This window comes from Planctomycetaceae bacterium (genome assembly GCA_039680605.1).
Taxonomy (GTDB): Bacteria; Planctomycetota; Phycisphaerae; order SM23-33; family SM23-33; genus JAJFUU01.
Map to the genome: position 1 here is coordinate 1 of JBDKTA010000027.1, position 57,671 is coordinate 57,671.

The 57,671-nt window shown below is 64.3% G+C and carries 42 protein-coding genes and 1 pseudogene (1 of these 43 running past the window's edge); 27 read left to right on the plus strand and 16 right to left on the minus strand.

The features are described from left to right. Positions 1–189 precede the first annotated feature (189 nt). Complete coding sequence (locus tag ABFD92_08575) at positions 190–708, plus strand: hypothetical protein (protein ID MEN6504578.1); 519 nt, start codon at positions 190–192, stop codon at positions 706–708. 1 nt (position 709) lies between these two features. Here the strand turns inward: ABFD92_08575 and ABFD92_08580 are convergent, their stop codons facing one another. From ABFD92_08580 to ABFD92_08595, 4 genes and pseudogenes are all read right to left on the minus strand, one after another. Next, positions 710–1,795 carry a Gfo/Idh/MocA family oxidoreductase gene (locus ABFD92_08580; GenBank protein MEN6504579.1) on the minus strand — a complete coding sequence of 362 codons (1,086 nt, stop codon included), beginning with the start codon at positions 1,793–1,795 and terminating at the stop codon, positions 710–712. Between the two features lie 73 nt (positions 1,796–1,868). Continuing rightward, positions 1,869–2,077, minus strand: a pseudogene (locus tag ABFD92_08585) (type II toxin-antitoxin system HicB family antitoxin). Positions 2,078–2,111: 34 nt separating this feature from the next. Beyond that, a complete protein-coding gene (locus ABFD92_08590) occupies positions 2,112–3,587 on the minus strand; it encodes a hypothetical protein (GenBank protein MEN6504580.1) in 1,476 nt (491 codons plus the stop codon). Positions 3,588–3,605: 18 nt separating this feature from the next. Then, positions 3,606–5,180, minus strand: a complete 1,575-nt coding sequence (locus tag ABFD92_08595) for a hypothetical protein (GenBank protein MEN6504581.1) — start codon at positions 5,178–5,180, stop codon at positions 3,606–3,608. An 81-nt stretch (positions 5,181–5,261) separates the two neighbouring features. Here ABFD92_08595 and ABFD92_08600 point away from each other — a divergent pair, with 81 nt between their 5' ends. Continuing rightward, positions 5,262–6,332, plus strand: coding sequence for a MoxR family ATPase (locus ABFD92_08600; protein ID MEN6504582.1), 1,071 nt, complete (start codon positions 5,262–5,264; stop codon positions 6,330–6,332). 130 nt (positions 6,333–6,462) lie between these two features. Next, complete coding sequence (locus tag ABFD92_08605) at positions 6,463–8,025, plus strand: right-handed parallel beta-helix repeat-containing protein (GenBank protein MEN6504583.1); 1,563 nt, start codon at positions 6,463–6,465, stop codon at positions 8,023–8,025. Between the two features lie 16 nt (positions 8,026–8,041). Here the strand turns inward: ABFD92_08605 and ABFD92_08610 are convergent, their stop codons facing one another. Both ABFD92_08610 and ABFD92_08615 read right to left on the minus strand, forming a co-directional pair. Then, positions 8,042–11,698, minus strand: a complete 3,657-nt coding sequence (locus ABFD92_08610; protein MEN6504584.1) for a HEAT repeat domain-containing protein — start codon at positions 11,696–11,698, stop codon at positions 8,042–8,044. A 43-nt stretch (positions 11,699–11,741) separates the two neighbouring features. Then, entirely contained in the window at positions 11,742–15,656 is a 3,915-nt protein-coding gene (locus tag ABFD92_08615; protein ID MEN6504585.1) for a HEAT repeat domain-containing protein, read from the minus strand. A gap of 193 nt (positions 15,657–15,849) precedes the next feature. Here ABFD92_08615 and ABFD92_08620 point away from each other — a divergent pair, with 193 nt between their 5' ends. From ABFD92_08620 to ABFD92_08660, 9 genes are all read left to right on the plus strand, one after another. Next, the gene (locus ABFD92_08620; protein MEN6504586.1) at positions 15,850–17,850 is read left to right on the plus strand and encodes a DUF6785 family protein; all 2,001 of its coding nucleotides are present in this window, start codon (positions 15,850–15,852) and stop codon (positions 17,848–17,850) included. 172 nt (positions 17,851–18,022) lie between these two features. After that, on the plus strand, positions 18,023–19,375 hold the full coding sequence (locus ABFD92_08625) for a sialate O-acetylesterase (protein ID MEN6504587.1): 1,353 nt from the start codon (positions 18,023–18,025) through the stop codon (positions 19,373–19,375). 193 nt (positions 19,376–19,568) lie between these two features. Further along, entirely contained in the window at positions 19,569–20,648 is a 1,080-nt protein-coding gene (locus ABFD92_08630) for a uroporphyrinogen decarboxylase family protein (GenBank protein MEN6504588.1), read from the plus strand. Between the two features lie 16 nt (positions 20,649–20,664). Beyond that, positions 20,665–21,753 carry a hypothetical protein gene (locus ABFD92_08635; GenBank protein MEN6504589.1) on the plus strand — a complete coding sequence of 363 codons (1,089 nt, stop codon included), beginning with the start codon at positions 20,665–20,667 and terminating at the stop codon, positions 21,751–21,753. A gap of 40 nt (positions 21,754–21,793) precedes the next feature. Then, positions 21,794–22,801: a Gfo/Idh/MocA family oxidoreductase gene (locus tag ABFD92_08640; GenBank protein MEN6504590.1), complete on the plus strand. Its 1,008-nt coding sequence runs from the start codon at positions 21,794–21,796 to the stop codon at positions 22,799–22,801. 104 nt (positions 22,802–22,905) lie between these two features. Next, positions 22,906–23,841, plus strand: a complete 936-nt coding sequence (locus tag ABFD92_08645; GenBank protein ID MEN6504591.1) for a sugar phosphate isomerase/epimerase — start codon at positions 22,906–22,908, stop codon at positions 23,839–23,841. Between the two features lie 2 nt (positions 23,842–23,843). Next, entirely contained in the window at positions 23,844–24,134 is a 291-nt protein-coding gene (locus ABFD92_08650) for a hypothetical protein (GenBank protein ID MEN6504592.1), read from the plus strand. A gap of 142 nt (positions 24,135–24,276) precedes the next feature. Next, on the plus strand, positions 24,277–24,822 hold the full coding sequence (locus tag ABFD92_08655; protein ID MEN6504593.1) for a type 1 glutamine amidotransferase domain-containing protein: 546 nt from the start codon (positions 24,277–24,279) through the stop codon (positions 24,820–24,822). A gap of 25 nt (positions 24,823–24,847) precedes the next feature. Further along, positions 24,848–25,768, plus strand: a complete 921-nt coding sequence (locus tag ABFD92_08660; GenBank protein MEN6504594.1) for a glycosidase — start codon at positions 24,848–24,850, stop codon at positions 25,766–25,768. Positions 25,769–25,778: 10 nt separating this feature from the next. On the opposite strand, the gene ABFD92_08665 is transcribed toward ABFD92_08660, so the two are convergent. The 5 genes from ABFD92_08665 to ABFD92_08685 form a co-directional block, all read right to left on the minus strand. Beyond that, on the minus strand, positions 25,779–27,782 hold the full coding sequence (locus tag ABFD92_08665; GenBank protein MEN6504595.1) for an aldo/keto reductase: 2,004 nt from the start codon (positions 27,780–27,782) through the stop codon (positions 25,779–25,781). Between the two features lie 166 nt (positions 27,783–27,948). Beyond that, positions 27,949–29,361 (minus strand): sigma-54 dependent transcriptional regulator, encoded by a 1,413-nt coding sequence (locus tag ABFD92_08670; protein ID MEN6504596.1) that lies wholly within the window; start codon positions 29,359–29,361, stop codon positions 27,949–27,951. A 143-nt stretch (positions 29,362–29,504) separates the two neighbouring features. Continuing rightward, on the minus strand, positions 29,505–30,971 hold the full coding sequence (locus tag ABFD92_08675; GenBank protein MEN6504597.1) for an ATP-binding protein: 1,467 nt from the start codon (positions 30,969–30,971) through the stop codon (positions 29,505–29,507). Between the two features lie 100 nt (positions 30,972–31,071). Further along, positions 31,072–32,364 carry a hypothetical protein gene (locus ABFD92_08680; protein ID MEN6504598.1) on the minus strand — a complete coding sequence of 431 codons (1,293 nt, stop codon included), beginning with the start codon at positions 32,362–32,364 and terminating at the stop codon, positions 31,072–31,074. Positions 32,365–32,471: 107 nt separating this feature from the next. Then, positions 32,472–33,740 carry a prolyl oligopeptidase family serine peptidase gene (locus ABFD92_08685; GenBank protein MEN6504599.1) on the minus strand — a complete coding sequence of 423 codons (1,269 nt, stop codon included), beginning with the start codon at positions 33,738–33,740 and terminating at the stop codon, positions 32,472–32,474. A 148-nt stretch (positions 33,741–33,888) separates the two neighbouring features. Here ABFD92_08685 and ABFD92_08690 point away from each other — a divergent pair, with 148 nt between their 5' ends. The 6 genes from ABFD92_08690 (at position 33,889) to ABFD92_08715 (ending at position 42,303) form a co-directional block, all read left to right on the plus strand. After that, positions 33,889–34,476 carry a MarC family protein gene (locus ABFD92_08690; GenBank protein ID MEN6504600.1) on the plus strand — a complete coding sequence of 196 codons (588 nt, stop codon included), beginning with the start codon at positions 33,889–33,891 and terminating at the stop codon, positions 34,474–34,476. A gap of 35 nt (positions 34,477–34,511) precedes the next feature. Further along, the gene (locus ABFD92_08695; protein ID MEN6504601.1) at positions 34,512–35,180 is read left to right on the plus strand and encodes a hypothetical protein; all 669 of its coding nucleotides are present in this window, start codon (positions 34,512–34,514) and stop codon (positions 35,178–35,180) included. Positions 35,181–35,243: 63 nt separating this feature from the next. Then, the gene (locus tag ABFD92_08700) at positions 35,244–39,824 is read left to right on the plus strand and encodes a hypothetical protein (protein MEN6504602.1); all 4,581 of its coding nucleotides are present in this window, start codon (positions 35,244–35,246) and stop codon (positions 39,822–39,824) included. A 213-nt stretch (positions 39,825–40,037) separates the two neighbouring features. Continuing rightward, positions 40,038–40,760 carry a hypothetical protein gene (locus ABFD92_08705; protein MEN6504603.1) on the plus strand — a complete coding sequence of 241 codons (723 nt, stop codon included), beginning with the start codon at positions 40,038–40,040 and terminating at the stop codon, positions 40,758–40,760. Positions 40,761–40,772: 12 nt separating this feature from the next. Continuing rightward, positions 40,773–41,063 (plus strand): hypothetical protein, encoded by a 291-nt coding sequence (locus ABFD92_08710; GenBank protein MEN6504604.1) that lies wholly within the window; start codon positions 40,773–40,775, stop codon positions 41,061–41,063. A 325-nt stretch (positions 41,064–41,388) separates the two neighbouring features. Further along, complete coding sequence (locus tag ABFD92_08715) at positions 41,389–42,303, plus strand: AraC family transcriptional regulator (protein ID MEN6504605.1); 915 nt, start codon at positions 41,389–41,391, stop codon at positions 42,301–42,303. A 354-nt stretch (positions 42,304–42,657) separates the two neighbouring features. Here ABFD92_08715 and ABFD92_08720 read toward each other — a convergent pair whose 3' ends face one another. Continuing rightward, on the minus strand, positions 42,658–44,964 hold the full coding sequence (locus ABFD92_08720) for a glycoside hydrolase N-terminal domain-containing protein (protein MEN6504606.1): 2,307 nt from the start codon (positions 44,962–44,964) through the stop codon (positions 42,658–42,660). 184 nt (positions 44,965–45,148) lie between these two features. Here ABFD92_08720 and ABFD92_08725 point away from each other — a divergent pair, with 184 nt between their 5' ends. The 6 genes from ABFD92_08725 (at position 45,149) to ABFD92_08750 (ending at position 48,118) form a co-directional block, all read left to right on the plus strand. After that, complete coding sequence (locus ABFD92_08725) at positions 45,149–46,183, plus strand: aldose epimerase family protein (GenBank protein MEN6504607.1); 1,035 nt, start codon at positions 45,149–45,151, stop codon at positions 46,181–46,183. 12 nt (positions 46,184–46,195) lie between these two features. Then, entirely contained in the window at positions 46,196–46,585 is a 390-nt protein-coding gene (locus tag ABFD92_08730; GenBank protein ID MEN6504608.1) for a hypothetical protein, read from the plus strand. A 326-nt stretch (positions 46,586–46,911) separates the two neighbouring features. Further along, positions 46,912–47,139, plus strand: a complete 228-nt coding sequence (locus tag ABFD92_08735; protein ID MEN6504609.1) for an AbrB/MazE/SpoVT family DNA-binding domain-containing protein — start codon at positions 46,912–46,914, stop codon at positions 47,137–47,139. Positions 47,140–47,142: 3 nt separating this feature from the next. Next, on the plus strand, positions 47,143–47,523 hold the full coding sequence (locus tag ABFD92_08740) for a type II toxin-antitoxin system death-on-curing family toxin (GenBank protein MEN6504610.1): 381 nt from the start codon (positions 47,143–47,145) through the stop codon (positions 47,521–47,523). A gap of 41 nt (positions 47,524–47,564) precedes the next feature. Further along, on the plus strand, positions 47,565–47,696 hold the full coding sequence (locus ABFD92_08745; GenBank protein MEN6504611.1) for a hypothetical protein: 132 nt from the start codon (positions 47,565–47,567) through the stop codon (positions 47,694–47,696). Then, a complete protein-coding gene (locus ABFD92_08750) occupies positions 47,693–48,118 on the plus strand; it encodes a type II toxin-antitoxin system VapC family toxin (GenBank protein ID MEN6504612.1) in 426 nt (141 codons plus the stop codon). The genes ABFD92_08745 and ABFD92_08750 overlap by 4 nt, the downstream gene beginning before the upstream one ends. 79 nt (positions 48,119–48,197) lie before the next feature. Here the strand turns inward: ABFD92_08750 and ABFD92_08755 are convergent, their stop codons facing one another. From ABFD92_08755 to purL, 4 genes are all read right to left on the minus strand, one after another. After that, complete coding sequence (locus tag ABFD92_08755; GenBank protein ID MEN6504613.1) at positions 48,198–49,907, minus strand: hypothetical protein; 1,710 nt, start codon at positions 49,905–49,907, stop codon at positions 48,198–48,200. A gap of 453 nt (positions 49,908–50,360) precedes the next feature. Continuing rightward, complete coding sequence (locus tag ABFD92_08760) at positions 50,361–51,578, minus strand: hypothetical protein (GenBank protein ID MEN6504614.1); 1,218 nt, start codon at positions 51,576–51,578, stop codon at positions 50,361–50,363. 82 nt (positions 51,579–51,660) lie between these two features. After that, positions 51,661–52,446, minus strand: coding sequence for a phosphoribosylformylglycinamidine synthase I (gene purQ, locus ABFD92_08765; GenBank protein MEN6504615.1), 786 nt, complete (start codon positions 52,444–52,446; stop codon positions 51,661–51,663). Continuing rightward, positions 52,440–55,571 carry a phosphoribosylformylglycinamidine synthase subunit PurL gene (gene purL, locus ABFD92_08770; GenBank protein MEN6504616.1) on the minus strand — a complete coding sequence of 1,044 codons (3,132 nt, stop codon included), beginning with the start codon at positions 55,569–55,571 and terminating at the stop codon, positions 52,440–52,442. Before purL ends, purQ begins: the two co-directional genes overlap by 7 nt. Before the next feature lie 297 nt (positions 55,572–55,868). Between purL and ABFD92_08775 the strand changes: the two genes are divergently transcribed. The 3 genes from ABFD92_08775 to ABFD92_08785 form a co-directional block, all read left to right on the plus strand. Continuing rightward, positions 55,869–57,338 (plus strand): alpha-L-arabinofuranosidase C-terminal domain-containing protein, encoded by a 1,470-nt coding sequence (locus ABFD92_08775; GenBank protein ID MEN6504617.1) that lies wholly within the window; start codon positions 55,869–55,871, stop codon positions 57,336–57,338. A gap of 66 nt (positions 57,339–57,404) precedes the next feature. Beyond that, positions 57,405–57,632: an antitoxin VapB family protein gene (locus ABFD92_08780; protein MEN6504618.1), complete on the plus strand. Its 228-nt coding sequence runs from the start codon at positions 57,405–57,407 to the stop codon at positions 57,630–57,632. Then, positions 57,632–57,671: the 5' portion of a type II toxin-antitoxin system VapC family toxin gene (locus ABFD92_08785; protein ID MEN6504619.1), read on the plus strand. Its footprint extends 398 nt past the window's final position; the window shows 40 of its 438 coding nt (coding positions 1–40); its start codon is at positions 57,632–57,634; its stop codon lies beyond the right edge, outside the window. The genes ABFD92_08780 and ABFD92_08785 overlap by 1 nt, the downstream gene beginning before the upstream one ends.

The window sequence follows — 57,671 nt, forward strand, 5'->3', positions numbered from 1 at the left end:
GCTGATCGGATCCAAAACAAGTGAAAAGACCCTTTTGGGGTAGCAGAATGCCGCCATTGCACCGCCATTCCTGCACAAATCGACCGAAAATAATCTGCATAAATCTATAACTGCGGAAGTTGGGCTAGCCCGCTTGTGCGGGATAGCGTACTGCGATAGAACTAACACACTTATTGGCTCGGACAAACTATGACTGCTTGGTTTGGAAAGCTCACCCTTATTACGGCCTTGGCGTCTTTGGCGCCCTCGATTGCCATAGGCCCTGATTCGGCGACGGCTGCCAAGGCGATCTTCTGTTCGCTGGCCGTTGCGTTGTTGCTGGCGGCGATGCTGAAGTGGTTGATCGTGTCGCTGACGGTGAGGCCGTCCGGTGCGGGCAACCCGCTTCCTTACTTGATCCTTGCGCTGATCGAGGCGGCGTGCATCTGGGTTTCATTCTCCGTTGAGCAGTACATTCCCAGGCGCTTCTGGCCCTGGCAAGAGGGCCGTCTCGCCGCCGAGATGCCCCTGTACGTGATCTTCATAATCTTGGCGATAACCCCAAACTGGTTCGTCATCCGCTGGCAGTTCGTCAAGGCGCGCAAGAATGTGGGGAAGATCTCATTCCTTTACGGCGCCGGCCTTGCGATGGTCGTGCTCGTGATCATCGAGGTTCTGGGCGCGCCGCTGGTCGACACCTTCTACGGATACTTTTTCCGCGGCGGCTAGCTTAGTCCGGGGCATTTTCCAGGGGGCGGCAGCTCAGGCACTGCTCGACGGACAGGCCGCAGGTGGCCATCAGGCGCGCGGGGCTCTCAGGCTGGCACGTGCGGTCGGAGAGGTACATCACGTCGAGCACGGCCTGGTTGAGCAGGTTTTCCCACGCCGAGCACTGGTACTTCGGCGCGTCGGCGATGACGGCGCGGGCGAAGGCCTCCACCTGGCGGCGGAAGAGCTCCATCGGCGGCGACTGGTCGACGACGCTGTTGAGCACGTTGCCGTCCGCGTCGCGCAGCAGGCAGTTCTGGCTGTCGGCCTTGAGCGACCCCTCTCGCCCATGCACCGACAACTCTTCGCTGACCGGGCCCGACGAGCGCGTCGTGACGACGCTGGCCATGCAGCCGTTGGCATATTGCAGCACGGTCGCGGCGGTGTCGTCGGTGTCGTATACGGGGCGGGGCTGATCGTCGCAGCGCGTGGCGTACGCGCGGTTGCCCCCGGCACAGCGGCAGAAGACTTCCTCAGGCAGGCCCAGCATCCACGTCAGCAGGTCGACGCAGTGGTATCCCAGTTCGAGCAGCGCCCCGCCGCCGGCCGTCGCCCGGTCGCCGCGCCAGCCCAGGTCCGGACCCCAGTTGAACAGGTAATGCGTGCGCGCCAGGAAGACCTGTCCCAGGCGGGCGCGCACCTGCGCGGCCCGGCGGTAGCTCGTGCGGAACCGCCACTGCGTGCCGACGGCGAACTTGAGCTTGGCCTGGCTCATCCGCTCGACCAGCACGTGAGCCTCGCTGAGACTGCGGGCCAGGGGCAACTCCTTCCAGACGTGGATCCCGCGCTCGGCGCAGGCCATGACGATATCGACTGCCGCCGCCGGCGGCACGGCCAGATACACCGCCCGAGGACGCGCCTCGGCCAGCAGGCGGCGGTTGTCCGTAAACGCGGCGACGCGGTACTCTCTGCCGGCGCGTTCGGCCGTCAGCGGGTCGCGATCGGCCACCCCGACCACCTGCGTCAAGTCGCCGGCCTGCAGCGCTTCGAGCATGATTCGCCCGAACCCGCCCATGCCGATGACCGCGACTGGAAGCTTTTCCTGCATGCCCCGAGCCTAGCGGCGATTGCGGGGGATTGTCAAGATGCTGCCGCAGTGGCACAGCCTTTCCAGGCTGTGACTAACCCACGTCTTGATAGAGAGCAGGACGGTAGCGCGGAGGGGGAATGGGCCTGCCCGCCTCGCGGGCGGCTTCAAGCCATGCGGCCTTTCGGCCAGAGCCTCCTGTGGACCATTGCCAAAGGCCGAGCAGGAATCCAGGTCTGGAATATCGGCAATATAACCGCCGTCGGATTCGCTGTAGAAGATGTTAATGTGGTAATCGCTCATGATCGGTTCTTCATCTGAAGATTATAATCGACCGTCACGGTTTCCTCGCCGGGGTTGTCGGCGGGGCGAGTTTCTGGAGCACCTCGGGCGGGGCGATGTAGATCAGGCCGTCTCTGACGGCGTAGTCGATGGCCCCGGGCGGGGCGGCCTCGACCAGCGCCAGCCGCAGCGCGATGCGATTGGGCACGTTGCGCAATTCCAACGTCACCGGCGACGTGCGGGAGATATCCATCCGCCGCAGCGCCCGCCAGTCCATGAAGATGTTGGCGCCCGCAGACTCGCGCAGAAAAATCATCACCGCCTGCAACTCGGTCTTGTTGAAATTGAACTCCGGAAAATCCGCTCCAAGTTTCTCGACCACCGCCCGATCAGCCGCCGTTGCGCCACGCTCGGGCCCCGCCCGCAGGCGTGAGGCGATGGCTGCCGCCGCCTCCGACGACGAGACGATCACAACGCCGGCGGCAATGTCATAGGTGGCTGTCCCGGCCGGAGCGGCCGCCGACAGCGCCAGCACCATCGCCACGCGAACCGGAACGTTTTCAAGCTTGATGTTGACGGGCGTGTCGGGCGTGATGCCCGCCTTCTTCAGACCCCGCCAGTCCACGTACAGGTTGGCGGCGCTGGTCTTGCGGAAGAACTCCATCAGCGTCCCGAGGCGCGCCTCGGGCAGGTTCATCGACGGCACCAGCGCCGTCAGGGCACGCACGGCGGCGGTGTCGGCTTTGCCTTGCGGCCGCGGGCGGTGCTGCAGGTCCTGGCTCAGCCGCCCGAGCAACTCGGCCGACGTGACCACGACCACCCCGCCGCTGACTCCATAGGCGAGCTTGCCAGCCGCCGCCTCGGCCAGCGTCATCGACAGTCCCGCCGCCACGGTCGTGTCTCTCCGCTGGAGCGTAATGAGCGTATCGCCCGTGGCGCCGGCCTTCTTGAGCGCCCGCCAGTCGACAAAGACGTTCACCCCGGCCGTGCTGCGGAAGAACTCGATGGCATCGACGAGCTTGAACCGCTCGAAGGTCAACACCGGCAGGGAGGCCTGGAGCTTCTTAAGAACCGCCTGGTCCTGCTCGCCGGTCCCGGCGGCCACAGGCTGCGTAGCCGCCGCCTCGCTGGGACGCGTCGTCGCCACCGGCGGCATCGCCTTGAGCGCCGCCGGCGTGCCCACCACCACGCTCGTGCCGTGGACGACGTACTCGACTTCCCCAGGCCCCGCTGCCGCCGCCAGCACCAGCCGCAGCGCCTGGGCGATCGTGACCTTCTTCAAGTGCAGCGTCACCGGCGTGCTCCGCAGCACCTCGACCGCCGTCAGCGATCTCCAGTCGACGCTGATTCCGACATCCGCCGCCTGCGCCAGAAACGCCACCGCATCGGCCAGCGCCACTTCGTCAAAATCCACCGTCGGCAGCACCACCGCCAACCGAGTCTGCACCGCGGCCTCATTCGCCGGCGGAGCAGCTAAGGCGACATTGGCCCAGGCTATCGCACATACCGCGATCAGTCCCATTTTGTGCATGATGAATCCTTTCATCCGTCATTTCGGCTTTGGTACGGAAAGAATAACCTTTCCGTTCTCGATTCGGTACGTCAGGCCCTTGCCTTGGCCGGCACTGTCGAGGATGAGCGTCAGCGCCGTATGGAGAGAGACGTCGGTTCCAATATCAACTGTTACAGTCGCCGCGCGAGGAAGGGTGCTCTTCTCTGACAGCCGTTTGCTAAAGAATCCGATTCCGACGGCATGGAGGGATGCCAGATCTGGAGAGATATCCACCTTGCTCAGATCCCGGATAAGACCAATGGAATCGTCCAGTTCAATTCCTTGAAGCTCAATTCCAGGCAAATTGCCAGGCTTGTTTTGGGCCAGCCACTTCAGGTGTTCCTTCTCAAGAGCGGCCTCCATCATTCTCTTGGCCAGCGGCTCATCCGCGGGCTGGGCGGCGACGGGAGGCGTTTCAATCTGCTTTGTCAGCCGCTTGGCATCGTCGCAAGTGGAGACAATGACAACTCCGTCGGCGATTTCGTAGCCCAGTGATTCCTCACCGGCAACGTCTTTGAGACACACCAGCAAGCCTTGATGAACGGTCACGCCGCGCACGTGGACATTGACCGGGGTGCTCCTGCTGATCCCGGCTTGCGACAGGGCGTGCCAGTTCACGTAAATATCCTGGCCGCTGACATCCCGCATGAATTGAATTACATCCTCGAGTTCGATATCGTCAAACTTCAGTTCCTTAATCCGCTGCTCCAGCTTCCCGCGGACAGCGGCGTTGCGCGGTGTGCCACTGGCGGCCATCGGAGAAGACTCCAGCATCGCTGATATCTTCTTAAGCTCTCTGGGCGTAGAAATGACAATCACGCCGCCGGCGACGACGTAATCCAAAGGCGGGTCGACCTGGGCGGCTTCCAGACATAGAAGAATTGCCTGGTGAAGCGTGACATCCTGAAGATGCACGGTGACAGGCGCCGAGGCCCTCCTAAGGGCGCTGCGGGACACGTAGATGTTTTGGCCGCTGATGTCCCGCATGAACTGGATGATGTCTTTCAATTCGATGCCGTCGAAATTGAGTTCCTTGATGCGCTGCTGGATGGCGTCGCTAACCGCCTTGTTGCGAGGAGTGTCTTTGGCGACTCCTGGAGCCGTTTCCATCATCGCCACCATTTTCTCAGCATCTTCAGCCGTCGAGATGATGATCTTCCCGTCGGCGATCCTGTAGGCAAGGGGGCCGCGGACGTTTGTTGCATTAGCCAGACACAATTCGAGGCATCGCCGGACGGTCATATCCTCTTCATGGAACGTTACGGTCGATCCCTGCTTTCCCATGCCAACTTTGGACAGCTCGCCCCATCGCACGTAGATGTTCAGCCCGGTTGCACCCTGGATGAACTGGATCACATCCTTGAACTCGATCTCTTCGAAATCCAGCTTCTTGATATTCTGATCAAGAGCCTCGAGGGCACGCGCGTTTCGGGAAACCTCAGTCGTAGCCCGCGTGGCGCTTTGCGGGGGCTGGACTTGCTTCCGCACCTCCGGACCGCATCCCCACAGACACATCACGCTAGCCATGATCACAGGAGTTCGCGCCACGCACTTGTTCAGCGGTCGTTTCACGAGTATCATCTTTCAGGCGGCAGGTACAGTATTGTACCGCTACGGCGGCCGCATTAGAAGAAACGCACCCCCGAGGCGCTTATGGCCAAGGAATCATTCGAAAGCATTATCGCCCAGTTCGCTCGCAGCCGCGAGATCATGCTCCGCGAGCTGCACAAGATCATCATCGGCCAGGACGATGTGCTCAACCAGATCTTCGCGTGCATCATCACGCGCGGGCACTGCCTGCTGGTGGGCGTGCCTGGGCTGGCCAAGACGCTGATCGTCTCGTCGCTGTCGAAGATCATGGAACTTTCGTTCAAACGCGTGCAGTTCACGCCGGACTTGATGCCCTCCGACATCACCGGCACCAACGTCATCGACGAGCTCGACAGCGGGCGGCGCGAGTTCCGCTTCGTGCCCGGGCCGGTCTTCGCCAACATCATCCTGGCCGACGAAATCAACCGCACCCCGCCCAAGACGCAGGCGGCCATGCTCGAGGCCATGCAGGAACGCCAGGTGACCGTCGGGCAGGAGACCCGCCCGCTGCCGGATCCGTTCTTCGTCATCGCCACGCAGAACCCCATCGAGCAGGAAGGCACCTACCCGCTGCCCGAGGCCCAGCTCGACCGCTTCATGTTCAACATCTTCGTGGACTACCCCAGCCAGGACGAGGAAGAGCAGATCCTCACCACCACGACCGGTGAGAGCAAGCCCGAACTCAACAAGGTCTTCAACTCGCGGCAGATCGTCAACATGCAGCGCATCGTCGCCAAGGTGCCTGTCAGCGAGTACGTCATCAAGTACGTCGCCAACCTCGTCCGCGCCACGCGGCCGAAAAACCCCACCGCCCCTGATTTCATCAAGGAAATGGTCGACTGGGGCGCCGGCCCGCGCGCGGGGCAGTACCTCATCCACGGCGCCAAGGCCTTCGCCGCCATGGACGGGCGATACACCGTCAGCATCCAGGACGTGCGAAGCGTGGCCGTCCCCGTGCTGCGCCACCGCATCGGCTGCAACTTCGCGGCCGCCAGCGCGGGGCTGGACTCAGTGAGCATCGTCAGCAAACTCATCGAGCACGTCCCCGAGCCCGAAGTGCCCAAGTACGCCCCCAAGCCCGCCCCGCCGGAAATAGATACGACCGATGCCGTTCCCCCGCTGCCGGCAGAATAGAAAGTTGGGACGCTTACCACTTTCGTTTCGCGGCGATGCGATGGATAATCCCGGCAGTAAGATCACAAAGACGCAACGCTTCAACGGCAGACGAAAGTGGTAAGCGTCCCAACTTTCTAAGGAACCAAACGTGGCCAAGACCAAAACCAAAACGCTGTCCCCTTCGGTGCTGCTGCCCAACGGCAAGCCTTTCTTGACCTGGCAGCCGGTGCTGACGTTCTCAAGGACGCTCTACGTGGATGGCCGCGCAGCGCATGCCAGCGACGACAACGCCGGCACCGAAGCCCAGCCGCTGCGCACGGTATCGCGGGCGGCGGAGCTGCTCGAGCCCGGCCAGCGGGTGCTGGTGGCCCGCGGCGTCTATCGCGAGCGGATCGTCCCGGCCCGCGGCGGATCGGCTGCCGACAAGATGATCGGCTACCAGGCCGCCCCCGGGGCGGCGGTCGTGCTCAAGGGCTCGCGCGTGGTCAAGGGCACGTGGAAGAAGGCCGGGCGCTCCGGCGGCGTGTGGGTCACAAAACTGCCGGCTGAGTGGTTCGCTCCGGACGACAACCCGTTCACCACGCCGAACATCTCCGCCAAGCAGTTCGACATCATGCCCTGGGCCGAGGGCTATCGCGGCACGCTGCCGTACAGCCTGCCGTGCGGGCTGGTGTTCCAGAACGGAAAGCGCCTGGTGCAGGTGGCCAAGCGCGGCGACCTTGCTAAGGCCGCGGGCACATACTGGGTGGGCGAGGGCGGCAAGAGCCTGTACGTTCGGCCGTTCGGGGGGCTCAGCCCGGACGTGGCCATGATGGAGATCACGACGCAGGGGCAGATTCTCGCCCCGCGCGAGATGGGGCTGGGGTTCGTGCAGGTGTGCGGGTTTACGATCGAGCAGGTGGGCAATTGCTTCCCGATGCCGCAGTACGGGGCCGTTTCGCCGACTCGCGGGCACCATTGGCTCGTCGAGGGCAACATCATCCGCCAGTGCAACGGGATCGCCCTGGATATCGGCAACCAGCACCCGACGCTGCCTCAGCCGGCGATCAAGCCCGCCCGGCACATCGTGCGCGGCAACGTCGTGACCGACTGCGGCGTCTGCGGCGTGCAGGGCCTGGGCACGTACAACTGCCTGATCGAAGACAATTATTTCAAGGGCAACGCCTTCCATGACGTCGAGGTGTACTTCGAGACGGCCTCGATCAAGACGCACTTCACCACCGACACGCTGATCCGCCGCAACCGCGTGCTGCGCACGCTGCACGGGTCAGGCATCTGGATCGACGCCAACAACGTCAACTCGCGCATTACCGAGAATGTCGTCGTGGACACGAGCACGATGTTCGGCGGGATCTTCGTCGAGATTTCGGACAAGACCAACATGGTCGACCGCAACGTCGTCTGGAACACCAAAGGCGCCGGCCTCTACGAGCACGACTGCGGCAGCCAGATCTTCAGCGCCAACTTCGTCGGCCGCACCAAAGGCCCGGCCATGTGGTTCCGCGGCGCCGTGACCGGCCGCAAACTCGGCGACAAACCCATCGCCGACATGAATCACACGATCACCGGCAACATCCTCTTCGCCAACAAGCAGGGCATCAACGCCCCGCTGGAAAAGCAGAAGCTAGTGGCCAACAATTTAAGCGAAGGCATCGAGGCCCAGTTCAACCGCAAGGACCTCACGCTGACCTGGTACAAGAGAGACGCTTGAGACCTCATTACGAAAATCAGTCGTCGAAGCTGCGCATATCCCGGTGCCGTTCTTCAATGAAGTGTCGCAGGCGGCTGATCGAGGGTTCGTCGTCGCCTGGCGAGGTGAACTTTTCGCTCAGCAGTCGGATGGCTTGAGGAAGCAGATCCTTGGCGCTGGGCGGGAGAGGGTAGTCCGCGTATCGCTGCCGTCGAAAGCGGTCGTCTTCGCGATCGAGGGCGATCTCCAGCGTCGTCTGCTGATAGCGTTCAATCAGGGCACGGGCGGGGGTTTGGGCGGCGCGGCCGCAGGCCAGCAAAGCCTCGATGGCGGCCAGTCGTTCTTCTGCCGGAAGGCTGACGACCGCTTTGCCCGCCAGTGAGGCGACGACGGCGGCCGGAACGTGCGGAGCGGCCTGGCGGACGCTCTTCCAGGTCCGCATGACGACAGCGGCGGTGGTTCCGGGGGCGCCGGGGTTCTTCAGCATCGCGACCAGGGCGGGGAGGTCTTCCCGCCGACCCGGGCCAATGGCGTTGAGGGCAGCAATGACCTCGGGGGCGCCATTGGACTTCTGGGCGATGTCCAGCAGCGCCGGCATGGAAGGCGCCGCCGCCGGTCCCATCTGCGCCAGCGCCCTGGCAGCGACTGGAATCGAGTTGTCCACCTGATGATTGTCCTTTTTGAGCAGCCTGGCAACGACGGCGACAAGTTGCTTCTGGACCGCCGCCGCACGACTGCCGCTATGCTCGCAATAGCACGTTGCCAGGAATGCCGCCTCCGCATCGTCACCCGACAGCAGCTTTCCGATATGCTCCATGACCTTCTGCGTATCGTGAACATCGAGCACGCTGTACAGATCGTCACTAGGATAGTAGCCTCCTGCCAGCATCTCGATGATAACGGGAAGATACTCGGTGGTGACTATCTCCGGGCGCAGCCGAAGCGAGTCGACGCGGGAAAGCCTTTCTTTCTTGGCCAGAGCATTAATTCTGGCCGCCATCTTCACGCTGGTGGGCAGGATACTTGACAGCAGAAGCGACCCCACTTTTTTATCGTCGGGGGTGCGGTATTCTGCGGCGGCAGCCAAGGCGTCGATGATGCTGTCGTCCGGGGGCCAAACTGCCGCAAGATACTGGAGAGATTCGGCCGCCATACGTTCGTCTTGGTTCTTCGACGCGGCGATAAGGTAATCCACGCCTTCCTTTCGCGTGGCGGCGTTGTCGGCCAACTCACGGGCGGCAGCGAAGCTTTCTCTATTCAACTCTTTCATCTTATCCCGCAGTTGGGCGATTCCCGCCGGTATCAGCGGAGGTTCAGGTTTGCAGCCGATTTTCCGCGTCAAGAGCGCCGTCTTGCACAATTCCCGGAACGCTTGACGGCAGGATGGGGAGGAGCCATAGGCCAACTTGGAGTTGACGAGCGAGAGCACCTCCTCAGTCGCGACTTTCATGCTGACAAGCGCATTGACGGCCTCGGCCGATGTGCCATCTTCTTCGATAACCTGTAGAACAGTTTGAGCGGCCGGGGCTCCGCCGGGCCCGAATTCCGCCAGCACTCGCATCGCCGGGTAGCGGACATTCTTATCCTTCAGCGCCTCTTGCAGCGTCTTGAGGACCTCCGGCGTCTTCGGGGCCGCTGCCAAGGCAGCCACGGCATAGCGGCGCACGTCTTCGTCGGGACTGGAGCATTGCTTAAGGATCATCGCCAGGCCCTTTGGACCGCTGGAGGCCAGCGCCTGTGCGCAGTCGCGGGACATTTCGACGCAGAAATAATTTTCGATTCCAGTTTCGGGAGTGTTCTTGTACAAGACGATCTTCAGCAGCGCCTCGTCGGCGGCGCCTTGCCCCTGCGGACCGAGGCATTCGAGTGTCTTGGCGGCAGCTCTGCACAGCTTGGGCTTGGTGGGCGAGAGGCACTTGATCAGCGCCGGAACCGCCGCCGGACCGATCAGGCTACGGACGCCGTAGTACGTTCGCTCTTCCTCCTGCTCGTTGGCGCCAAGCAGGCCCGAGACTGCCGCATAGCTGGCCAGATCTGTCTCCGCCAGCAGGACCATGGCGTCGCGGGACAGGCCAGCTTCGCGGATGACCCGCCCATGGCGTTGCGATCCTTCATCGATGATCGCAGCGGAGATTTCCTCCTGGCTCACCCCCATCGCCCGCAAGGCCTGAACGGCCGGAATACCGATCGTTATGATGCGCTTTTTGATCTGCGGGACGGTTCGCTTTGCCGCCGGTCCCAGCCGCCCCAGCGATTCGGCAGCGACCATCGCCTCGCCGACGTTCTTGCCGGCCACGGCCTTCTCCAGCGCCTCGATCACCTCCGGGGTGGCCTGCCCCAGGCGCCCCAGCGCGTACAGCGCCAGCAGACGCACCTTGAACTCATCGTCGCCCAGGCGGCGCACCACAGCGCCGACGGACGAACCGGCCGCCGGACCGATGCACGCCAAAGCCGCCAGCGCCCTCAGCCGCGTCTGGGCGTCCTGCTCTTCGCTGGCCCAGACAATATTCGCCGCCCCCGCGGCGCCGCCGGCGCCCAGGCTCGCCAAGGCCTCCAGCGCATACGCTCGCGCCGGAGGCAGATCCTTGACGGCCTTGGCCAACGCCGGCGCCGCCGACGCCTCCGGCGTGCCGATGGCCATGAGCACGGCCAGGATCTGCTCGCCCAGGACGGGGCGGCGTCGGAAGTCGTCGCCGGAAGGTTGATACGCTTTAGGGTTCGCGGCGTAGTCCTTCTGGAAGAGCTCCAGCAGCTGCCCCACAAGCGGGCGGGCGGCCGGACCCATGGCCTGGGCCACCTCGAGCAAGGCGCCGCGACCGTCGTCGCCGCCCGAGGCCAGAGCTTTGCCCAGCGGGCCGGCGGCATATTCCCCCAGGGCGACCAGGCACTTCTGCGCCTGGCGTCCGCGGACGGCTTCATCGACGGCCATCACCGCCAGGTACTTTTGAGCGGCCTTTTCGCCGGCGTCACGGGCGCCAACGGCTCGCAGCGCCGCCGCGGCCCGTTGAGCCACGCGCTCGTCGCTGTCGTTGGTCAAGGCGGCGATATCGTCGACCGCCGCCGCGGCGGCAGGTCCGATCCTCATCAGCGACTCCAGGGCATTGAGTCGCTGGGTGGGTTGGCCTTTGAGATGCGCCCGCAGCGGTTCCATGGCCGCGGCGCCCTGGCGCGCCAGGCAGGGCGCCGCGGCAGCGGCAACGGCCTCTCGCGGATCGCCCATCGCCGCGCCCAGCGCGCCCGCACCGCCGGGCCCGGCGTGGCCCAGGGCCCAGACGGCCAGCACGGCGTTCTTTTCATCCGGCGCCCGCAGCAGCGTCTCGAGGGATTTGATCGCCCCGATCTGCGCCAAGGCCTTGATGGCCTGGATGCGAACGCCGTAGTCGTCGGTTCCGGCGGCGAGATATGCCAGCGGGGCGGCGGCGGCAGCGGCGGCAGGACCCATCTGCCCCAGTGCCCAGGCGGCGTTGCCGCGAACGTAGAACTGCTTGTCCTTCAAGGCCTCGACCAAGGGTCCCACAGCCGCGGCGGCCTCGCCCGGGGCGGCGCCGAGGGCGAAGGCGGCTTCCATCCGTGCGGCGTCGTCTCCGTCTTTGAGTGCTCGCATCAGTGCGGCGACGTCGGCGGCGCCCGCTGTGGCGCTGCAGATTGCGATGACGGCGGGTATCAGGCACATGCGGCAATAGGTTCTCGACATTGGCGTATCCCCTGGCAAAAGAGTTCCTGATCGCGGGCCGGTCTTACGGCGCCGCGTTGTTCTTGCGGATCGCGTCGGCGGCAGCGCGGCGAACCGCTTCGTTTCGGTCGGCCAAAGCCCGCTGCAAGGCTTTTCGGATATCCTCCGACGCCGGGCGAATATTGCCCAGCGCACCAATGGCCCCTTCGCGCGTGCCGGGGTCTTTGGAGTCACGGGCCAGTGCCAGAAGCGATTCAGCCGCCACGGCTGCCGATGGGCCCATCCCCGCCAGGGCGTGGGCGGCGTAGAATTGCGCCTCGCCCGACCCTTGGCGCAGGCACTGTTCCAACAGGTACACCATGCGCGGGGGCATGGGACCAAGATTAGCCACGAGTTCCGCTCGGCGCCGGGGCGGCTGGACCTGGCGCAGCGCCGCGCGGGCGGCGGCGGCCACGTCCGGCCAGCGGTCCCGCGTGGCGGCCTGAAGGGCCGGCACGGCTTTGGCGGCCGCTTCGCCCATGGCGCCGAGGATATTGGCGGCGACTTGACGCTTGCGGCCGTTGGGATCCTTCAGCAGCTTTTCCAGCGCCGGGATGACCGCCTCGCCCATCGTCACCACCCGCTCGATGCGTTCTTCGCTGTCGCGGCCCATGGGAAAGTCGGACTGGAACTGCTGGACCAATTCGGCGACGAGTTCATCGGGCGCCCCGCCGATGCTCTTGAGCGCCTCCTTGGCCAACTGGCGCACATCATCGGAACGCTTGGGCTCGGTGAGCATCTTCTGAAGTGCCGGGATAGCTTCGGCCGCTTGGGGACCGCTGTACTTCAGCGCCCACAGGACGGCTTCGGTGCAGTCGGGCTTATCCAGATGCTTCAGCAGTTCGGGCACGGCCGCTGGTCCGCTCTTGCCAAGGATCACAAAGAAGTGCGTCGGGTGGAGCTTGCCGCTACGGTAAGCGGCCGCGAGTTGATCGATGCCCGGCTTGGCGGCTGCACCCATCGCCGCCATCGCTTGGGCCACTTTTTCGTCGATGTGTTCGTCGCTGCCGGCGGTGGCGGCGATCGCTACGGCCGCCTTGGGTTCCCGCGTGCCGGAGGTGGCCAGGGCGTCGACAATGGTATCGGGCATGTAGTAGATGGCGCTTTCTCTCGCGGCTAGGATCGCATCCAGCGCCCGCGGCGAGAAGGGTCGAATGCGCCCGAGCGTTTTGATGGCCTGAAGATACGTGTTATCATTTTTGGCATCGGCGGCTACGGCCAGCGTCGCATTGAGGGCGGCGGAGCCCATGCTCGCCACGACAGCGGAAAGGTCATCGCCGTGGTAATCAGGGCCGCTGCGGTTCAGGATCATCGCGACGAGGTCCTTGTCGATGGGGCCGATTTGCAGCATAGACCGGGCCAGAACTTCAGACCTCCAGTCAGAGTCTCCTGAGAGAAAGATCGCCTGAAGCTGGACCATCGCTGTCCGCCCCGCCGGTCCCAGCTTGCCCAGAGAGATCACCGCCCGGGTCCTCGTGTTGGAGTCGCCTCGGTCAGCGGACAAGGCTCGGCGCAGCAGCGGTACCAGCGGTTCGCCCTGGCGCCCCACGCCCCCCAGCGACTCGACCAGCATCATCCGCGGGTGGTCTTTGAGCTGGTCGTATGTGCTTTCGATGGCTGCCACGCCCGCGGCGCCGTAGGCGACCAGGATCCTTGCCGCGGCCGAGCGTATTTCGTCGTAGGTACCCTCCCGGTAGTCTTGCGGATTGTCGCGATGCAGCACCGACGCCAGGGCGGTAAAAGTCTGCGGCTTGGCCGCGGCCGGACCCAACGCCTTGACCGCATCGATGGCGTAGCGCAGCGCATTGCCTTTGCCGTGCTGAAGGATCACGCACAAGCCGTTCAGATCTTTGGCGGTGCAGGGCCCGCGCTGCTTGAGGCGCCGGCGCGCGGCGTTGGCGGCGGGCTTGGCCCCGTCCAGCATCAGGACCAGTTCCTGCAATGGAAGCTGGGCCTGCTCGCCGGTTCGCGTCAAAGATTCCAGCGCCTTGAGAGCGTCGCCTCCTTCGACCCCCGGTTTGCTCAGGCGAGCGCGCAGCACCTCAAGAGCCTCCGGCGAACGAAGCTCCAGCAACGCCGCGGTCGCGGCGGCGACGACCGTCCTGTTCTCATCGTTCAGGACCGCTCCCAGAGCCGCGGGAACCGCCTTGCCCGAGGCGCCGGTGGCGCCCAACGCCGCGATCGCTCGCCAGCGGACCACCAGCGTCTTGCTGCCAAGACGTTTGAGCAGTTCGTCGACGGCCGCCGGTCCGGCGGAACCGGCCAGCAGGGCGTACGCGTCGCGGGTGAGGAGCTGCCCTTGAACGTATCTCTGGGGCAACGGCAGATCGAAGCACGCCAAGGCCGCATCGAGCGACGCCACGGCTGCGGGGCGCCCCATATCCGCCAGCGCGGCGGCGGCGGCAAGACGGATCTCCGGCGGCTGAGCGGCATCGGAAAGCAGCGCCCGCAGGTCGCCGGCGGTAGCGGCGGCGCCGGGTCCCATCAGCCTCAGCGCGTCGGCGCCGATCTGCCGGGCGGCACGGTTGTTGCTTTTAAGAAGCGACCGCGCCTCGTCGAGGGCGCCACTGCCCTGCCGCCCCAGCGCCCGGCTCAATGGCTCAGAGGGTTCGGCGGCCCCTTGCGCCACGCCAGCCAGCGCCCGCGCCGCCTGCGGATCATAGAGGCCGATATTCGCGATCGCTTCAATGGCCGAATCGCGATGGTTCTCGTTCTTGAGGCTCTCGACCAGCGCCGGCAGGGCTGGAGCGGCCGCCGCGTCCAGGCGGCCCAGGGTCAGCGCCGCGTATTCAGATACGCCGGAATCGCGGTCCCGCAGCGCCGTTCCCAAGGCCAGAACATATGTGGCCGGCACAGGCTTGGCCCAGTTCAGCGTCGAGGCGGCCTCGCGGCGAACCCTGCTGTCGGGATCCTTCAAGGCCTGAACCAGAACCTCCGCCGCCTCAGGCCCCAAGTCCGCCAGGCGTGAAAACCAATGAGCGGCCAGACGCCGACGCTCGGTCGGCACAGAGGGAGAAAGATAATGCTTCGCCACGGCCACAAACGCCCCCGCCGCTTCGGCAAAGGAAGGCTGCCCGTTTGATTCGGCCATAACATCGAACAGCTCCCCGTCTTTCAACCCTTTGATGAACGCCTCGGCGCCCCCGTCGAAGCTTGAACCGGTCTGGGCGAACGTCATCAGAGCCTGCAACTTGACCTGAGCCTGGCTGCTGCTGGCCATCTCCGTCAACCGCGGCGTGATCTGCGGGGCGAACTGCCACGCGCACAAGGCCCGCACGCAACCGGGACGGAAACAGAATGTTTCCTCCGCCGCATCGAGCAGCAGCGGGATGGCCACCCCAGACCCCTTGGGGCCAATCCGCGCCAGCGTCGCGCCGGCGGCGTCCTTGAGGTCCTCTTCATTGATGCCCCATGACGCAGCCAGGATGGTGGGCACCGCCGGCGCGGCCTTGTCGCCCAGACGCCCCAGGATCCTCATCGCCAGAACATAGCACTCGCGCTGCAGTTGCACCGGCTGATATGAAGTCTGCAGCACCGCTTCCATCGGCTCCAGCAGCGACTCATCGGCGGCGCCGGTTTCATCTATCGCCCGCAGGATGTCGCTATGGCGAGGCCCCTCGGGCAGCTCCAGTGCTTCAACGAGCGGACCGACCCCCGCCTCGCCCATTCGCGCCAGGCCGCGAATGGCCTTAAAGGTGATGATCGGCGCGTCGTCCCGTAAGGCGTGCGCCAGCGCCGCCGCCACGTCAGGGCCGGGCTTCATGGCCGCCAGAGCCTCTACTGCGCGCTGGCGATCCGCCACATAAGGCGAATCCAGGCACAAGCGATACAACTGCAGCGCCTCCCGGTCAGAGCCGGGCGACGGGCGGCTCGCCTGCGCCCGCGCCGAGATGCTGATGCATGCTATTGCCAGCACGATGATCAGAACGTGTCGATTCATGGTCGGCCCCTGAATACCTGTTCGGCCACAACGGCTTTGACATATGCGTCTTTCACAAATGGACCCCAAACGAACGACGGAATTGTACGTCCGCCCGCGGCGGGCGGCAATAGGACTCACTTTGGAATTTCGCGCCGGGGCGGGTTCTGTTATGCTGGAAGGTTCGCTGCCGCATGCGACGAAGGACGTTTGGATGACCGCCCGCGCCATCATCATGGGTTTGATCGGAGCCCTTTTTATCGGGACCATTGGGTACTTCAACGACCAGGTCCCGCGGGTGAACTATTTCGTCGGCAACCACTTCCCCATCATCGTCTTCTTCCCCCTGGTGCTGGTGGCGCTGCTCAATCCGCTGCTGCGGCGGTTCAAAGTCACAGCCGCCGAAATGGCCGTGGCGGCGGCGCTGATGCTGGTGGCGTGCAACATCCCCGGCTCAGGCATGCTGCGGTTCTGGTCTCGCAACGTCGCCATGCCCGTCCACGCCTACCGCTCGCAGCCGGACTGGCAGAAGGGCCATGTGCTCGACCGCGTGCATCCGGCGATGCTCACCAACGGCGGCGTCTATGACGACGCGGTCAACCAGAAGCTGCTGACCGGCGGGAGCTCGGTGCCTTGGGCGGCATGGGAAAAACCCATCAGCGTCTGGGGGCCGATCATCGCCCTGGTCGCCATCGCGTCGATCTGCATGGCCCTGGTGGTGCATCGAACGTGGTCCCGGCACGATCGCCTGCCCTATCCGATCGCGCAACTGGCCGAGTCGATGATCGAGGCCGGCCGCGGCGGCAGCGGGTCCATCTTCTCCAGCAAGCTCTTCTGGCTCGGCGCCTGCATCGTGCTGGGCATCCACCTGGTTAACGGCGCCAATCTCTGGGCCGACAACCGGCTGATCAACATCCCCTTGAGCCTCAACATCAACGACATCTTCACGCTCTTCAGCGAAAAAGGCGTGGTCTGGGGATACTGGGCGGTCGGGTGGCCGTACGGGCAACTGGTCATCTGGCCCACCGCGCTGGCCTTTGCGTGCTTTGTGGCCAGCGACGTCAGTTTCGCCCTGGGCATCTCGCCGCTGGCGCTGACGGCCGTGACGACAGTGCTGTTCGGGATGGGCCTGCCCACCAGCGCCAGCACGATGGATGGCGGGATCTTTCCCTGGGCTCACGCGGGCAGTTTTTTCGCCATTGCCCTGGTGCTGGTGTACCTGGGGCGCCGCAACTACTGGCACATCGCCCGCCAGGCGATCACATTCATGCCCAGCCGCGAGTCGCGCCCATACGAGGCGTGGGCCTTTCGCGGCCTGGTCGTGGCGGTCGCGGCGCTGGTGCTGCTGCTGTCACACCTGGGGCTGAGTTGGCCATTCGCCATTCTCGTCATCGTCATGATCCTGACAGCTTTCCTGGTGATGGCCAGGATCAACGCCGAGTCCGGTCTGATCCTGATGGAAACGTGGTGGCAGCCGATCTCGGTGCTGATGGGGCTCTTCGGCATTAAGGCGCTGGGCCTGGGCAACTACGCCATCATCGCCATGCTGGGCCTGCAGTTCACCATCAACGCCCGCGAGTGCCTGATGCCCCTGGCTGTCAACGCCGTTCGCATCTGCGACATGCACCGCGTCTCGCCCGGGCGCGTGGGCCTGGGCGGGTCGGCGGCCTTCGTGCTCGTGCTGGCGGCGGCGATCCCCTTCAGCCTGTTCGTGGACTACAAGTACGGTCTGCAAAAGGGCGAGTCGTTCCCCGTCCGCAGCGCCCCTCAGCGCAACTTCAGCAACGTCGCCCTCAATTACAATCGCATGTCTTCCGAAGATCGCCTCGCCAGCGATTCGTTCTCTCCCCTGCAGCGAATCTCCGAGATGACGCCCAACAGGAACTGCCTGGCGGCGATGGCGGCGGGAATGGTCGTCGTGCTCGTCATCTCCGCCCTTCGCATGCGGTTCACGTGGTGGCCGCTGCACCCGATTCTGTTCCTCTTCTGGGGCACCTGGGCGATGGGGGCCTTCGCCTTCTCGTTCCTGGTCGGATGGACCCTGAAATTGGCTGCCTCGCGCTTCGGTGTCCGCCACGCGACTCTCAAAACATTCATGATCGGCGTGATCGCCGGCGACCTGACCGGCGGGGCCCTCTGGATGATCGTCGGGGCGATCTACTGGGCCATCACCGGCGAAGCCCCGAAACGCTATCTCGTCTTCCCCGGCGGATGAAAACACCGGATGATTGGATGATTGGATGGTTGGATGGTTGGATGGTTGGGTACATGACCAGAGTCTTGTTTTTTCATCCATCCACCCATCCATTCATCCACGCATCCGTTTCACTCCTGTCTCGTAACAAGGCGCCTTTGGCCGGGTTAAAGTCTGCCAGAAAGGGCTTGCCATGAACTATCGCTCAATCGCGCGTACTGCCGCTGGTCTGTTTATCCTTCTTGCCGCCGCACCGGTTTGGGCCGGCGTGAACTTCGCCGGCGTCTTCGGCGACAACATGGTGCTTCAGTGCGACCTGCCGGTGAACGTCTGGGGCGGCGGGGCCGCCGCCGGCGAAAAGGTCACCGTCACCTTCGCCGAGCAGTCTAAGACCGCTGAGGCGGACAAGGACGGCAACTGGAAGGTCACGCTCGACAAGCTCGCCGCCAGCGACAAGGGCGCCGAGCTCAAAGCGATCAGCGGAGACGGCGCCGCCGTCGTCAAGGACGTGCTGGTGGGCGAGGTGTGGGTCGGCTCGGGGCAGTCGAACATGTACCTCGAGATGAAGAGCATCTGGAGCAAAGACCGCTGGACCAAGTTCATCGGCGAGACGGACTTCCCGAACATTCGCCTGAACAACATCCGCCCGAACAAGGGGCGCGGGTGGCAGCCGTGCAATCGCGGCAGCGTGGCAACGTTCTCCGGATGCGGGTTCTACTTCGCCCGCAATCTGCACCAGGAACTCAAGGTGCCCGTCGGCATCGTCGTCGCTTCGGTGGGCGGAGCCTTCATCGAAGAGTGGATGCCCGACGGAAAGCACTACGGCATGATCCAGCCGCTGACCGGCATGACCATCCGCGGCGTGATCTGGTACCAGGGCGAGGCCAACGCCATCGAACGCAAAGACGGCATGAAGTACCTCGACAAGCACCAGAAACTCATCGAGGCGTGGCGCAAGGCTTGGGGCCGCCCGGATCTGCCTTTCCACTTCGTGCAGATCGTCCCCTGCTCGGTGAAGCTGTACCGCGCGGAGGAACTAGCCAAGCTCTGGCAAGCCCAGCGCGTGACGCTGGCCAAGGTCCCCAACACCGGGATGGCTATCTGCACCGACCTGTGCTCCGACGGCATGGCCAACATCCACCCGCGAAACAAGTGGGACGTCGGCAGGCGTCTGGCCTTGTCCGCCCTGCACCAGGCGTATGGTAAAAAGGACCTCGTCTACAGCGGCCCGCTGTACAAGAGCATGGAGATCAAGGGCAGCGAGGCCGTCGTGAGCTTCGACCTGTGCAACTCGGCCAGCCTGGCGATCCGCCCCAAGAGCGGCGAAGAGCTGAGTTGGTTCGAGATCGCCGGCGCTGACGGCAAGTTCGTCAAGGCCGTCGCGAAGATCAGCCCCGACGGCAAGAGCGTGATCGTCTCAGCCCCCGAGGTCAAGGAACCGGCCAATGTCCGCTTCGGCTGGGATAACGCTGCCGTGCCGAATCTGACCAACAAAGAAGGGCTGCCCGCATCGCCATTCTCGACCGAGAAAGAATACAACCCGTAGCAGCCGGTATAAACCAAAACCGACGACGAGGACGAGGACGACGAGGAGGACGAAGTGAGCTCTCCCAGCCGTACTCGTCCTCGTCCTCGTCCTCGTCGTCGGTTGTTCGTTTTTCATAAATACGAGCTATTGACACTCGCGGGCAGCGGGGTGTTAATACCCCCTTCACGCTGGCAGGCCAATGATGCAGAAAATGACAAGCAAGGAGCGGATCGTTGCCGCTCTGGAGGGGCAGCCCACCGACCGCACTCCCTGGTCGCCGTTCCTGGCGTACGTGTGGGAACATTTCCCCAAGGAAATCCAGGAACTGGGTCAGCCCGAGTTCCTGCGCCGCGTCGGGGCCGACCCCATGTGGCGCGGCGCCGGCGGGCCGGTCCAGGGCAGCGGGCCCAGCGAGATCGAGTACCGCTCGTTCGAGGAGAACGGCGTCAACATCACCGTCATCGAGACCCCGGTCGGCTCGGTGCGAAGCGGCTACAAGCCCAGCCCGCAGGGCAACACGTCGTTCCTCGTCGAGCACGCGCTGAAGAAGGAAGAAGACTTCAAGGTCTGGCTCTGGATCGAAGAGCGTCAGAAGTACGTCTATAACGACCAGTACGTCAAAGACCACCTTGCCGGCGCCGGGGGCGAGGGGCTCACCATCGGCATGCTCATCCCCCGCTGCAAGAGCGCGTACCAGAGCATGGTCGAGCACCTGGTCGGCACCGAAGAACTCGTCTACGCCGGCGTGGACTACCCGCAAACCGTCAAGACCCTGTGGCAGCAGATGGTCGCCAACGACCTTGAGGCCGTTCGCCTCGCCTGCCAATGCGAGGACCTGACGTACTTCCTGACCTGGGAAGACAGCGGCACGCAGAATTATTCGCCCACGCAGTACGACCAGTTCATCGGCAGCGAGATCGGACAGTGGTGCGACATCATGGCCGCGGCGGGCAAGAAGTACGTCCAGCACGCCTGCGGGAACGTCAAGGCGCTGATCAAGCGGATGGTGGCCCACGGCACAAGCGTGATCGAAAGCATCTCGCCGCCGCCGACGGGCGACATCTCCATCGCCGACGCCCGCCGGGCAATGGGCAACCGCATGGGCATCATCGGCGGCATCGAGCCGACGATGTTCCTCAACCTGAGCATCGAGCAGCTCGAACCCTACGTGCGCGGCGTGATCGCCGACGCGGCCGGCGGGCCTTTTGTGCTGGCTAACTCCGACTCCTGCCCGCCCGGCGTGACCATGGAAAAGTTCAAGCTCGTCGGCGACATCGTTCGAAACCCCTGAGCCGCTGGAAATCACAATGTACGACATCGCCTCACGCGAACACATCGACGCCGCACGCGACCGCCTGACCACCTGGTGGAACGGCGGCGACATCGGCCGACCCGCCCTGCTGCTGTCCTACCCGCGCGAGAAGCCCCTGCCCGAGTTCGAAAAGCCCATCGAAACCCCGCCGGGCGTCACGGCAGGAAATTACACGGTGAAGGATTACGCCTTCCGGGCGGCCGTCGGTCCGGTATGGGCGGCGGGCGGCTGCTACGCCGCCGAGGCGTTGCCGACCGTCAGCCCGGACCTGGCGCCCAACTGCCTGGCGCTGTATCTGGGGTGCAAGGGCGTCGAGGGCACCGGCACCGTCTGGTGCGAACCGACCATCGCCTCGCCCGAGACGGCGGCGTTCAAGGCTGATCTGGAGAACAACTTCTACTGGAACTTCACCATGCGCCTGACGAAGGAGTGGCTGGCGCGCGGGAAGAACCGCTGGTTCATTGGCTTTCCGGACCTGATCGAGGGCCTGGATACGCTGGCGGCTATGCGCGACACGCAGACGCTGCTGATGGACCTGATCGAGCGGCCGCAGTGGGTCAAGGGCGCGCTGTCGCAGATCACGCGCGAGTACTTCCGCTGCTACGACGCGCTGTATGAGTTGATGAAGGACGATCGCGGCGGCAGCTCGTTCTGGGCCTGGGCGCCGGGGCGGATGAGCAAGCTCCAGTGCGACTTCTCGGCGATGATCTCGGCAGACATGTTCAAGGAGTTCATGATGCCGGTGCTGGAGGAGATGACCGGCCGCCTGGATTACTGCATGTACCACTTCGATGGCCCGTGCGCCTTGCAGCACCACGGTCACCTGATGAGCCTCAAGAACCTGACGATGCTGCAGTGGACGCCCGGGACGGGCAACGTTCAGCCGGCGCAGCACGAGGCGTGGTTCGACCTGTATCATCGCACGATCGAGGCGGGCAAGAAGATCTACATTCACGGGGTGTCGCGCGACCGCGTGAACGCGTTCAAGCGCGAGTTCGGCGCGGGCTTCAAGCAGTTCATGTTCCCCTGCTGGGCGCCGTCGAAGAAGGAAGCGGAAGAATTCATCCGGGCCTGCGAAATGTAGCTCGTCCGGCGTTTGCCAACACTAATAGGAGCAGCACAACGTGGCTAAGGAAAAGGCAGTCGTCGTCGGCGCCGGCGGTATTGCGGGCGCCTGGTTTCCCCCACTCAAGGCCGAGAAGGTCAACATTGTCGGCATCGTCGACCTCGATGTCGAGCGAGCCAAGGCCCGCTTGAAAGACTACGAGCTCGATTGCCCCGTCGGCACCGATCTGGCCGACATGCTCAAGAAGACCCGCCCGGACTTCGTCGTCGACCTGACGATCCCCGAAGCCCACTGCGCGGTGACCTGCACCGCCCTCAAGGCCGGCTGCCACGTCATCGGCGAAAAGCCCATGGCCTCGAGCATGGCCGAAGCCCGCAAGATGTGCGCGACGGCCAAGGCGACGAAGAAGATGTACATGGTCAGCCAGTCCCGCCGCTGGCAGGGCAACGAAACGCGCGTCCGCAAGACGCTGCAGAAGAACCGCATTGGCACGCTGACGACCTTCAACTGCGACTTCTACATCGGCGCGCACTTCGGCGGCTTCCGCGACGCAATGGACAGCCCGCTGATCCTGGACATGGCGATCCACCAGTTCGACCTGGCCCGGTACATGACCGGCACCGATCCGGTGGCCGTGTACGCCAAGGAGTTCAACCCCAAGGGCTCGTGGTACAAGGGCGACGTCTCGGCGATGGCCATCTTTGAAATGACCAATGGCGTCATGTTCTGCTATCGCGGCTCGTGGTGCTCCGAAGGCTGCCACACGAGTTGGAACGGCGACTGGCGCTTCATCGGCGACAAGGGCACGCTGCTCTACCATCACGACCAGGTGCCCACCGGGCAGGTCATCCAGAACAAGGAAGGCTTCTTCCGCCAGCTCAAGGACATCACGGCCGACGAGGCGCCGATGAAGTTCGGCGGCATGCACGGGGCGCTGCGCGAGATGCTGGCGTTCATCCGCACCGGCAAGAAACCGCAGACTGCCTGCGACGACAATATCAAGTCGCTGGCGATGGTGCATGGCGTGATCGAGTCGTCCAAGACCGGAAAGCGCGTGAAACTGTAACCACCAGGGATGGATGGATGAATGGATGAGTGGACCAGCGCCCATCCATCCAAAACATCCATCCATCCGATTGAAGAACTAACTCCACAAAAAGGAACCGTTCCATGGCAAAAGCAAAAACTGTTAAAGCATCCGCTCCGAAACCCTGCCCCGAAGGCATCCGTATCGGCACGCTCGCCGGCGGCGGACCCAACACCGCTGCTTACATCAAGCAGATCCTGCCTTACGGGTTCGAGTCGTTTTCGATCACGTGGTTCGGCAGCCTCGGCGGGGCCGACCTGAAGAAGATCTCCTCCGACGTCAAGGAAACCCTGGCCGGCAGCGGGGCGGTCATCAGCTCGATCAGCTTTTTCGGAAACCCGCTGGACCCGACAGCCGGCAACTACAAGGACTCCGTCGCCGGCTGGAAGACGCTGGTGGACAACTGCCACCTGTTCGGCTGCGACCTGGTGACCGGTTTCGCCGGTCGCGTGATCAACAAGCCGATTTCCGATTCGATGCCCGCCTACAAGAAGTTCTTCGGCGAGCTGGCCAAGCGCGCTGCCGACAAGGGCGTGCGGATCGCCTTTGAAAACTGCGACATGGGCGGCGACTGGTGGCGCGGCGACTGGAACTGCGCCCACAACCCCACCGCCTGGGACATGATGTTCAACGAAGTGCCCGCCAAGAACATCGGCCTGCAGTGGGAACCCTGCCACCAGATGGTCAGCCTGATCGACCCGATCCCGCAGCTGCGCAAGTACGCCAAGAAGGTCTTCTGCCTGCACGGCAAGGACGGCACGGTGGACTGGAACGTGGTGCGCGAGCACGGCGTTGACGGCCCGCACCAGTTCGCCTGGCACCGGACACCGGGCTTTGGCGACACGAACTGGACCGACGTGATCACGATCCTGCGGATGAACGGCTTCGTCGGCAGCATCGACATCGAAGGCTGGCACGATCCGGTGTATCGCGGCGAGCTGGAAATGACCGGCCAGGTCCGCGGCCTGAACTACCTCAAGGCCTGCCGCGGCGGCTCATACGTGCCGAATCCGAGTTAACTGTGGAGTGCGGCAGCCAGAGCTGCCGCTTTGGAAGTTTTGAACAGGCGGCGGGATTCTTTTGCGAGAATCCCGCCGCCTTTCCTTTGACAGTAGCCTGCGACAGCCAGATCATCAATCAGGCCATCGACTCGGGGCTGGATGATTTTGAAGACGCCATCCAATTCGTCTGCGCCGTCCGATCCCGATCTGCCTACCTCGTCACGCGCAATCCCGGCCATTTCCGCAAAGCGGACATCGTCGTCGTGTCGCCTGCCGAGTTCCTGGCTGCAATCAATCCGCCAGCCGCTTGAGATCGTTCCAAACCGAAGACACCCTGATGGGCACGCACAACGGAGTTGTGCGTGGCACCCTCGCCGCGTTACAACGCGCCCGCGCGTGCCTATACTTTCTAAGAGACAGGGGCAATAACACTCAGTAACGGAGGGAACTGCCATGAAAGTTCTCATTCTGGCTGCCGATGGCGTGGAGGATCTGGAATTGTTCTACCCGCTCTACCGGTTCAAGGAACAGGGGTTCGAGGTAGATGTGGCCGGGCCCAAGGCCGGGCCGATCACCGGCAAGCATGGGTACACGATCGAGGCCGATTTGTCGTTCGACGATATTGACGCCGAGGATTATGACATGCTCTTTCTGCCCGGAGGCAAAGGGCCCGAGACCGTGCGGCTCAGCGACAAGGCCGTCAGCGTGACGCGGCAGATGTTCGAGGCCGGCAAGTGCGTGGCGGCCATCTGCCACGGGGCGCAGATTCTCGTCTCGGCCGGCGTGATCGAGGGCAAGCGCGCGACCTGCTGGGCAGGGGTGCGCGACGACATCCGCGCCGCCGGGGCGAACTACCGCGATGAAGAAGTCGTCATCGACGGCAACTTGATCACCAGCCGCCAGCCCGACGATCTGCCGGCGTTCTGCCGGGCGATCTTCGAGATGGTCGGCGCGGAAAGTACGGCCGCCGCTTCGGGGCGATGGTCATCGTCTCTCTAAGTCAGACTGGCGCCGGGAGGAGAGCATGAAGGATTTATTTGTCCGCTCGGAACACAATCCGATTCTGACGGTTCACGATCTGCCCGTCGACGCTGAAGCCGTCCTGAACCCCGGCGTCACGGAACAGGACGGGCAGGTCGTGCTCTTGCTGCGCGTGGAGAACGCCAACGGGTTTTCGAGCATCCACGTGGCGCGCAGTCTCAACGGCGTCACCGGTTGGAAGATCGAGAAAGAGCCCCTCTTGCGGTACGGGCAGCCCGAATGGCGCTATGAGAAGTGGGGCTGCGAAGACCCGCGCGTCACGTGGCTGGAAGACCAGCAAAGCTGGTTCATCACGTACACGGCGTATTCGCCGTCCGGGGCGGCTGTCGGATTGGCGCGCACGAAAGACTTTGCCAGCGTCGAACGCGTGGGGTTGATCTTCCCTCCCAATAACAAAGACGCGATGATCCTGCCGGGCAAGGTCGGCGACCGCTACGCGGCGCTGCACCGCCCCGACGCCGGCGGGGGCATCGAGAACATCTGGATCGCCTACTCGCGAAATTTGGCCGACTGGGGCGAACCGCACTGCGTGCTCGAGGAAGGGCACGGTCCGGCGTGGGACGCCAACCGCATCGGCGCCGGTCCGCCGCCGCTGCTGACCGACCAGGGATGGCTGATGCTCTACCACGGCGTGAAGATGTACGGCGGCAAGTACATCTACCGCGCGGGGGCGGCCATGCTCGACCGCGACGCCCCGCACAAGGTGCTGGCCACCTCGGGCAAATGCATCTTCAAGCCCACCGAGATCTACGAGACCTCGGGCTTGATGCCCAACGTGGTCTTCCCTACCGGCACGCTGCAGCGCGGCGACGACCTCTGGATGTACTACGGGTCCGCCGACACGTGCGTGGCCCTGGCCACGGCGCGAATCAAGGACATCGTCAACTCGCTCCAGCCGCGATAGCGCCGGGCGATCAGCTTTCCAGGTTCAGCCACGCCACGTCGGCGTCGGTGAGAGCCACGTTCAACGCCTCGTACGAAGGGACGCCTTCGGCGAGGGTGGCCGGGCCGACCATCGCCCACTGCGGGAACTTCTGGGCCAGCACGTACGCCAGGGCGATCGCCATCGGGTGGACGTTCTTCTTTTTGGCCATCTCGAAGCAGCGGGCCTGGCGCTTGAAGTTGTCTTCGCTGTACCAGCAGTGCATCATGAACGGGTCGTCGGTCTTGTCCGGAGCGGCCATGCCCGGCACGAAGAACCCGCGGGCCTGGCTCGACCAGGCCAGGTTGGGCGTCTGCGTCTTGAGGTGCCAGGCGAGGTTCGTCGGTTCGCTGGCGGCCACGCATCCCGCCCAGACGGGGTTGACCATCTGCGCCAGGGAGAAGTTGTTGCTCAGGGCGGCAAAGGGCGTCTTGCCGTTCTTGGCGGCGTAGGCGTTGGCTTCTTCGAATCGCTTAATGCTCCAGTTGCTGCCGCCGAAGGCGCGCACGAGGCCCTTGCCCTTGAGCTCGTTGAGCACGTCGACGAACTCGCCAGCCGGGATCTCCGGATTGTCGCGGTGCATCATGTAAATGTCGGCATAGGGCGTGCCGACGCGTTCGAGGCTGATCATGAACTGCTCGACCAGGGCCTTGGGATTGCAGTACGGCGTGTGGGCGCCCTTGATAATGACGACGACCTGCTCGCGGATGTTGCGGTTCTTGATCCACAGGCCCAGCAGCTTTTCGGTGTTACCGCCGCCGTAGATATGAGCCGTATCAAAAGCATTGCCGCCGCGGGCGAAGAACTCGTCGAACAGGGCTGTCGCATGGGCGATATTCTGCTGCACCATCGTGCCCATGACCAGCCGCGAGATCTTCTTGCCCACGCCGGGCAGTTCGCCGTAGGGCATCTTGTTGGGCTGGCGGGCCGCCAGCGGCAGCTTGCTGACTGTCTGGGCGTACGCCTCGACGGTTTCGCACGGATAGCTCAGGCCGATGGCGGCGCGCCACTTGTCGAGCGTGATGGCCTGGCCGAGGCTATCCGCGGGCGTCATCGCCGGCGAGGGGGCCTGACGGTTTTCGATGGCCGCGGCGGCCACATCGGCCTCGATGGCATAGATGCCCTTGGGCACGTCGATCTCGATTTGCTGCTCGCCCTTACTATAGGAGACGAGCTTGAAGGAAACCTTGCCGGCCTCGCGACCTTGGCAGAACCACGGGGAGGGGATCGTAATGACGCCGTCGCTGCCGTGGATGACGACCTGGTTGTCCTGGCTGAGCTGCACGCCGGTGACCAGGCGGGCGATGATGTCGTTGGGGAACCGCAGGTTGGCGACGGCCCACTCGTCGACACCGGTCTGGCCGAGGCGGCCCATGCCCTGGACGTCGATGGGTTCGGCGACGTCCTTGCCCAGCGCCGCTCCAGCGATCAGGCGCGCCATCGAGACGGTGTAGCAGCCGACGTCCAGAATGCCCCCGCCGCCCAGCGCCGGGTTCATCAGCCGGCTCTGCAGGTTGCCATAGCCGCACTGGAAGGCGAAGGCGGCGCTGATCATCTTGACCTGCCCGATGGCCCCGTCGCGGATCAGCTCGACGAGCTTGGCCGTCTGCGGGTTGCAGCGGTACATGAAGGCTTCCATCAGCAGCACGTCGTTGCGCCGGGCGGCTTCGATGATCGTCTGCACGTCGTACTGGTTCATCGCAAGCGGTTTCTCGCACAGGATGTGCTTACCGGCGTCAGCGGCTTTGACCGCCCACTCGGCGTGCATCGGGTGCGGCGTGGAGATATAGACCGCGTCGATCTCCGGATCGGCCAGCAGTTCTTCATAGCTGCCGTAGGCCTTGGGGATGCCCCACTGCTCGGCGAACTTCTTGGCCTTGTCGAGGGAGCGGCTGGCCGCGGCGACAGCCTTGCCGCTGTCGGTCTGCTTAAGCCCATGAGCAAAGGCCCCGGCAATACCGCCACACGCCAAAAGGCCCCAACGGACATTCTTCATGATCTATCCTTTCAGGATGGAATGCGGGTAATGGGGAGTGTTCTACCACTGCGGAGGACGATTTCCAATTTCCAATTGGCAATTTCCAATTGAAGAGCATTCGTAGGGCGATGGGCGGACTATCTGTTGTTCAATTGGAAATTGAAAATCGGAAATTGGAAATGTTTCACTCGATCCCCAGCTCGCGGATTTTTTTCCGCAGGGTGTTGCGGTGCAGGCCCAGCAGTTGAGCGGCGTCGGACTGGTTGCCCTGGCACTGATCGAGGGCGCGGCGGATGACGGCGGCCTCGACCGGTTCGATGGCGGCGCGATACAGATCGCCCGCTCGGGCGTCGAGGGATTTGACGAAGGTCTCGGGCGAGCTACATGGCGACCTGCCTGCCGGCAGGCAGGCCCGCTCTTGCGTGTCGCCATGCCACCCATCTCTCAGGGTCTGGGGCAGGTGTTCGAGCAGGATCGGTCCGGCGCCGGCAAGGGCGACGGCGTGCTCGATGGCGTTCTTGAGTTCCCGCACGTTTCCGGGCCAGGGGTAAGCCTCGAGCGCCGCGGCGGCTGCGGCGTCGAGACCTTGGGAGGCTCCGCCGTTGGCGCGGGCGGCGATGAAATGCCTCGCCAGGGGCAGGATGTCTCCCGCTCGCTGGGCGAGGGTGGGCAGTTCGATCCGCATGACCGCCAGGCGGTAGTACAAGTCGGGGCGGAAGCGTCCAGCCGCGATGGCGGCTTCGAGGTCACGATTGGTCGCGGCGATGACTCGCACGTTGAGGCTGATGGGTTTGACGGAGCCGACGCGTTCGATGGTCTGGCAGTCGAGCACGCGCAGCAGCTTGACCTGCGTTTCGGCGGGCAACTCCCCCACTTCGTCCAGGAAGAGCGTGCCGCTGTCTGCCGCTTCGAAGCGCCCCGCACGGTCGGCGTCGGCGCCGGTGAAGGCGCCTCGCACGTGGCCGAACAGCTCGCTCTCGACCAGCGGCTGGGGTAGGGCGCCGCAGTTGACAGCCACAAACGGCCCGCTGCCGCGGCGGCTGTGCGTGTGGATCGCCCGGGCGACGAGTTCCTTGCCCGTTCCGGTGGCGCCCAGGATGAGCACCGCGCCGTCGGCGGCGGCCACCAGCGCCACGCGCTTGTAGACATCCTGCATGGCCGGGGATGAACCGACCATGGCGCTGACCGGGCCGTCATGCACGACCGGCGGCTGCGGCGCGCGGCGCGAATCGAGCGCCCGCTGGGCCAGTTCGGCCGAGCGGTCCAGGTCGACCGGCTTGACGAGGTACTCGAACGCCTTGCCCCGCACCGCCCGGGTGACGGTCTCAAGCGTGCCATAGGCGGTCATCACGATCACCCGCGCGGCCGGGTCGTCTTTCAGCAGCGACTCCAGCACATCCAGCCCGCTGCCGTCGGGCAGGCGCACATCGACAAACACCACGTCGGCCGGCGCGTCGCGATACGCTGCCAGCCCTCCAGCGGCTGTCGACGCCACGCGGACGCACCACCCCCGCCGCGAGAAGAACCGCTCGAATGCAAAGCAGATCGACTCTTCGTCGTCGATGATCAGCAGCGTCTTGTCGGCGTTTTGCTGCATTCTATTTCACCGCAGAGGTCGCAGAGATCGCCGAGAGGAAGAGGAGGAGGTTGGATGATTGGATGGAAGGATGGTTGGATGGATGATTCTCCACCCATCCACCCATCCACTCATCCATTCATCCCTTCATCCCTTCATCCTCTTCATCTCTTCTCTGCGTTCTCCGCGATCTCTGCGGTGAGATCTCCCGGAAGCTCGAACCAGAACTCCGTGCCCGTTCCGGCAGGGGACGGATTATAGCCGATGCGCCCGCCGTAGCGGATGACGATCCCGCGGCAGACGTAGAGGCCCAGGCCCGCTCCGTCGCTGCGCGTCGAGACGAAGGGGTCGAAGATATCCTGCCCGGCGGCGACGACCCCCTGCCCGGTGTCGATCACGCTCAGCCGCGTCGCGCGGCCGCTTTTCGCCAGCGACAGCGTGAGCCTTCCGCCGGCGGGCATAGCGGCCATCGCGTTGAGCACGAGATTCATGATGACCTGGCGCATGTGTCCGCTGTCGGCACGCACGGCAGGGGCCAACGTGTCATAGCGGCGCGTCACCTCGATGCCCGCGTGTCCGCAGCGGCTTTGCAGCAGCTCGGCGACGGAGTCGGCCGGTTCGATCAGGCTGATCGGCGCCAGGGCAGCCAGGGCCTTGGCGTCGAGCGGTCCCTGCGCCTGGGCGGTCGCCAGGCCCATGAGTTCCTGGATGTACAGGTCCAGGCGTTCGATCTCGCGGCGGATTAGGGCAGCACTGCGGTCGTCGATGTTGTGCCGCGCCAGTTCGTCCTGCAACACCCGCACGTTCATGGCGATGCCCGAGAGTGGGTTGCGGATCTCATGCACCACCGAGGCGGCCAGCTTGCCCAGCGTCGCCAGGCGCTGCGAGCGGGCCAGGCTTTCGCGGGCCTGGCGGAGGCGCTCCAGCAGATGGTCGAAGGATTCGGCCAGTCTCACCAGTTCCGCCGGACCCTTGGCCATTCCAGAGGACATGGCGGCTGAGGAACGGCCGCCTGACAGGGGCGCCTCGTTATCGGCGGCGGCGGCCATTCGGTCCATCTGGGCGGCCAGACGACGGATCGGACGCGTCAGCGTCATCGACAAGGTCACCGCCAGCAGCGTGGCGGCGCCGATAGCCGGCAGCGTCGCCACGGCCATCCGACGCGCCGCGTCGGCCTTGGCGGCGGCAAGCTGCTCAGCGGGCACGAGCAGATACAGCCGCGCCTGTTCGGCCTTGCCGTCGGGCCTCAACCGCTCGATGCGTCCGGTGCCCAGGTGGTAGGCGTCGGCGCCGAGTGTGACGGGCCCCTGCTCGGGCGCGCCGCGGCGCAGCAAGGTCTGCAGGGCCGAGGTTTCCTGCGGGCGCAGCGACGAGCCCAGCACCGCTCCGCCGTGCCCGACGGCCACCGCGTCGGCGCCGTAGATCTGCTTGAGGTGGTTCATGAGCGTGTCGCTCAGGGGCAGGTTCATGCTCGACAGGAGCCGGCAGGTGCTGTCGGCGACATCCACCAGCAGGCGTTTCTCGATGGCGTTCTGGGCCACGACGACAGCCCCCCACCCCGCCGCCAGCGCCACCGCCAGCACCAGCAGGTTGAGCGTCACGATCATGCGCGTTCGGATAGAAATCGCCATCGGGACATTTCCAATTTCCAATTTTCAATTTCCAATTTGCCTGAACGCCCGCTTGGGCATCTTGTTGTTCAATTGCAAATTGGAAATTGGCAATTGGAAATCATTCCAATCTCAGCAGCACGCCGTCGCCGCCGATGAGCGTCAGCGTCACCAGGTTGCCGTTGACGCTGCCGGTCCGCGCCTTGTTGCCCAGGATCGTCGCCTTGCGGACCTGCGGACCCAGCGAAACGCTCGCCGTGCGCGCGGGCGGGTCGGGTTGGCCGTCCTGCACCGTGCGCTTGTCGACGACGAGCAGATACGCGGGCGTGGATTTGCCCGCGGCAAAATCCTCTTCGCCCATCAGCACGCCGGCCAGCAGATTCTCGTCCATACTTTCAACGATGCGATCTTCGGCCAGCGCCGGGCTGCCTTCGGGCGCGTCGTCGGCGCCCTTGGCGTGGAAGACGCCCACGCTGCGCGTGCCCAGGACGCGCGGACCGACCTCGGGCACGATATAGTCGTTGCAGTACGTCACGGCCGTCCGCACCGAGCCGCCGTCTTTCCAGACCGGTCGCTTGGAGGAGTAGGCGAAGTACCACAGCGCCTGCGCGCCGTAAGCGATCGAGCTGAAGGCCTGAAAGCGAATCTGCGAGGGCGAGAGGTCGCAGCGTTTGGCGCCCTTGCCGTCGGGATTGGTCCCGCCGTAGACAGCGAAGATCGGCCAGATGACCATGTCGTTGGCGTTGGCGTGGCGGCGGTCTTCTTCCAGTCGCTTGCAGAACTCCAACCGCTTTTTGCTCTCGGGCCATTCGTTGTTATAGCCGTACGGGTAATTCTGCGAACTGATGATCGGCAGGGCGTCGACGACCTTGGCCTGTCCGCCGGCGTCGGGATTGTGCGACATGAAGGGGATCTGCTCCGGGCAGTTGGTCCGCATCCAGCGGCAGACGTCGATGGTGTAGTCGTGCAGGGTGCAGTTGTCGTTGACGAGGTAGCCGACCAGGGCGGCCTTGTGGCCGTACGTTTTGTGGAACCACTGAATTTCCGGCAGGTGGGCGTAACCGCCCATGTCGAACTTGCCGGTGAACCGGCCGGAGGTTTTGTCCATCACCGGCTTGAGGGCGGTGTGGATGATGACCTTGAGCCCGGTCTTCTCAGCCAGGTCGAGGATCGCCGGGCTGTCGATGAGGGTGTTGAATCCGGCGGCTTTATATCGCAGGCAGAAGTTCTCGTCGTAGTCGCTGTGGAACGGCCACGAGCCGATGATGAATTCCTTCATCTTATATGGGGCCATGCGTTTTAGGACGGCAGGCTGCGTGGCGGGGGCGGGCGAGGTTGCCGTCTGGGCCAGGACAATCGCAGCGCCCAGCAGGACCGGGGCCATCGTCAACAAGATGCTCCACGCACTTTTCATCCGACTCTCCCGTGGCACAGGCTTTGGGGCCTGAGGTCGTTCTCTATGGGACACAGCCTGGAAAGGCTGTGCCACCAGGGCTGTGCCGCTGATTCTACCACAGAGCGTCAGGGGGTGGCGGTGGGCTGCTGCTGATTCTCGTCGTCGCCCCCTGCCGCGCCGGAGGGAACCAGATGCAGGTCGAAGAACTGGTAGATGTCCGCCAGCACGTCCGCCGAGGCGGTGACCTGGTGGCCGAGGTTGGGCGTGATCGCCTGCTTGCATTCGACGCCGGCCTTTTTCATCGCCGCGGCCATCAGCTCGACCTGGGGCCGGTGTACGTAGTCCCGCGCGCCGACGGAGAGATAGGTCGGCGGGTCGTCGGCCGTCACATAGTACAACGCGCTGTGCTGCTCCCAGACGCTGCGGTTGGTTTTGGGGTCGCCCAGGAATCCGGCGTAGAACTCGCCGGTCTTGGGGCGTTCGTTGAGCAATCCGAGGTAATCGAGGGTTCCGGCGTTGAGCAACACGGCCTGAACGCGCGAGGAGACGTCGAGGTTGGGGCCTTGTTCGAGATCCTTGATGCCGCCGGACATTGCCGCCAAAGCCGCCTGGCTGGCGGCGTGGGAGAAACCGGTCAAGCCGATGTGATCGGCGTCGAGGTGGTACTTCTGGGCCCCGGCGCGCAGGGCGCGGATGGCGGCCTTAATGATCACCGCCACGTCGGGCATGCGATCATAGCCGACATAGCGCCGCTTGCTCATGGGGTTGTCGATCCAGGCGCCGGCGTATCCGCGGGTGAGGAAGCCTTCCACGAGCAGGTCGTTATGGATCCACTGGACGTCGTTGCCGTTGCGGTTGGCGTTGTCGCTGGCAACCTGCACCACCACTGGCGCCGGGCGCAGCGGCTTGGACGGGTAGCACACGTCCATGCAGAAGCCTTTGCCCGCCTCGCCGTAGAACTGGATGTTTCGCGCCAGGCGGTAGCCGGCAGGAATGATCCGGCAGTTGGCGTCGTCGACGCGGTGCGGGGCGAACATGCCGTTGTATCCGCGCCCGCCGCGAAGGTGGCCACGCATGAATCGCAGGTCGGGTAGAATCTGCGGCGCCACGGCCTTGGGGTCTTTGGCGTAGTCGATCGTCAGGACCACGCAGCCGTCCTTGAGCAGGTCGGCGATGACGGTCTGGTCGTCGTCCTGGGCGATGCGGGGATAGTTGAGATTTTTGAGATAGATGATGCCCGGCCAGCCCTGGCGCGGGGGCTTGCCTTCGGGCACGTATAATTCCGTGGCCAGGGCTTTGCCCACGACGCTGCTGGTCCACTGACCGGTGCGCTCGCTCTTGGGTTGGGCCTGGGCGAGCGAGACTGCCGACAGTAGCGACAAAATGACTGTCATCACTCGAATCATACATACACCGCGATATTGTTCAGTAACCGAAGGACTGCCGTGACCCCCAGTGTCCACAACCGCTTTGCAACTTCGTCCATCGGCTGTATCTTTAACCACCGGCGGCGGGCACGGTTCCGTGACAGGGAAAGATAGCATGACGCTGTTGTCGGCGACAATCCTGCTGTTCCTGCTGATGGACCCGATGGGCAACCTCCCGATCTTCGTGGCGATTCTGGGCGACATACCGCCGCAGCGTCGCTGGAGCGTGCTGATCCGCGAGCTGATGATCTCGCTGCTGGTGCTGCTGACGTTTCTGCTGACCGGCGCGCACGTCCTGGCGGTGCTGCACATCAAGGAACCGGCGCTGAACATTTCCGGCGGCATCGTGCTGTTCCTGGTGGCGTTGCGGATGGTCTTCGCCCTCGAGGGCGACCTGCTGGGGCGCGTCGAGCACGAACCGTTCATCGTGCCGCTGGCGATTCCGCTAGTCGCCGGTCCGGCGACGATGACCATGCTGCTGATCCTGGCGACCCAGCACCCCAACCGCCTGGGCGAGTGGGTGCTGGCGCTGCTGTCGGCGTGGGCGGCCACCGCGGCCATCCTCGCCGCCAGCGAACCCATCCAGCGCCTGCTGGGGCGGCGCGGCCTCACGGTCGTCAAACGTCTTGCCGGAATGGTGCTGGTCGTGATCGCCACGCAAATGTTTCTTGATGGCGTACGACTTTTTCTTGTGCCAAAATAGGCTGCGGGCCCCTCGATAAGGAATAGGATTCGTACGTGAAACAACCGCTCAAGATCGCTCTGGTAGCCACGGCCGTCCTTGGCGTTGCGGCCTCGGCCCTGCTGCTGGCGCTGGACACGCTGGCGCGCCAAGGGGTCCAAAGCGGCGCCACGTACGCGCTGCAGGTTCCTGCGGCCGTCGAGTCCATGAGCATCGAACTGACCCAGGGGCGGTTGGCGCTTGACGGCATGGTGGTGTCGAACCCCGACGGATTCCGCAGCGCCCACCTGATGCGCCTGGAGCACCTGGACTCGCAGGTCGAGCCGGCCAGCATTTTCTCCGGCACAATGGTGCTGACGGAGTTCCGGATCAAGGGGCTGGAGATCAACATCGAGCAGTCCAGTGGCGGCCTCAACACCGACCGCGTGCTGGCGAGCCTGTCTCGCCTGGGGCGGCAAGGCCAGCAGGGCCGGAAGATCCGCCTCGACCGCGTCGTGCTCGAGGGCGTCCGGGCGAACTACTACCCTCTGGGGGCACAGCGTCCGCGCGTGATCGACGTGCCCCCGATCGAACTCAATGACGTCGCCGCCGGCAGCGGTCAGCCCGTCAGCGTGATCGTCGCGCGGATCCTGCCTGCCGTTATCGCCGCGGTGTTGAAGCAGGAACAGGCCCGGCTGGTGCCGGCATGGCTGCAGTCGTATGGCGGCAAGACCGGCAAGCAGTGACCGCCGACATCTGAAGTGGGAATTCGCACAGGCTATAGTGGCACAGACACGAGGAGGTCTGTCATGGCAGAACATTCTACCAACCCCGGCGCTCACACCAACCCCTCTGACGCCCCGCGCCGCCGGAGGTGGCCGTGGATCGTGGCGGCCGTCGCGGTGCTGCTGGCGGCGCTGGTGTTTGCAGCCCCTTATCTGATCTCGACCCGCGCCGGGACGGACCTGGTCCTGCGGGCGGTCAATGATCGCATCGATCAGTCCGTCGCCGCCGACGACGTGTCGCTGACATGGCTGGGTCCGTGCCAGGCCAGCGACGTTCGCGTGGTCGACGAGCAGGGCAGGGACGTGGCTTTGGTCAAGAACGTGCAGTTGCAGAAGGGGCTGCTGGGGCTGATCTTCAGCCCGTACCGCTTCGAGAAGGCGACCCTCACCGAGCCCCGCGTGACGGTTTATGTGGATCAACCGCGGGAGGAGGAGCCTTCCGGCAAGCTGCCGGACCTGGCGGGGCAGGTGGTCGTGATTGACGGGCAACTGATGTTGCGCCGCCTCGACGGGCGGGCGATCGACGTGCAGCAGATCAACGCCGACTTGACGCTGAACACGCTGGACCGGATCAACGGGCGATTCCGCGGCAGTTTGGCCTCCGGCGGCGCCGTCGGCGGAACCGTGGACCTCGATAACGTGCAGGAGGGCTTCGAAAAGGGGCTCGACCGGATCACGGGAAACTTCCAGGTCGCGACCGATCAGGGCGTGAACCTCGCCCCGCTGGTCCACTTCGCCGACGCCTCGCTGCCCTTTCAGGGAACGGCCAGCCTGCGGGCCTCGGCCGTCATGGAGCAACGAAAGATCAATGCCACGGTTCTGGCCGAAGGCAAGGCCCTGACGTCGGCGCGGCCGCAACACGGTCCCGCGCGCCCGATGGACGTCCGCATTGAGGGCAAGGCCACCAGCGAGAACGGGCTGGCCCATGGCAACCTGGCGTTGACCAGCGGGGCGGGCACGTTCCAGGCGCAGCTTGCATATCCGCTTAACGCCCCGCTGCCGCAGCTTTCCGGCGGCGACATCCTGTCGGCGATCTGGGGCGGGCGGCAACTCAACCTCCCTGAGCTGACGCTCAAGGCGGCGGGGACGTTTGACGTGGCGGCCCTGGCGCGCTCCGTGCCGGCGTTGCTGAACATTCAGGGCGGCGCGAAGATCACCGGCGGTTCGCTGGCGCTGAACGACCTGTCCGTCAAGGGCGGCGCCGACGCCACCATCGCCATGCGCGCCGCCTTGACCGACTTCGCCGCCCGCGCCGAGGGCAAGACCATCACCCTGCAGCCGGTCACGCTGAACCTTGACGCGGGCCTCCAGGGCGAAAAAGGACTCCAGATCCGCCAGGGGAAGCTGGACTCCGATTTCCTCAAAGCCGCCGCCACCGGGGCCGCGACCGACATGAACCTGACCTATCGCCTCGACATAGGGCAGCTCCGCTCGCAGCTTGGCCAGGTCTTCGACCTCGGCGCCCTGCCGCAACAGGGGCTGGCCGAGGGAACCGCGGTGATGACCAAAGCCGGCGATGATCGTGTGAACCTGGAGGTGAATCTGGCGGCCCGGGATTTCCGCCGCAGCGGCGCCCCGGACGTCCTGGTCGAGCAGGCGACGGTGCAGCAGAGCGGCCACATCCTCGTCCAGCAGCGCAGGCCCGTCGAACTGATCGTCGAACGCGGGCAGTTCGCCATCGGCCAGGACCTGGCCGCCTCCGACAGCGGTCGGTACGACTTCCGCACCGGGGCCATGCACTTCGACGTGAACGTCGCGCAGTCGCGCCTGCAGGCGCTGGCGACGCTGGCCCAGGCCCTCGCGGGCGTGGATCTGCCGCAGGTGCATGGCACCCTGGCGACCAAAGCCCGCATCACGCGCGACGCCACAGGCGTCCTCGATGTGACGCTGGCGGACGGTTCGCTGCAGGGCGTGAAGGCGTTCGAGCAGGGACAACCCGCGCCGCCGGCGGGCATCGACGCCAGTTTCAGCGGGCAAATGAAACTGGCCGACAACCGCACCATCGCCACGATCAAGACCACCGGCGCGGCGGTCGCCCTCGATGTGGAGCTGGACTATCCCACGCGGTCGAAATGGCGCGTGTCGGCGCGGGAACTTCTGGCGGCGCTGCTGGAGGGACGTCCCTCGACCATGCCCGAGCTGCGGCTCGACGTCAAAGGCCGCGTCGATGGCACCGCCCTGGCCAAGGCGGCCCCCGCCCTGGCCGCCATGCCCGGCCAGACGGTCCTGCGCGGCGGCACGATGCAACTGGACACCTTCGCGCTGCGCGGCGGGGCGCTGCCGTCGCTCAAGGCCGACGCCAAGTTCGCCTCCGTCAGCCTGACCCACCAGGGACGGCCGATCGAGATCAAGAAAGGCACTGTCGACGTCGACATGAACATCGAGCGCGGCGTCGGGCTCCAGATCGGCAAGGGTCTCATCGACTCTGACGCCGGGCGGGCAAGCCTGAGCGGCTCAGCGCGGAAGCTCGATGCGGTCTTTGCGATCAACGCCGCCCATGTTCCCGTAACCTTGGCCGGCGCGAGCGGGACGGCGCTGCAGTTGACCGGCGGGACGCTCAGCGGCACCGCCACGGTCGCTCGCGACGGGCAGGTGGTGGATCTGGCTCTGGCCGCCGAGGCGACCGACCTCGCCTGGCAGGAAGATGGCAAATCGAAATCGCTCGCCAAGGCCTCGATCGAGCAGACCAGCCGGCTGGAAATGAAAGATTACGATCCGCGCAAGATCACGCTGTCGCGGGCGGTGGTGCGAATTCCCGACGAACTGGTCGTCCAGGGGCAGGGATGGTACGAGTTCCGAACCGGCGCGATGGACGCCGCGGTCGATCTACAGCAGGCGAAGATCCAGACGCTGGCGTCGTGGGCCAATTCGCTGGGGATGGATCCGGGCGCCTTGAACCGCTACTCCGGACAGTTTGCCGGAAGCGCCAAGTTATCCGCGCCCGCCAGGGGCCCGATCGTCTCCAGCGGCACGATGAATATCGCGGGCCTGGCCGTCGACAATCGCCCTGTGGGCAAGGGTCCCATCAGCCTGGATTGGAATGGGCTGGAGTACGCCCGAGCCGCCAGGCGCCTGGCGGTGGCGTCGGCGACGCTTCAAAGTTCCTTCGCCAGCGCCAAAGCCACCGACCTGAACGCCTCGCTGGGGCGGCCCTTCACGCTGCAGGGCGCCGCCGACGCCAGCGCCGACCTGGCGCCGGTGATGGACGTGGTGCGTCCCCTGGCCGCCTCGGCCCGCAAAGAGGGCGGACAGCCCGCCCCGCCGCTGCAGTTGTCCGGCCGCGCCAACTGGAAGGGCCAGTTTCAAACCGTCGGACAGACCATCTCCATCGAGGGTCGCGGCGGCGTCAGCAACTTTGTCGCCGGTCAGGCTCAGCCGGTTAATATCGACTTCGACCAGATCATCGCCATCGACCGCCAGAGCGACTCGATGAACATCCGCGCCCTGAAGATCAACTCCCAGCCGGACGTCTTCACGATGACGGCCTCGGGCACCGTTGGCAACTATACGACCGACATGAACGCCGACATCACCGGGCGGTATACCGGTTCATGGCCTTACATCATGGAACTGCTCAAGCAGTTCGCCCCGGAGGTGGAACGGGAACTGGCAGTAACGGGCCAGACGCGTGGCGATTTCTTCATTCGCGGCCCCATCAACAAGCCCGGCGCCCAGCCGGGGTGGCGCGACCTGTCGGCGCAGACCACCGTCTCCTGGCGGTCGATCAAGCTCCGCAACTTCGGCGTCACGATGGAAGAGGCGAGCATGACGCCTTCGCTCTCCGGTGGGCGCGTCGGCGTTCCCACCACGCCCGTCCCGGCGATGGACGGGCAAGTCGTGCTGGGCGGAACGGTCATGGCCGCCGGACCGGCCAACAACTACGCCCTCCAGGGACGACACCAGGTCCTCAAGTCGCTGAAGATATCGGCCGAGTTGGGAAAGGATCTTCTGGGCCGCTTCAACCCGGTCTTCGCCGAAGCGGTCGGGATCGAAGGACGCGTCTCACTGGCGATGGAAGATTTCTACTGGCCTCTGGACAAGGCGCAGATCCGCCAGGCGCGCGGGCGCGGGGCGCTGAACCTGGCCGATCTGAAGCTGCGCGTCGGCGGACCGCTGGGCAAGCTCCTGGGGCCGCTCAACAGCGCTCTGATGCCGGCGCTGACCGACAGCGTGAACTTTGAGATTCGAGACGGGCGCATTCACTACGACAACTTCAAGCTCGTTTACGCCCGCATCTACGACGTGCGGTTTAGCGGCTCAGTCGCGTTTGTCGACGACGAACAGGTCGACCTGGTCATGTCGCTGCCGATCACGCCCGACGTGCTGCAGCAGTTCAAGGTCGCCGGACCGATCAATGACATCTCCCGCGTCCTGGGTGAGCAGCGCGTCGAGATTCCCCTCAAAGGGACGCGATTGCATGTGATCCCGCGCCTCGAAGCGGTCAACATCCAGCCAATGATCGCCAAGGCCATGGAGCAGTTGATCAAGGAAGGCATCCTCAAAGGCGGACTGATTCCCAAGCTGCCCGAGGCCTCCCCGCGCAAACCCGGCGACTTCCTGCCGGACCTGCCCATCCCAGGATTGGACAAGAGCAAAAATAAGTAGGCGCGCCCGGACGTATTGGCGGCCCTTCCGATTTGCATTTGATCTTGCGTCATCGCGACAGTATCCTCGACCGAACCCATGCGGCCGGGGGATCCTGTCACAGAGCCTTCCTGCCGCGGAGTGCGGCGGTGGCGGCGCGTGCCGCGACCGCGCTGGCTTGCAGCGGCAGGGACCCGCTGCAGGCGCCTGAGCCTGTCCCTCGGGAGTTTGAGCATGTTCAGAAGCATCGTATGCGTCCTGGTTGCCCTGGCATGGATCGCCAATCCGCTCGCGGCCGAGGAGAAGAAGGCCCCCGTCAAGAAAGCGCCCGCCAAGGCCAAACTCAAGGCCGGTCTCAAGGGCGAATACGCCATCATGGCCTCGACCCTCGAATTGACCGAGGAACAGCAGACCAAGCTGGCCGAAACCGTCAAGGCGCAGCAGTTGGCTGATGTCGAAGCGGCCAAGGCCGACAAGGCCAAAGTCGCCGACGCTCAAAAGGCCATGACCGAGGCCAAGCAGAAAAAAGACGCCGCCGCCACCGAAGCAGCCAAGAAGGCCCTCGCCGAGGCCAAGGCCGCCATCAAAACCAACAAGACCGCTCTCGACGAAAAGCAGAAGGCGGAGATCCAGGCCCTGCTCACCGACGAGCAGAAGTCCCGCTGGATGGGGTTCACCATTTCCCGCACCGTCCTGCGCGAGATGGCGTGGGCGAAGGTGACGCCGGCGCAGAAGACCAAGATCGAAACCATCGCCATGGAAACCGCGCCCAAAATGCGCGGCGAAGGCAAGAGCGATCAGGAGATCGTCACCGCCGTGAAGGCCTCGGCCGTCGAACTTCTCACCGATGCCCAGAAGGGCCTGGACAAATCGAAGGATGCGCCCAAGGTCAAGGGCAAGAAGAAGGACGCCGCGGAAGAGAAGAAGCCCGCTGCCAAGGCTGAGAAAGAAGAGTAAGCAAGCGACCGCGTGATCATTCACTCGCCGCCGGGCCTCGCGCCCGGCGGTTTTTTATTTCGCGATGCACTACCGCAGTGCGTAGATGCAACAAGGGCCGGCTTTCGCCGACCCTTGATGACAATGTATCTTTGGTTGCAGGGACGTGACTATTTCTTTTTCTTCTTGGCAACCTTCTTGGTGGTCTTCTTTGCAGCCTTCTTCGTTACTTTCTTCTTGGCCATGTTACAGGCTCCTTCCCGGGGAGGCATCTGCCTCCGCTACCGCGGTAACCTCGTCTCGCGCGCCTCCACTGGCGGCTGATCGGAGGGTTCTAGACAGCAAAACAGGGCACAGATACTTGCAACTACGCTTATAAGGCGCAAAACACGCTGGGGTTGCAAGAATAAAATCGTCTGTGCCATAAATTTCCTTACCCTCACTATCGGCATGCGCGCGCCTGGGCGCTCTGCAATTCCGCAGCCGGCGGTAGAAAATGTTTCTGCTCCCGTCGGTCGATGGCGCAGCGACTTTCAGTTTCGCCGTGGTCCAAAATTTCTTACAATGCTCTTAGACGCCTTCGCGGCGGTCATGTGGTTCGGCGCGGCGCCCTCACCGGCGCCCCGGCCGGACAGCCAAAGGAGATGCGGTGGCTTACGTTTCGACAGCGCAAATGATGAAGTACGCCTTCTGTCCCCAGGACGAAGCCTGCCTGCTCGAAGAAGTCGATTCACTCGGTTGGGTCTCGCACGCGCAGGGACAGATGGCCGCCGAAGGCGCCGAGTACCTGGTCCGCGACAACGGCGCCTTCCGCCTGATCTACATGGTCCGCGGCGAACAGGAATGGTCGCTGGACAAACTCGGCGTCGTCCGGCACGGCGCGGCGGCGATGCTCGTGCTGGCCCCGTCGCAGCGGTACGTGCCCATCGACGGGCGGATGTCGGCCAACGAGTTCTTCTGGCTCGACCTGCGCATGACCTCCGGCGGCGCCCTGCCCGGCGTCCCCAAAAGCCTCGGGCACGAACTCTACAGCCGCCTGAGGCAACTGGCCAACCGCCCCGTCGTCTTGCGCAGCGCCGCGCGGGACTGCTTCGAGAAAATCGTTTCCGCCCACAGCCGCCGAAAGACGTTCTCCGAACTGGCCGCACGAGCGGCGCTGCACGATATGCTGCTGCTGATCGTCGAGACGCAGCCGACGCCGGACGGCGCCCAGACGCGCCTCTCGCCCCACGTGGCCGAGGCGCGGCGATGGATGGAAGCCAACCTCGCCGAGAACCCCAGCGTGACCGAACTGGCCGCGCACATCGGACTCAGCGCCGTCCACCTGCGAAAGAAGTTCAGCCAGGAAGTCGGCGTCAGCCCCTCGCGATACCTCGCCGAACTGCGCCTCCAGCAGGCCAAACGACTGCTGAAAGAAAAAGGCAAGTCCATCGCCGTAATCGCCTCGACCGTCGGCCTGTCCTCCGGGCAGAACTTCGCCACGTTCTTTCGCAAGTACACCGGGTTCACGCCGGCTGAATACCGAAAGCGAATCACCGAACTCGGCGACGTGGCGGGGACTTGAGAAGCAAACTCGAAATTCGAAACCCGAAGATCGAAACAAACAACAAGGGGGAAAGAAACAAAAAGCAACCGGGGAGGATTTTCAGCGGCACGTGGCAACGCGCGGGCCGAAAGCTTGGAGACGGGGGGTGCCGTGGCGCGCAGGGCCGAAGGCCCGAAGAGCCACGATCCCCTGAACTCACGGCCTCACTGCCCCCGGTCGTGGCTGTCGGGCTTCGCCCTCCCGCCACGGCACCCCATTCGCCCACCACCACGGCACGGGTGCTTGCGTTCTTCTTCCTTGCTTCTTGTTTCTTGCTTGTTGTTCTTGTTTGTTGTTTGTTTCGGATTTCGAATTTGGGATTTCGAGTTTTCTTTATCTGCCCACCCTGTAACTTTTGCCCGTAGCAGTCCGGAACGACACCAATCCCGGCGCGGCTTGGCGCACCGTGACCGGTTTGCCGTCGCAGGTGATCTTGACGGCCGCTCCCGCTCGCAGGCGACACAGGCCGCCCTGAAGCGAGCGAACCGTCGCCTGGGCGAGCTTGCCGCTCTTCCAGGCGATGTCGATCTCGAACCCGCCTCGCGCCCTCAGACCGCTCACGCTGCCGTTGGGCCAGGCCTTGGGCAAGGCCGCCAGCAGATGAATCTCACCGGCGTGGCTTTGCAGGAGCATTTCGGCCACCGCCGCCGCGGCGCCGAAATTGCCGTCGATCTGGAACGGCGGGTGCGTGTCGAAGAGATTGGGCAGCGTCTTCTCGGCCAGCAGGCGGCGGTGCAGCACGTGGGCGTGGTCGCCGTCGCACAGGCGAGCCCAGAAATTGATCTTCCACGCCAGCGACCAGCCGGTCCCGTCGTCGCCGCGGGCCTCGAGCACCTTTCGCGCCGCCGCGGCCAGCGCCGGCGTGGTCGACGGCGAAATCATCTTGCCCGGATGCAGTCCGAACAGGTGCGACGTGTGACGGTGATGCGGCTCGGCCTCGCGGTACTCGTCGACCCACTCCATGATGCGCCCGGTGGTCTTGCTGATGCGCACCGGCGCCAGGCGTTTCATCGCCTGCAGGATTTCCTTTTGCAGCGCCGCTTCGCCCTTGCCGCCCATCGCCTTGATCGCCTCCAGGCAGTTGCCGAAGAGGTCGTTGAGGATCATCAAGTCCATCGTGGCGGCGTAGGTAAAGACGGTCTGCTGCCCGTCGGGCAGGATGAAGGCGTTCTCAGGCGAGTGCGAGGGATTGGTCACCAGCCGCCCCGCCACCGGCGTGCCGGCCGGGGCCTCGACCAGCGTGTCGAGGCAGAACCGTGCGGCGCCTTTCATCAGCGGCCACGCGCGACGCGACAGGAACTGCTTGTCGCCGGTGAAGCGGTACTGCTCGTACGCGTGCTGGGCCAGCCACGCCGAACCGATGGGCCAGATGCCCCAGATGCCGTCGAAGGGCACGGCCGAGCACCACAGGTCCGTCAGATGATGCACCACCCACCCCCGCGCGCCGTAATGTACGCGAGCGGTCTTGGCGCCGGTCTTGGCCAGGTTATCCATCAGGTCGATCAGCGGAAGCTGGCACTCGATCAGGTTGCATGGGCCCGACAGCCAGTAGTTCATCTGCAGGTTGATGTTGGTGTGGAAGTCGGCGCTCCAGGGCGGCGTGAGCGAGTCGTTCCAGATTCCCTGCAGGTTCGCCGGCAGCGTGCCCGGGCGGCTGGAGGAAATCAGCAGGTAGCGGCCGTACTGAAAATGCAGCGCCGATAACTGGCTGTCGCGGGCCTTGGGATCGGCCAGGGCCTTGATGCGCTCGTCGGTGGGCAGGCGCTGGGCGTCGCTGCGCCCCAGGTCGATCTGCACGCGTCCGAACAGGCGGCGGTAGTCCTCAACGTGCGACTGGAGCAACTGGCGGAAGCTCTTGCCCGCCGCGGCTGCGAGCTGCGCCTTGCAGATCGCGTCGGGGTTGGCGGTCAGGTTCGTCGGGCTCTTGTAGTTGGTCGCGCCGGCGATCAACAGCGTGACGGCCGAGGCCTTGCGGACCACCAGCGCGTCGCCCTTGGCCGTGACCGTGCCGCCTTCGTTGACGATGCGGACATAGGCGGCATATTTGATCCCGCGCGGATGGCAGCGCCCGCGCAGCGTCAGCGCTCCGCCGCGGATGCCCGCCTTCCACCCCTGCCCCGGCCGGGACAGCGACGCGGTGAAGTTCAGCCCGGAGGGCTTATCGCACTCGATGCGGACGGCGATCACCTCGTCGGGCGCACTGGCCAGCGCCGTGCGGGTGAACCGCACGCCGCCGGCGCTGTAGCTGACGCTGGCGGTGGCGGTCTCGAGATCCAGCTCGCGCCGATACCCCTTGACCGGTCCGGGCAGCTCGAACGCCAGGTGTACGTCGGCCAGCGGTTGATAAGGCCGCACGCGCTCGGGAACGCCCATCATGTTTTCCGCGGCGATCTTGCAGGCCTGACCGGGCTGATCGTCAAAGAGCAGTTGGCGCACCTTGGGCAGGGCCCTGCGGGCGCGGGGATTGTTGCGGTCGCGATTGTAGCCGTCCCAGAGCGAGTCCTCGTTGAGCTGCAGCCGCTCGATGGCGTCGCCGCCGAAGACCATCGCGCCCAGGCGGCCGTTGCCGATGGGCAGCGCCTCGACCCACTCGCGAGCCGGCTGGCGGTACCAAAGCGTCATGTCCGATGGCTGCGACATTCGTCGTCCTTTCAATAAGAGCTCTCTTGGCGAGGCCTCACAGGGCGCGTATCATGCCATCGCCGCCGGGGCTTGTCCAGAGTGGCACAGGCTTTCCAGCCTGTGGCTCTCAGGAGCCAGGGCAGGCGGTTCACAATGGGACACAGCCTGGAAAGGCTGTGCCACCGTTACAAAGGAAAGACACATGAGCGTACGCGTCAGCGATTTCGGCAAGACATCCCAAGGCAAAACTGTTCGATTGTTTACGCTGACCAACAGCGGCGGCCTGCGGGCGCGGGTCATCACGTACGGGGCCACGCTGGTGGGCCTGGACGTGCCCGACCGCCACGGCAAGGCCGGCGACGTCACGCTGGGCTTCGACGACCTGCCCGGCTGGATGGGCAACCGCTCGTACTTCGGGGCCACCATCGGACGCTTCGGCAACCGGATCGCCCGCGGCCGATTCACGCTCGACGGCAAGATCTACACGCTGGCCGCCAACGACGGAGCCAACCATCTCCACGGCGGCACGCTGGGCTTCGACAAGGTGATCTGGGATGCCGAGCCGATCGCGGCCGCCAATGCCGTCAAGTTCATCTACTTCAGCCGCGACGGCGAAGAGGGCTACCCCGGCAACTTGGCCGTGTCGGTGACGTATACGCTGACCGACGCCAACGAGCTGCGGCTGGATTATGAAGCCGCCAGCGACGCCCCCACCGTCGTCAACCTGACGCACCACACCTACTGGAACCTCGCCGACGCGGGACGCTCGAGCATCCTCGACCACAAGCTGATGCTCTCGGCCGACTATTACCTGCCTGTCGGGGCCGACCTGATCCCCACAGGCCAGCTCGCGCCGGTGCTGGGGACGGCGATGGACTTCACCACGCCCCAGACGATCGGCTCGCGCATTGCCCTGGCCAAAGGCGGCTACGACCACAACTGGGTGCTCCGCGGCGCCGGCAGCGAGATCCGTCCCGCCGCCAGGCTGGAAGACCCCGCCAGCGGCCGCGTGATGGACGTCTTCACGACCGAGCCGGGCATGCAGTTCTACAGCGGCAATTTTTTGAATGACACGATCCGCGGCAAGAGCGGGACGATCTACGCCCGCCACCACGGCCTGTGCCTGGAGGCCCAGCACTACCCCGATTCGCCGAACCAGCCAACGTTCCCGCCGGTAGTCCTGCGCGGCGGCGAAACCTACCGCCAGACAACCATACACCACTTCAGCACGCGGTAGAATGAGGGTTCAATGACGCTGATAGAGCTCATTTTCTTTCTCTTGAATATTGGCCTTGGTGTTCTGGGGTCCATGTTCGGCGGCAAGTATTTTGGCTTGGTCGGCTACATCGGAGGCTTTATCGTCGGCGCCCTGAGCTTGTTCAGCGTCGGGACGCTTCTGGCATATCTTGAGGGCCAACTTTATAGCGGTCGTCCCGAGATCCCTCCCTGCCGGACAGAAGGAAGCTCCGATTACCGCGTTGAGCAGTTTGAAGGGCAATGGGTGCGGAAGTGTCCCCACTGCGGCAAGCAGTATCGCAAGAAAGGCCGGCGCTTCCAGGAAGTCATGCCCGGCGGCGCCATCCGCCCGTTTCTAATCTGGCGCGCGTTTCGCGGGTGGTTTCCGGAAGAGGACGCCTAAGCACCCAAGCAGCGTTCCCCGCCGGTAGTCCTGCGCCCAAGCGAAATCTGTCGCCAGACAACCATGCACTACTTCAGTGCGCGGTAGAGTCGGTCGGTCATTCAAGTGCTGAGTATTGGGCCACAGAGACACAGAAACACAGAGCAGGTTTGTTGCTTTCTATTTAGCGCCCTCTGTGACCTCTGTGTCTCTGTGGCCCAATACTGCTCATTTCACGGCTGACGGAGCACTGGACGCGTGGGGAGGGCAGGTGGGTCTTCTCGGGAAAGGTTGTCTTGCTTAATGATAAAGTATACACTGTATGTATACGAAAGAGGTAAGAACGAATGACCAAGACACTCATCAAGCACGGCAACAGTCTGGCCCTGGTGATCGATAAACCGATCCTGGAGATGCTGGATATTTCATCTGATACGGCCTTGGAGGTGACCACCAACGGCGACGTGTTGATGGTTACCCCCGTTCGCGGCAAAGCACGTCAAAACAAGCTCCGCAAAGCCATTGGCAAGATCAATCGCAGGTATGCGCCCGACCTCAAGCGGCTGGCGGAATGAGTCATGGTCGATTTCCTTCAGCTCGACGACGTGCTGTGGCTGCACTCCGATCTGGTGGATCGCTATGGCGGCGAGCATGGGGTTCGTGATATGGGGCTGCTGGAATCCGCTCTCGCTCAGCCGAGAGCGACGTACGGCGGCAAGAGGCTACACAAGAATATCTTCATGATGGCGGCCGCGTATCTGTTTCATGTCATTCGAAATCATCCATTTGTCGACGGCAATAAGCGCGCAGGCGCGGTTGCGGCGTTGCTTTTCCTTGACCTTAACGGCATCGAGGTTGTCGCCACAAAAGGAGCTTTATACGAGCTCACCATGGCGGTCACTACCGGGAAGGCGGACAAGGCCGCGATCGCAAAGTTCTTCCGCGCACATGTCGGATGAGAAGACTGCGGGCGAGATCTCTTCAGGGAGAGGTCAAGCTTTTGCTGGAGCAGGCTGCCGGAGTCGACAAGACCGAAGTAGCCCGGGTTCTGGCTAAGTGGAAGAAGGAGTTTGCCGGAAAGAAGTTTTCGCCGGGCAGCGCGGACCTGATCCGCCAGGACCGCGACCGATGACCGCCGTGGTGCTTGATGCCAGCGTCATGGCGGCGGCCTTCTTTCAGGAAGAGCATGCGCCGGCCGCTCAACGACTGCTCCAGGGGGCCGTGGAGGTGCTGCACGCGCCTGACTTGATTTATGCCGAGTTGGGCAATGTCATATGGAAGCGGTACTCACGCGGCGCTATTGCCCTGGAGAAGGCATCGGACCTGCTGGCCGACATGCGTTTGGTTCCTCTGGAGATTACTCCAAGCCGGAACCTGGTCGAATCTGCACTTGAGATAGCCCTGAAGTTGAACCACTCAGTCTATGACTGCCTTTATCTTGCCCTGGCTCTCAGCCACAACTGCGCCTTAATCACGGGCGACCAGCGTTTGATTGATCACGTCGCCCCCACCGCTTTTCGTAAGCACATCAAGTGGATTGGGAAATTGCGTTGAACGTCGTTCTCCTGATTGCGGATCGGGCCGCATCCCCCCTACCCCCGGGTCCTGCCCAGTCCCAGGATCATGTTCCCTATCAGTTACCCAGGCGCGCCTCTGCTTCATCCATGTCGAAACCGGGCAATCTGCCGGTTTCATGCTGACGGCGGATCAAGGCAAGCAGGCACCGGGCGGATGGTCCCACGCGCACCGCTGCGTGAGCGGCTAGTGCTCTAACTTGCTCGTCCGCATCGGTCAGCGTCTCGCGCAGAACGGGCAATTTATCCTGCACGTCCGCGACGAGATCCAGCCAGACATCCAGCGCGATGAATCTGTTGGTGCCTTTGCCGGCTCTTATGTATTTCAGAAGGGCGGGGGCCAGAGGCGGCCATGAGAAGCGCCTGAAGGCATAGATGATATCGCTGATTGGATCTTCCTCATCGCCTTGATCCAGAGCATCCACCAGTGCCTGCGCCACTTCCGGACTGGGCGGGGTGTTATGCCGGATCATGTTGCACAGCGAAAGCAATGCGTTGTATCGCACGTCCGGCTGATGCAGGAACGCCAGCACCGCTTGAGCCCCGGGACCGCGCGGGGCACTGGCGTTGCCTATCGCCAGGATCAGCGGGCCGCGATGCGCGTGCCAGTGCGACTCCGTGAGCCAGTTCAGGAGATGCGGAAGTATTTCCGTTGGAGGCGGAGTGAAGTTCTCGAACGCCGCGGCCCCGCAGAGCTTGTCGGGAAACTCCGCCTGCCCGACCGTCTCAACCAGCACCTGCGGCGACTTGCAGTTGCCTATCCAGACCAGCGCACGCATTGCTGCGCGGATTACGGGCAGAGTCTGGTTCCTCCAGTCCCTCGCCAGTTCCGTCAGTGGCACCACTTCGCGGGCAGTTGTCCCCATCGCATTTGCCAGGACATCGCAGGTGGCCTGGCGGATTGCGGGATCGGGATCGCGAAGTGACGCCACAGCAGTATCTGCGGCCGGTGCAGCATCTTGGCCGAGCTCTGCCAGAGCCCTGAGCGCCGCGAGCAACTGCGGTGGTTGAGATGGCTCACAGGCCCCGGCCAGAGCCATAGCCAAACCGCCCAGCATATTGGTGGGCTTAATCCAGTCGGTACGTAGCGTATACCTGGACGAATATTCCAGCGCTTCCACCATTGCATCAAAGGATTCACACTTCTCAAGCGGCTCGGGCATCACCGCAACGAGGTTGGCCCTGGCGGCCTCGGCGGGGCAACGTTTGGCAAGCTTCGCCAGCGCTGTCTCCGTCGCATGCGGGTAGAGGAAGTCTGGAGTGCCTCGTGCCTGCATGAGTACTTCGATTGTCTCGGACGCAGCGAAATGCCCCATCTCGCCCAGAGCCTCAATGGCCCCCTCGCGCGGGCCCTGACCGCGGTCGTCAGTCGAGGCAGCCTGGAGAAGCGCATCAATCGCGGCAGGAGATCCGATAGCCGCGAGGTCGGATGGAATGTAGATCGGTTCATGGGCCAGGCTCGGACCATGGAGCATGATGTCGCACATGTCAGGCACAGCCTCCGCAGCCGCGGGACCGATTGCCCCCAGTGCCGACAGGACATGCCGCAGGTGACGCCTGACCTTGAGGAGTTGGATGAGCCGGGGAACCGCAATCCTGGCTGAAGGACCAATCTGCTCGATCACCATGACGGCGCGTTTAACAACTAACGGTTCAGAAGAGTCCAGTAGTTGGGTTGCCATGCAGGCCGCACGGGTCAGCCGCGATTCGGATTGGTCGGACATTAGCCGCGGGACCTGAATGTCCCGGATCACATTGTCTCGTTCCATTATATCGCGTGACTCGGTACCTGGCCAGACGCTTGCCACATATACTCCTCCTGGAACAGCATGTTTGCCGGCGCGGTGCGCTGCCGAACCCCGGTGTCAAAAGCTGGGGCTAAGCCCCTCTCCGGTCGGACAAAGCGAACGGGCCGGGATGCATGAACATGGTTGCATGTAACATGTTGGTCTTAATAGTGTTATGGCCTGACGCTTCTATAAGACTATGTATACAAATGACTTGCAATCAGAGGATCCATTGATTCCTTCTGCCATCGAGGCAGCGGCTTGCCGGTTCCCGCAAAGTGCTGTGAAAAGTACAACAAAGTGCAAGGAAGTGGAATTGTGGCACAGCCCGTACCACTTCGTGGGCGGTCGATCGATACCGCCGCCGATGGCGACCAACGGCCTCGTGGCCAGTCCCGCGACGGCTGTCTTTTCAGATTCCGGTCAGTCTGTCAGTTACTCGTCGGGCAGCAGGACCGGTCCGGTTTCGCCGTCGGGCTTGATGGAGGTTATCGTGAAGCGCGGGGTCTGGGCGAGCATGAAGCGCTGCTGGCTCTTGTCGGGGTTGATGTTCACGCCCATGACTCTCAGCCGCGCGTTCTTGGTATTGAGGACGGGCACCTGCCAGATGTTGGGGCCGTCGAGTTTCAGCCGCGGGATGGCCACGCTCCACGAGCGGGCGTCGTCGGGCGAGAACTGCAGCTCGGCGTAGGTATAGTCCTTGGCGCTGGAGGGCAGCCACAGCAGCTTTCGCTCCTCAGCGCCGCGGATAGTCTGCCCGCTGGTCGGCCACCCGGGGCGCTCGCCCATGGGAGAGCCCTGGGTCTGCTGCAGCAGCGCCTCGCCGGAAACGCGATTGACGTTGGGGACCATGCCCTTGCCCGGGGCCACCGGGATGTGCAGGATGTCGGTCAGTCCCACGCCGGTGTTTCCGGCCTTGTCCTTGGCCATGAGCCTGAAGCGGATGCCCCCGTCGGCGGCGACCTGCGGGGGCAGCTCGACGGTCATGCTTCCGGCCCAGGCGGGTCGGACCGGTAGCGTCAGGACCGGGGCGTTGTTGGGGAACTGCGCGTAGCAGATCGCCAGGCTGGTCGTATTGGGGTCGAGGTTCGCGTCGCGGATCTCCCATCGCAGGGTGACGTTCTGCCCCACCTTGAACGTCCGGGGGATCGTGTTCTGCTCGTCGGTGAATACCGACGGGGTCGTGCTGATCAGAATGTGCGGCGGATCACGGTCCTGCACGTAGATGCGATGGGGCATTCCCGGCGGAACGGCGCTGGTGCCCTGGTCGGGACCGACGAAGCGGACCCAGTGCTGGCCCTCGATCTCGCCCTTGAACAGAAAGTGCGACTGCTCGACGCCGAAGTAGCCCGCCTTCTCCCACGTGCGCCCGCGAGTGATCGAATACCACACCCCCACGCGCGGCACGCCGATGGGCTGATAGCCGTTGGGATGCTCGATGAAGAAGAACTCGCTGCGGGTGTAGTAGATGGGAATCCCGTTGAGCGCTTCAACGACAGGCAGATCTTCCGTCGGCCGATAGTACAGCGGGGCGTCGTACGCCCACGGCGGAAAATCGACCTCCGGCTGCCAGTTGGGGTTCTCGTCGGGCAACGTGCAGCCGCAGAGAAAGACCGTCAGCAGCACCAGCGTCGTCGATACATGAACGCGCATATCTCACCTTCGAGTGCCGCCTGAGAGCGGCTATGTTCTGCAGTGAGATATCGGTAAGAAGGCGATTAAATGTTTAGAAAGCTTAACTTAAGTATTCGGCCGCTCGGCGGAAGAAGACCGCCCCGTCGCCGATGCCCTTGTCGCGCACGTCCTGGCGGCGCGTCCATTGCGGGTGCTGCGTCGGATCGATAAATCGCTCGGGGTGGGGCATGAGACCCATGATGCGCCCCGTCGGGTCGCACAAGCCGGCGATGTCGTCCGTGCTGCCGTTGGGGTTGACCGGATACCCACCGCTCTGACCGGCCTCATCGACGTAGCGCAGGGGGATCTGGTCGCCGGACCTGAGCGCATCGAGGACCGACGCCTCGCGCGGGACGAACTTGCCCTCGCCGTGGGCGATGGGCAGGGCGATGATCTGCCCCTTAGGCAGGAAGACGCACTTGTCGCTGTCGGTCCGCATGTGGACCCAGCGGTCCTCGAAACGCCCGTTGTCGTTCCAGGCCAGCGTCGCGTCGCGGCCGGCGCCGGCGGGCTCGACCTTGCCCCAGGGCAGCAGCCCGGCCTTGATCATCACCTGGAACCCGTTGCAGATGCCCAGAGCGAGCTTGTCTGCCGCGACGAAATCGTTCAGCGGTTCGGCCAGGCGATAGAGCATCTGGTTGGCCAGGATCTTGCCGGCCGCCACGTCATCGCCATAGCTGAAACCGCCCGGGATCACCAGGAACTGATAGTCTTTCAGCGCCGCGGGGTTTTCCATCAGCCGGAACACATGCACGCGATCAACGCTGAAGCCCGCCTGCTCCAGCGCGTACGTCGTCTCGCGATCACAGTTCGTTCCGGCGGCTCGTAGTACCAGTGCTTTTACCATTTGAACGTCCCCTGCCAGGCGGCCTTGGCGTCAGTGATCGCAAGATCGACGACCGGGCCGGACGGGCCTTTAATAATGATGCGGCCGGTGTCGCTCACGCGGCCTAGGTCGCCGACGGGGCAGTCCTTCACCAGTCGCAGGAAGGCGTCGTACTTCTCCGGGGCCACTTCCACCAGGAACCGCCCGGCGTCTTCGGCGAAGAGCTTTGCCGCCGGCGAAGGCGTTGTCTGCGGCGCCGGCGGCACGGCGGCCAAATCCAGTTCCACGCCCAGCCCGCCGGAGAACGCCATCTCGGCCGCAGCGACAGCCAAGCCGCCCTCGGACAAGTCGTGGCACGCGACGACTGCGCCGGCCTCAATGGCCGCCTGCAGCGCCCGCATGACAGCCAGGTTCGTCTGCATGTCCACCTGCGGAACGTCGCTGCCGCTGGCCAGGCCCAGCGTCATCAGCAGATGGCTGCCGCCGAGGCTCTCGCCGGTGCGGCCCAGCAGAAAGAGGTAGTTGCCGGCAGCCTTGGCGTCGGCGGTGACGCAGCGGCCGACGTCGTCGATGACGCTGATGGCCGAGATCAGCAGCGTCGGCGGGATGGCAATCGTCTCGCCCTTGTCGGTCTGGAACTCATTGTTCAGCGAATCCTTGCCCGAGATGAACGGCGTGCCGTAGGTCAGCGCCGCGTCGCGGCAGGCTTTGGCGGCCATCACAAACGAGCCCATGCGGTCGGGCTTGTTGCAGTTACCCCAGCAGAAGTTATCGAGGATGGCGGTTCGGTCGAGGTTGCCGCCGACGGAGACGATGTTGCGCAGGGCCTCGTCTACCGCGTGCAGGGCGCTGGCGTAGGGGTCCAGGTCGCCCAGGCAGGGATTCATCCCACACGACAGGGCCACGCCCTTGCGGCTGGACAGCACCGGGCGGATGACGGAGGCGTCGCCGGGCCCGTCCTCGCCCACGCCCACCAGCGGCTTGACGGCGCTGCCGCCCTGCACCTCGTGGTCGTACTGGCGGATGATCCATTCCTTGCTCGCCACGTTGGGCAAGGCCAGGATGTCCTTGAGCACCTGCGTGTAGTCGGCCCGCGCCGGCGGGGCCGGGCTGGGACGGGTGACCTGCTCCCACACCGCGGGCTTCGTCGGGCGCGGGCAGCCCTCGTGCAGAAATTCCATCTCCATCTCGCCGACGCTCTGGCCGTCGTAGAACAGCCGCAGCGTGCGGTTGTCGGTCCCGAAGTGGCCGATCACCGTGGCCTCGACGTCTTCGTCGGAGAAAACCTTGAGGATCGCCGCGACGTTCTCCTGCGGCACGGCCAGCACCATACGTTCCTGGGCCTCGCTGATCCAGATCTCCGAGTAGCTCAGCCCGGCGTACTTGAGCGGCACGCGGTCGAGGTACACCTCGGCGCCCGCTTCGGCGCCCATCTCGCCGACGGCGCTGGAGAGCCCGCCGGCCCCGCAGTCGGTGATGGCCGTGAACAGCCCCGCGTCACGCGCCTGCAGAATCGTGTCGAGCATCTTCTTTTCTGTGATGGCGTTGCCGATCTGAACGGCGTGCGAGAACTCCGTCTCGTGGCTGTGCGTCAATTCGCCACTGGAGAACGTCGCGCCGTGGATGCCGTCGCGTCCCGTGCGGCCGCCGACGCACACAATCGCGTCGCCCGGCGCGGGGCGGCGCTTGTCGCCCATCGATCGCGGCATGAGCCCGACCGTGCCGCAGAACACCAGCGGGTTGCCCATGTACCGCTTGTCGAAGTACACCGCGCCGTTGACGGTCGGCACGCCCATACGGTTGCCGTAGTCGCGCACGCCGCCGACGACGCCGCGCATCACGCGACGCGGATGCAGCACGCCCTTAGGCAGTTCCGAGGCCGGCAGGTCCGGCGGGCCGAAGCAGAAAATATCCGTGTTGGCCACCGGCCGCGAGCCCAGCCCCGTGCCCATCGGGTCGCGCAACACCCCGCCGATGCCCGTGCTGGCTCCGCCGTAGGGCTCGATGGCCGAGGGGTGGTTATGCGTCTCGACCTTGAAGCACACCGCGTGCTCGTCGTCGAACTCGATCACGCCGGCATTGTCTTCGAACACACTGATGCACCAGGGCTTGTTCAGCTCCTTGGTGGCCCCGAAGATCGTGCTTTTGATCAGGTTGGGGATCTTCTCGATGGTCGCGCCGGCGGCGTCCTGGAGCTCAACGTCGCTGCGGAAGGTCTTATGCACGCAGTGCTCCGACCATGTCTGGGCGATCATCTCCAGCTCGACGTCGCTGGGCTCGCGTGCGGCCTTGCGGTAGTGGTCCTGGATGGCCTTCATCTCCGTCAGGTTCAGGAACAGGTGCCCCTCGCGCGAGAGCTTCTCCAGCGCCGCGTCGTCCAGGTTGCGGATCGGCACGGTGACGATTTCGAGCGTGTACCTATGGCCGTGAACGGCTGGGGGCGTGAAGGCCTCGAAATGCACATCCTCGATCACGGCGTTGGCCAGCAGGCTGCGGGCGATGGTCTGGCGCTGGGCCTCGGAAACCGGCCCGGCCAACTCGTACCGCCGCGCGGTGCGGACGGCTTCGATGTTGAGCCCCATGTCGGCGATGGCCTTTTCGGTGCTGGCCGCGACAGGGTCCATCACGCCGGGCTTGAGGTGCACTTCGATCAGCGCCGCGTCGCCGGCGTCGCTGGTGCCGACGTGGGCGATCTCGATCACGCGGTCGGCGAGCAGTTGGTCCGCCGCCTTCTCGACATCGTCGCGGGAAAGCTCTCCGATCAGAAAGAACAACCGGGCAAAGCGGACCGACTGCACCGAATCGATTCCAAGCTCGGCGATCTGGTGCGCGACGCCCGCGGCGTGCGGGTCTCTCACTTCTGCCCGCGAGCGAACCTCGACCCGATACACCGGCGTCGCGTCGGGCTGTGGCGCCTCCACCGGCGCCTGTACCGGCGCAGGCGCTGGCACGGGAGCAACCGGCGTCGCTTGCGGCTCGGCGTCTTTAGGCGCTGGCGCCGGAGCGACCGTCGCAGCGGGTTTGAGCTGCACCTGCGCCTGCGGCGTGCGAGTGGGCGCCTGAACATCCTTGCGTGGCGCGGCGGCGGGAGGCGCTTCCTTGCCTGCAAACAACGCTTTGATCTTCGCGATTATCCGTCCGAGCATCCCTGTGGTCCTGTCAGCAGAATGGGAAAGAGGCGATATTAGCGGCCCCGCCCCGCCCGAGCAACAGCGGATTGCACTTCATTTGTACGTCAACGGTTTCATCAGCGGCCTGTATTGTTGGGCCACAGAGACACAGAGAACACAGAGACAGATTGGCAATAGAGACAACAAGGAAGTGAAGTTGCTTCTGCTGTTTCAATAATTCCAACTCTGTGTTCTCTGTGCCTCTGTGGCCCAACATCTTGATTCGCCAGCCGCGCGACATCATTATTAAGAGACCAGCAATAGGAGACACTCGTGCCTACAAAGGTCCGCATCGACACCGACCGCCCGGCAGTCCGTTTTGACCGGATGATCTTCGGCCAGTTTCTCGAGCACTTCCACCGCCAGGTCTACGGCGGCGTCTTTGACCCGGGCAGCCCGCTGTCGGACCGGATGGGCCTGCGGCTGGACGTGATCGAGGCCCTGCGCGAGCTGCGGATCCCGATCGTCCGCTGGCCCGGCGGGTGCTTCGTCAGCGCGTATCACTGGAAGTACGGCGTGGACCCCGACCGCACGGCGGTCTTCGATAAGGCCTGGCGCGTCGAAGAGCCCAACACCTTCGGCACCGACGAGTTCGTCGCCTGGTGCCGCGCCATCGGGGCCGAGCCATACATCTGCACCAACGCCGGCACCGGCAGCGAAGAGGAGATGTCCGACTGGGTCGAGTACTGCAACGCCACGGTCGGCAAGTTCGCCGCCCAGCGCCGCGCCAACGGGCACGAGCAGCCCCACAACATCAAGTACTGGTCCATCGGCAACGAGAACTGGGGCGGGCATGAGATCGGCGCCAAAAAGGCCCCTCAGTGGGCGGCGTTGGTGGCCGAGTCGGGCAAGATGATGCTCCGCGTCGACAGCTCGATCAAGCTGCTGGCCGCAGCGCTGGCCGAGATCGACTGGACGCTGCCGCTGCTGCGAGAGGCCGGGCACCTGCTGTCGTACATCTCCATCCACAATTACTGGGACGGGCTGTGGATGAACAACGCCGTCTCCGACTACGCCACGTGCATGACTCGATCGCTGGGCCCGCAGGAGATGATCCGCAGGGCCGCCAGCATCCTCGATGTGGCGAACCTGGGAGGCAAGGTCGCCATCGCCTTCGACGAGTGGAACCTCCGCGGCTGGCACCACCCCAACCTCGGCAGCGCCGCCTTCGGCGATGTGGCCGCCCGCGACAAGAACGACCTCAACGCGACCTACACGATGGCCGACGCGGTTTTCTCGGCGTGCTTCCTCAACGCCTGCCTGCGCAACGCCCAGACTGTGAAGATGGCGTGCATGGCCCCGGTGGTCAACGCCCGCGGGCCCCTGTTCGTACACCCCAAGGGCGTCGTGCGGCGAACGACGTTCCATGTGATGAAAATGTACTCCGACCTGCTCGAGCCCAACGTGATCGACTGCTGGTCCGGCGGCGAAACGTTCGAGCACGCGGGCCAGTCCGTGCCGGCCATCGACGCCATCGCCACGGCCGACGACGCGGGCAGGACCATCGCCCTGGCGCTGGTCAACCGCTGCGCTGAAAAGAGCATCGCCTGCGACGTGCGCATCGCCGGCAAGGCCCTGAGCGGCACATTCGACGCCACCGTGCTGTCCGGCGACAGCCCCGACGCCTATAACGACATCGACGCCCCCAATCGCGTCACGCCGCAGAAGACGCGATTGGCTTTCGAAAACGGTTCGGTTGCGCTGAGCCCGCACAGTGTGACGATTGTTTCGGCAGCTTGTTGACCCCGTGAGCGATTCCTATAATATGCGTGTACATGCATGTACACGTGTACCCGGGAGAATTTTGCGGTGGCGACCAAGACCATTACTATTGATCTAGAAGCGTATAACCGGCTTAAAGCTGTCCAGCATGCCGACGAATCCTTCAGTAGCACGATCAAGAGAGTCGTGCGCGCGCCGCTGGACCTCAAGGCCTATGCCAGGAACCTGCGTCGCTCGCCCATGAGTGCCGAGGCGATTGGCGCCGTCGAAGAGCATCTGGCCCGTCGGCATGAGCCTTCTACGAGACGCCGCTGATGGCCTGCTTGGACACCAGCGTGCTCCTGGACCTTGCCG

Excerpts from the sequence above, each read along its gene's own strand:
- ABFD92_08700 (MEN6504602.1), top strand. The coding sequence starts at position 35,244 with ATGGCAGAACATTCTACCAACCCCGGCGCTCACACCAACCCCTCTGAC.
- ABFD92_08590 (MEN6504580.1), bottom strand. The coding sequence starts at position 3,587 with ATGCACAAAATGGGACTGATCGCGGTATGTGCGATAGCCTGGGCCAAT.
- ABFD92_08610 (MEN6504584.1), bottom strand. The coding sequence starts at position 11,698 with ATGTCGAGAACCTATTGCCGCATGTGCCTGATACCCGCCGTCATCGCA.
- ABFD92_08635 (MEN6504589.1), top strand. The coding sequence starts at position 20,665 with ATGTACGACATCGCCTCACGCGAACACATCGACGCCGCACGCGACCGC.
- ABFD92_08645 (MEN6504591.1), top strand. The coding sequence starts at position 22,906 with ATGGCAAAAGCAAAAACTGTTAAAGCATCCGCTCCGAAACCCTGCCCC.
- ABFD92_08580 (MEN6504579.1), bottom strand. The coding sequence starts at position 1,795 with ATGCAGGAAAAGCTTCCAGTCGCGGTCATCGGCATGGGCGGGTTCGGG.
- ABFD92_08600 (MEN6504582.1), top strand. The coding sequence starts at position 5,262 with ATGGCCAAGGAATCATTCGAAAGCATTATCGCCCAGTTCGCTCGCAGC.
- ABFD92_08740 (MEN6504610.1), top strand. The coding sequence starts at position 47,143 with ATGGTCGATTTCCTTCAGCTCGACGACGTGCTGTGGCTGCACTCCGAT.
- ABFD92_08655 (MEN6504593.1), top strand. The coding sequence starts at position 24,277 with ATGAAAGTTCTCATTCTGGCTGCCGATGGCGTGGAGGATCTGGAATTG.
- ABFD92_08675 (MEN6504597.1), bottom strand. The coding sequence starts at position 30,971 with ATGGCGATTTCTATCCGAACGCGCATGATCGTGACGCTCAACCTGCTG.
- purL (MEN6504616.1), bottom strand. The coding sequence starts at position 55,571 with ATGCTCGGACGGATAATCGCGAAGATCAAAGCGTTGTTTGCAGGCAAG.
- ABFD92_08750 (MEN6504612.1), top strand. The coding sequence starts at position 47,693 with ATGACCGCCGTGGTGCTTGATGCCAGCGTCATGGCGGCGGCCTTCTTT.
- ABFD92_08720 (MEN6504606.1), bottom strand. The coding sequence starts at position 44,964 with ATGTCGCAGCCATCGGACATGACGCTTTGGTACCGCCAGCCGGCTCGC.
- ABFD92_08760 (MEN6504614.1), bottom strand. The coding sequence starts at position 51,578 with ATGCGCGTTCATGTATCGACGACGCTGGTGCTGCTGACGGTCTTTCTC.
- ABFD92_08575 (MEN6504578.1), top strand. The coding sequence starts at position 190 with ATGACTGCTTGGTTTGGAAAGCTCACCCTTATTACGGCCTTGGCGTCT.
- ABFD92_08690 (MEN6504600.1), top strand. The coding sequence starts at position 33,889 with ATGACGCTGTTGTCGGCGACAATCCTGCTGTTCCTGCTGATGGACCCG.
- ABFD92_08620 (MEN6504586.1), top strand. The coding sequence starts at position 15,850 with ATGACCGCCCGCGCCATCATCATGGGTTTGATCGGAGCCCTTTTTATC.
- purQ (MEN6504615.1), bottom strand. The coding sequence starts at position 52,446 with ATGGTAAAAGCACTGGTACTACGAGCCGCCGGAACGAACTGTGATCGC.
- ABFD92_08730 (MEN6504608.1), top strand. The coding sequence starts at position 46,196 with ATGACGCTGATAGAGCTCATTTTCTTTCTCTTGAATATTGGCCTTGGT.
- ABFD92_08660 (MEN6504594.1), top strand. The coding sequence starts at position 24,848 with ATGAAGGATTTATTTGTCCGCTCGGAACACAATCCGATTCTGACGGTT.
- ABFD92_08665 (MEN6504595.1), bottom strand. The coding sequence starts at position 27,782 with ATGAAGAATGTCCGTTGGGGCCTTTTGGCGTGTGGCGGTATTGCCGGG.
- ABFD92_08755 (MEN6504613.1), bottom strand. The coding sequence starts at position 49,907 with ATGGAACGAGACAATGTGATCCGGGACATTCAGGTCCCGCGGCTAATG.
- ABFD92_08705 (MEN6504603.1), top strand. The coding sequence starts at position 40,038 with ATGTTCAGAAGCATCGTATGCGTCCTGGTTGCCCTGGCATGGATCGCC.
- ABFD92_08725 (MEN6504607.1), top strand. The coding sequence starts at position 45,149 with ATGAGCGTACGCGTCAGCGATTTCGGCAAGACATCCCAAGGCAAAACT.
- ABFD92_08735 (MEN6504609.1), top strand. The coding sequence starts at position 46,912 with ATGACCAAGACACTCATCAAGCACGGCAACAGTCTGGCCCTGGTGATC.
- ABFD92_08685 (MEN6504599.1), bottom strand. The coding sequence starts at position 33,740 with ATGACAGTCATTTTGTCGCTACTGTCGGCAGTCTCGCTCGCCCAGGCC.
- ABFD92_08630 (MEN6504588.1), top strand. The coding sequence starts at position 19,569 with ATGACAAGCAAGGAGCGGATCGTTGCCGCTCTGGAGGGGCAGCCCACC.
- ABFD92_08615 (MEN6504585.1), bottom strand. The coding sequence starts at position 15,656 with ATGAATCGACACGTTCTGATCATCGTGCTGGCAATAGCATGCATCAGC.
- ABFD92_08680 (MEN6504598.1), bottom strand. The coding sequence starts at position 32,364 with ATGAAAAGTGCGTGGAGCATCTTGTTGACGATGGCCCCGGTCCTGCTG.
- ABFD92_08670 (MEN6504596.1), bottom strand. The coding sequence starts at position 29,361 with ATGCAGCAAAACGCCGACAAGACGCTGCTGATCATCGACGACGAAGAG.
- ABFD92_08625 (MEN6504587.1), top strand. The coding sequence starts at position 18,023 with ATGAACTATCGCTCAATCGCGCGTACTGCCGCTGGTCTGTTTATCCTT.